This is a genomic window from Mangrovimonas futianensis, from assembly GCF_021245805.1.
In the GTDB taxonomy this organism is placed as follows: Bacteria; Bacteroidota; Bacteroidia; order Flavobacteriales; family Flavobacteriaceae; genus Mangrovimonas; species Mangrovimonas futianensis.
In genome coordinates, this window is sequence record NZ_JAJJNF010000005.1 from 230,687 (window position 1) to 288,357 (window position 57,671).

The window sequence follows — 57,671 nt, forward strand, 5'->3', positions numbered from 1 at the left end:
CACCAATTTTCAAATTGCCGAAAGACAGTTTCAAAGGGTTCAAACACTTCAGGAAGAAGGTTTAAAGGCAGTAAAAGATGTTGAAGAAAAGAAGTTAAAACTTCAGGAAACGCAGGCTAAGTTGATTTCCCAAGAAAATAAATACTTGGCAAGCCAGAATGAAGTGATTAATGCACAAGTGGAACTCTCTAGAATCAATGCAGAGTATACCGATAAAATTTCTAAGGCAGAAAGTGACATGTACACGGCACAATCTGCTCAAATGGATACCGAAGTTCAAGTTTCTAAGTTAGAGAACTCCTATGTCAATTATAAAAGAAGAAGCGATTTGCTTTATGTCACCGCTCCTCAAAGTGGTTTTGTTAATAAGGCCATTGTTAGCGGATTGGGAGAAACTTTTAAAGAAGGTGAAGCATTGGTAAGTATCATGCCGGCACAACATGATTTGGCTGTCGAAACTTATGTAAGGCCAATTGATTTACCCTTAATTCACATAGGTGAAGAAGTAAGGGTACAATTCGACGGATGGCCAGCAATCGTATTTAGTGGTTGGCCAAATGTATCTTACGGTACGTATGGTGCAAAGGTCGTTGCCATTGAAAATTTTATCAGTCCGAATGGAAAATATCGTATTCTTTTAGGTCCCGATCAAAATGATCACCCTTGGCCTGAGGCGATTCGTGTGGGGTCTGGTGCTAGAACCATGGCTTTATTAGAAGATGTGCCTATTTGGTTTGAAATTTGGAGGCAGTTAAACAGCTTCCCTCCTAACTACTACCAACCTCAAAGTGAGACCGAAACTAAAGAAAAGAAATGATGAGAATAAAGTGCTTTCTAATAGTGCTCATGGTTGGGATAGCACTTCCCTCCTATGGTCAAGAACCCGACCCTGATGTGATGACTTTTAAGGAGTTTTTGGCTTATGTGAAGCAATTTCATCCTTTAGTGAAACAAGCTAATTTGGTTTTGGATGCAAGTGAGGCCAATTTAATAAAAGCACGGGGTGGATTTGATCCTAAAATTGAGCTGGATTATTCCAAAAAGAATTTCAAGGACACCGATTATTATAAACTTTTCAATGGCTCTTTTAAAATACCTACCTGGTATGGTGTCAATTTTAAAGCGGCAGTAGATAATAATGAAGGCTATTATTTAAATCCGGAAAACAACACCCCAGATGATGGTGTTTATCAGGTGGGTGTGTCTGTTTCATTAGCCAAAGGGTTGTTTATGAATGAACGTATGGCCACCTTAAAGCAGGCAAAATTGTATAGGGAACAAGCCAAGGCCGACTTGCAAATGATGGTAAATGATATTCTATACCAAGCTTCCAAAACGTATTTTATTTGGTTGAAAAATTATAGAAATTATCAAACATATCAGTCCTTTTTAGAAAATGCACAAATTCGGCTTGAAGGTATTAAAAAAGGATATGAAGAAGGAGAATATCCTGCAGTGGATACTTTGGAGGCGCGTATCAATTTAGACTCAAGAAAGCTAAATTTGGAAAAAGCACGTATTGGATTTGTAAAATCAACCTTGGAATTATCCAATTATCTTTGGTTAGAAAATAATATACCTGTAGAGTTAGAAGATCATATTATTCCTGATGAAGAAACATTATACCTTATTGATCAGGTTTTGAGTTTGACCGATTTGGATCTTGAGAGTTTTCAAATTGAAAATCATCCCAAATTGATTTCACTTGATTACAAATTCCAAAACCAAGAAGTTGATAAGCGGTTGAAAGCCAATGCGCTTTTACCAGACATTACCTTCGATTATAATTTCCTTTCCGAAGTTCCCGATGAGATTAATAGTTTTAATGGCCGTAATTACAAATCGGGATTGTCTTTGAAATTGCCTCTTTTCCTAAGGAAAGAGCGTGGTGCTTTTGAATTGGCTAAATTGAAACTTCAGGATCTTGAGTATGAAATATTATCAACCAACTTGACGCTCAAAAATAAGATTGAAGCTTTAAAAAATGAAATTGAATCTTACGGCATTCAAAATGAAGTGGCTCAAGAACTAGTGACAAATTATGAAACCTTGGTACAAGCTGAGGAACGTAAATTTTTCTTGGGAGAAAGCTCTCTGTTTGTGGTGAATAGCAGGGAATCTAAGCTTATAGAAACGGTTTTAAAAGCCATTTCAGTTGAGAATGACTACCTAAATTCCAAAGCAAATTTGTTTAATGTCATATCAACAGTACCAGAATAAAAAAGAGCCTCGATAGGCTCTTTATACTTTTATTTAGGTATTTGTTGACTTAAACAGTGCAGTGTGCCAAATCCCCATATCAAATCAATGGCATGAATACCTATGACTTCGCGGTCTGGAAAACATTCCGCCAAAATGTTGAGCGCCACACGATCATTAACATCGTTGAACACGGGTACTAAAACACACTGGTTTATGATAAGAAAATTGGCATAACTGGCAGGTAATCTAATGTGGTCAAAATAAACAGGTTTCGGCATAGGAAGTGTTACCACATTAGGTGAGTTACCATTTTCAAGTTTGGCCTCCTTTAATCTTTTAAGATTATCTTGTAAGGGTTTGAAGTTAACATCCTCAGGATTGGTTTCAATAACTGTAACAATAGTATCTTCATTTATAAAACGGGCCAAATCATCTATATGTCCATGTGTGTCATCACCAGTAATCCCATGACCTAACCAGATAGTATTGGTTACCCCCAAATATTCTTTAAAAATGGCTTCATAATCGGCTTTGGTCAATCCAGGATTTCTCACTTGAATTTTTGGGTCCAATAAACATTCTTCCGTAGTTAATAAGGTTCCTTGACCATTAACTTCTAGCGCTCCACCTTCCAAAACCACGGGTTTACCTTTATACATAACTTGTGTTAAAGGTGTTTTTAAAGTCTTGGATACTTTTTCTGGCACGTGTCTATCTAATTGATAGTTATGGTATTTAGCCCACCCATTAAAGTTAAAGTTTAAGGCCTCTCTTTGATTGCCATTTTTTACAATGATGGGTCCAGAATCACGCATCCAACTTCTGTTGGTCTTGTGATTTATAAAATGAATCCGGGTTAAATCTATATGAGCAATATCTAGCATGGTGGCTACTCGGTCTTGTTGTTTTTCATCAGCAATGACCAAAAACACAGTTTCATAGGCACTCACCTTCTTTATGAACTCCACAAAAGCCCATTGAATGGCTTTAAACTTTCCTGGCCAATCATTTCCATTATGAGGAAAACATAAGAGGACGCCTTCTTGAGGCTCCCATTCTGCGGGCATGCGTCGGTTAGTCTTTGCCATTAATCCAAAGCGCGTTTAGTTATATCTTCAAAAGCATCAATTCTACGATCTCTAAAGAATGGCCAGTTTTGACGCACATTCTCTTGTAATTCTAAATCTACTTCAGCCATTAAAATCTCTTCTTGATCATGAGATGCTTGAGCTAAAACTTCACCTTGCGGGCCTACTATAAAGGAAGCTCCCCAGAATTCAATTCCGTCCGTATCAGGTAAATATTGTTCCAACCCTATTCTATTGGCAGCTGCTACGTAAACGCCATTAGCCACAGCATGTCCTTTCATAACATTCATCCAAGCACCATATTGGTTTGGACCATATTGATCTTTTTCTTTAGGATGCCAACCAATAGCTGTTGGGTAAAACAAGACTTCAGAACCTTTTAAAGCTGTAAGTCGAGCTGCTTCGGGATACCATTGATCCCAACAAATTAAGGTTCCGATATTTCCTTTTTTGGTACGATTGTTTTTGAAGCCTAAATCTCCGGGAGTAAAATAGAATTTCTCGTAGAAATGAGGATCATCTGGAATATGCATCTTTCTGTATAGTCCAGCTTCGCTTCCATCCGTATCAATGATATAAGCACTATTATGATAAATACCAGCCATACGTTTTTCAAAAAATGGAACAATGATTACCACCCCTAGCTCTTTGGCTAAAGCACTGAATGCTTGAAAAGAGGTGCTATAAAGAGGTTCGGCATAAGCGAAATTATTAACGTCTTCACTTTGACAAAAATAATGACTGCTATAAAGTTCTGGTAAACAAATAACTTCGGCACCTTGACCGGCGGCCTTCCTTACCCATTCCTGACATTTTTCTAAATTATTTTCAGGGGTGTTGTTCAAATTTAACTGAATAACAGCTATGGTATACTTACTCATATGATTTTTTAATTAATAATGTAAAAGTAAGAAATAATCAGTGGTACAAACAAACCAAAAAAAGATACACTATATAATTAACAGACTTTAAGATAGCTCCCTTGTTTTAAAATAAAAATCATAAAAAATGTTAAGAAGGCATCTAACATCTAATTCTGTGCGTAAATGCAATAGAACATTTAACCAATATCAAAATATTATGAAGAAAATTTCAATTTTACTATTAACCGGTGTTTTTATGTTTTCCTGTGTTTCTAAAAAGAAATACGTAGCACTTCAAGAGGAAAACGGACAAATTAAAAGCGAACTAGCCAAAACTCGTGTTGAAAAAGAAGATTTAGAAGCTAAATTTGATGAAATTCAAGCGAGAATAGATACTTACAACAGTAAAATCAGCTCTCTTACGGAAGAAAATGACTCCAAAATTGTCACTGTTGGTGATGACCTTGTCATTTCTAATGATGTAAGAGAAAAAATGAATGAAACTTTAAAAAATGTAGATGCAGAGGCACTTGCTGGAGCTAAAACTTTAAAGGATTCAATGAATTTAGCTGTTTCTTACAACTTGAAAAAGTCGATGAATACCACAGAAATTGATGAAGATGAAGATATCGCCATCAATATTGATGAAACAGTAGTTATGATTTCTATCTCTGATAAAATGTTGTTCAATACTGCTAGTTACAGAGTAAGCAATAAAGCCGATGGTATCTTAAAAAAGTTGGCTGATGTAATCAATTCTGAGCCAAGTATTGAGGTTATGGTAGAAGGTCATACAGACTCTAGAAGTATTAGTACAGCTAAGGTATCAGATAACTGGGACTTAAGTGTATTAAGAGCTACTTCAGTAGTGAGAAAATTACAAGATGATTATGGTGTAGCACCTGAAAAAATGATTGCTTCTGGTAGAAGTTTTTATCAACCAATTGCAGAAAATGATTCTGCTGAGAACAGATCAAAAAATAGAAGAACAAATATTATAATCTTACCTAATATTAATAAGTTCTTCGCTTTAATGGGCGCTGAAACTAAGGAATTAGCGGCTTCTGAAAAATAACATCATTGAACTTAATCCTTATGGATACACTTGTATCCCATTAAAGGTTGCCTCCCTCGGCAACCTTTTTTTGTGGAATAAATATATGTTATTTGGTACATGCTGTGTTAGAGAAAAAAACGGGTTTTGTCTCTAGGACTTACAATTAAGCAAAAGCGGCATGATTAAAAATGATCAAAGGAACTTTGGCATGATGGCTAATGGACTTGCTCTGGCTTTTGTGCAATAACTTATCAAAGAAACCATGTTGTTTGGCTATGACACACATCATGTCTAATTGACGACTTTCGCTAAAAATGCGGGTTCCAACTTCAACGGAAACATCTGTGATGCAATAGAAGTCGATAGGAATAGGTTTTAATTCAGCTTCTAAAATCATTTTATTTGCTCGCATTTCAGAAGATAATTCTTTAGAATGGTTCATAACATGAACAACTGAAATTTTAGATTTAAAATTGGAAGCCAATTCAATCAATAAATCCAATCCATGGCGATACTCACTTATACTATAATCAGAAGCGAAACCTATATCGCTTAAGGATTTTAAAACCACATTTTTTGGAACTGCGATTATGGGACATTTTAATTTACCAATAAGATTGGCAGTATTACTTCCTATGGTAACTTCTTTTAAGCCAGAAGCTCCTTTTGTTCCCACCACAACCGCATCAATTTTCATATTGCTCACAGTACTTTGTACTGCTCCTAAAAAGTAATCATTTATGATAATGGTTTTAAATTGATGCTCTTTGTTTGTATTTAATTCCAAAGCTTTTTTGAGCGTTTCCTGTAATCCATTTTTTGCTTCCTCCTTTATAGAATCCATTATGATGGTATTGGCACGTTTGGAAGTCACGGCTGTTGATGGCGCCGATACATGAGGTTCATAGGAATGCATTAAAAAGAAAGTGACCCTTTGTTTTTTGAACAAATTCATGGCATATTGAATGGCTTCCCAAGAATTCTCTGAAAAATCTGTAGGTAAAAGAATGTGTTTCATGTGTATCCCTAAATTTTAATCTAAAGATAGGGTTTATTTACAAAATCAGGAGTGACTTTTGTCATTTGTCTGTTATAAGACTCCCAAACTACATACCCGTAATCAATTCTAAACCTTTAATTTCAGCTAGCTAGCAGCAGGTCGGCCATGAATTTCTTCAAATACTTCATCAAAATTTACCCTAAGGAAAGTACGCAGTTTTTTACGGTAGTCATCCTTGAGCCATTCCACAAAATTAAAAGTGCTTTTACTAATACATTTGGTGTATTGGTGGATTCTGTAATCAATATCATCCCCTAGTTTCTTAGCTAGATCCAATGCATCATATAAATCTTCACTATTTTCAATACAGATTTTGGCATGATGTTCTATAGAACGCTCTAATACTTTTTTGGAGGATTCACCACTTCTAACAGCACTGGTATAGGCTTCTCTAATATTGAAATAAACATTATTTGAATTGCCGAATTCAGCACGTAAATCTTCCGGCATTTCATATCTAAAGTTGTTTTCAATATCCTCATCACTTAAAATATTATCTAAGTAGAAGTTTGGCGATTTAAATATGCGTTGCCAATCCAACTCTGCACCCCACGGACCAAAACGATGGAAGTTATTACCAAGGTCAATTACCGAAAATTTAGTTTTATTTTTCAGAATACGTGATCCACGACCAATCATTTGGTAATAAAGGGTCAAGGATTTGGTTGCTCTATTTAAAATGATATTATCTACAGTAGGTTCATCAAATCCTGTAGTCAAGATACTAACAGAAGTAAGAACCGCATCTGGAGTATCTCTAAACCATTTTAGAATGCGTTTTCTTTCTTTTTTGGTATTAGTATTGTCCAAATGAGCGACTGGATATCCAGCCCTTCTAAAGGTGTCGTAGACATGCAACGAGGTATTAATACCATTGTTGAAGATTAAGGTTTTTTTGCCTTTACAACGCTCTTCATAGGCCTGCATCAATTTTGACAACATATCGTTGTTGGTATACAAATCTTCTGAAGACTTAACCGTATAGTCCCCGTTGGCACCAACCACCAAAGATGTTAGTCCGACATTGTATGAAAAAATCTCGGCACGTGCTAAGAACTCATTTTTGATTAACGACTCAATGCTCTCCCCTACAATTAGCTCATCGTAATTATCCTTCATAGGTAATTTGATGTTACTACTTAATGGGGTTGCAGTTACACCTAGGATAAAGCATTTTTCAAAAAACTTGAATAATTTGGTGAAAGAGTTATAATGGGCTTCATCAATGATGACTAACCCTATATCAGATATATCTAGTTTGCCATCATGAAGTCTATTGTTCAGGGTTTCAACCATAGCCACAAAACAACTATATTGAGATTGATCATCTAAATTAGCTTTACTACTAACCACTTTATTGACCACCCCAAACTCTTGCAACATATTGGAAGTTTGTTTACAAAGCTCAATACGATGCGTCATGACTAAAACTTTCTTTTTATGATGTTTTAAGTATTGACGTACAATTTCAGAGAATATAACCGTTTTTCCACCTCCGGTTGGCAATTGGTAAAGCAAATGGTAATCTTCAGGAGCTTCTTCAAAACATTTAAAAATTTTATTAATGGCTCCTCTTTGGTAACTATATAAGTCCTTACCTACTCTTCTATCTTCTAATTCTTGTGTATCTATCTTAATATTGGTCATAAAAAAAGCTAATGTGCAAAAATAACGTGTTTCTAAGGTTATACAAGGTATTGGCCCTGAAATATTAGCTTATTTTTTTAACAGTTTACAGTTGATAAACGCTTAAAAAATTCCTTTTAAATTTGCGTATTGTTTTCTAAATTATACGGTTTGCAACATTACTATAAGATATATAAGCCCTACGGATACTTAAGTCAATTTATTAATAATCAGACTAAAAGGCGAAATAAGAAGCTATTAGGGAGCTTGGGAGCGTTTCCTGACAACCTGATGGCTATTGGTAGACTGGATGAAAAATCGGAGGGTCTATTACTTTTAACAACCGATGGAAAATATAGTGAATTCATAAGAAGTAGTGCCATAGAAAAGGAATACCATGTGATGGTAGATGGTTTAATTACTTCAGAAGCTATAGAAAATTTGAAACAAGGAATTCCCATTACAATTGGTAAGGAATCTTATCAAACAAAATCTTGCCAAGTAGATTTTTTAAAAGACATTAGTCATATTCCAGAACGATTTGTTAGGGATGACAAACATGGACCAACCTCTTGGATTTCAATTACCATCACAGAAGGTAAATTTAGACAAGTAAGAAAAATGACGGCTGCCGTAGGATTTCCTACATTACGTTTAGTAAGATATCGAATTGGAGAATATACTTTTGAAGGATTACTACCTGGTCAAGTTGAAGAGCTAGGTGTGAAATCCTATTAAAAAGGCTCTCTAATAATAAAAATGCTAGCTTTGACTCCTGTTGCTAAATTCCAGCTACTTGATGCAATAATATTGCCTTCTTCATCCATAACTACCAACTCGGCAGTATTAGGACCTGCTTCACCCATATTTAGAGCGATAAAGTCAATTTGATTGACGCCATCTTCCAAATTATAGATAAAACCAGAAAAAGAAGTAGTTAAAGTAACATCATATTTAACAACTTCACCATTTATTATAACCCTAACTCTATCGCCGTCAGGATCAGCATGGTCGCGATAAACTACATTGACACTTTTGGCTTTGGTTCGGAATTCACCTAAAAATTGATCTGTTTTGGAACCACCACGCTCCACACGCGAAAAGAAACGCTCTTCATCATACTGTTGCCTTACATTTTTTAAATGTTGGTCAACCTTTCCTTTATATAGCTCTCCAGGATCTCCAAACTTCTCCCCTCCCAACATGGAAAACTCCTTTTTGGTGTTAAAGTCAGTATTTGTATTCTGCTCAGGAACCGATAATCCATTAATACCAGCTTTGGAATTTAAAAGACCTTTATTCTCAATGGGTTTATTTTCAATAACCTTATTTTCTTGCCCATTGGCATTTTCTTCAGCAGGAATAACCGTAGCATTGGTTTCCGATCCATCTATTTGAGCATATATGGAAATGGACACAAGGCTGAATAAAAGTAGAAAGAGGTGTTTCATTGTTTATTGTTATCCCAACGGAAAGTTCAAAAATCGTACCTATAATATAACCAAACAACTTTTTAATGAAATTTTATGTATTTCTTGCCTATATAAGGATTGTAAACTTACGTAATAAAATGTTAAAATTTGTTAAATCACTACTTTGCAATGCACAGTACTGTAACAAATCTTTTTTTTCCTCGTCTATCTAATAAACAATCAATCAAAAAATAATTATCATGAGAACTTTAGACAACAATCAGATTTCAAACACATTAGGTAATACTAAAAGTTACAATTGGAACAGTAAAAGACGTTACAGATAAACTGTAAGAACTTAGACAATCAATCATCAATCAAAAAACATCATCATGAGAACTTTAGACAACAATCAAATTTCAAATTCTTTTAGTGACAGGAAAGGTTACAATTGGAATTGTAAAAGACGCTACAGATAGTTGGTTTACCAACTGCTGAAAAAAAATCAATCAAAAACAACATCAATCATCAATCAAAAAAATAAGTATCATGAAAGCTATTATTAAAACATCAAGAGATTCCTTTTTTAGAATGAAGGAGCTATCTAAAGACAAGTGGAGAAACTACCACAAGTGGGATAGTGATCATGAAACTTTATGGACAGGAATTAATAGGTTAGCACATTAATTTGAATTAGTTAGTTTGTATAAAAGTCGGCAATTGCCGACTTTTTTCATTTATGGTATTGTTCTTGTATTTCGATTTTAAATCTTAAAAAACTACATTATGAGACGTACAAGAAAATCTACAGAAGTAAATGCAGGGTCCATGGCAGACATTGCCTTTTTATTACTCATCTTTTTTCTGGTGACCACAACCATGAGCAATGATGCAGGTATTAGCAGAAAATTACCCAGAGATTGTCCTCCCGGAGTGGATTGTTCATCTGATATAAATGAGCGAAATATCTTGAGAATCTCAATTAACGGCCAAAATCAATTAATGGTCAATGACGAATTGGTTTCCATTTCTGAAATAAAAAACAAAATCAAGCTGTTTGTAGATAACAACGGTGATGGGAGTTGTAATTATTGCCAAGGTATTCAATCCGTTTCATCTTCAGACAATCCCAATAAAGCTGTGATTTCATTAAAAAATGACCGAGAAACATCGTATCAATTTTACGTGGCAGTACAGGATGAATTAACCAAAGCTTATTTGGAGCTCAGGGAGAATTATGTGCGTAATATTTTGAAGAAATCACCAGAAGTACTAAATGAAGAGGACATTGCCTTGGCAAAAGAAGCCTATCCTTTCGTAGTTTCTGAAGCTGAAATATCTAAATAATCCTTTTAATTTAAAATGGCTACAGAATCCTTAACCCATGGATATGAAATATTAACCTTACGCCTACCCCATTTCAAAGCCGCTTTCACATCGGTGCCCATATAAATATCTATTTGGTTCCGTTTTCTGTAGTGCATTTTATCCTTTACCAAATAAATACCCTCCAAGCCCTCAATTTGTACTGGAGTGTTGTGATTAAGACCAAATTTTAATAAATCTCTAGAAACAGCAATGTATTTTTTTCCAGGGATTAAGCTATCACCAAAAGCAGTTATATGTGGATTAGGTGAAGTTTGATATTCTAAAGAATTATAGGCAGTTGCCATAACACAGAACTGAATAAATTCTTTCTCCTCCTTTTTATTAGAAGGGTTACATGCAAAAAGAAAAAAACATCCTAAAAGGACATAAAGGGAAAATCGCATGGACTAATATAAAAAAAAAGAGCGCTTATGGCGCTCTTTTTAAAATTCATTAATCAATCAAATTAAGAAATTTCAATTTTTTTAGCGGGTTTGCGTTTGGCTTCCTCGCGTTTCGCAATTTGAACTTTAAGAAGTCCGTCCACATATTCTGCATTGATTTTTTCAGCATCTGCAGAATCTGGTAAAGTGAAAGATCTTTTAAAAGAAGAATAACCAAATTCACGTCTGGTATAGTTTTCTTCTTCTTCATTTTTTTCTGTTTTAGTTTCAGCGGAAATGGTTAATAATTCGTTGTCCACATTCACTTCAAAATCAGATTTATTGAATCCAGGTACTGCCATTTCTACCACATAAGCATCTTTATTTTCCTTAATGTTTACAGAAGGTAAAGTCATGCCTGTGTTGAAATTGGCTAAGAAATCTGATCCAAAGTCTCTGTTGAAAATGTCATCAATCCAAGAAGATAAACTTGGTAAGGTTCCTTGCTCTCTCTGAGAGGTTCTTAAACCGTTTCTTTTTGTTGGAATCAAATTACTCATAATGATTTTATTTGTGTTATACATAATGTTTAAAGTTTAAATTCAAATAACACCAAACAAAAAAAATACCAATACCAAAATGTCAGTTTTTCGACTATATTTTAAGACAATTTTTCAGTTTAAAGCCTTGATTAGTATGTCATAACGTCAATATTTCAGAAGTTCCAATAGCTCGATTTCAAATCTGGATTTCGGTAAATACTGTTCTTCAAGCTGTCCTATAAAAGGAATAGGTGTTTCCATACTTGCTACTCTTTTTACCGGGGCATCCAAATATTCAAAACATTGTTCCATTATCATTGCAGAAAGATCTGAAGCAATACCTCCAAATAAAGAATCTTCTTGTAAAATGATGGCTTTTCCAGTTTTTTTGACAGAAGTTAATATGGCTTCCGTATCTAAGGGTTGTAAGGTTCTTAAATCAATTAAGTCGGCTTGAATGTTTGGATGTTTTTCTAATATAGAAATAGCCCAATGTACGCCAGCCCCATAAGATATAATAGTAATTTCTTGACCTTCATTTAATAGGGCTGCTTTTCCAAATGGCAATGTATAATAATCGGTTGGCACATCTTGTCTTACGGTTCTATATAATGCTTTATGTTCAAAGAATAGCACAGGATTTGGGTCATTAATAGCTGTTGCTAAAAGCCCTTTGGCATCATAGGGAAAAGCAGGATAAACCACTTTTAAACCTGGCGTTTTTGTAAACCATGCTTCGTTTGTTTGGGAATGAAAAGGGCCCGCTGCCACTCCTGCTCCACAAGGCATTCGGACGACCACGTCCGCCTTTTGGTTCCAACGATAATGCACCTTAGCAAGATAATTTACAATCGGGTTAAAACCAGAACTCACAAAATCTGCAAATTGCATTTCCACCACAGATTTGATATTGGCAATAGATAGGCCCATTCCTACCTCAATTATGGAGGATTCACAAATAGGGGTGTTTCTTACACGATCTTTCCCAAAAGCCTCTACAAATCCTTCTGTAATTTTAAAGACGCCACCATAATCAGCAATATCTTGCCCCATTACGACCAACTCCGGATGTTTTTCCATAGACTGTTTCAAGCTAGTTGAAATGGCATCTATGAATCGTAATTCCTCCGTTTTTTCTTTATGGGTTACATGTTCGTATTCAAATGGATGATAAACGTCCCGTAGTTCGGTTTCCATGTCGGGTTCAATAGCATCTTCAGTAAAAGCCATGTCTAAGGCCGTATCTATTTCGGCTTTTATTTTTGACCTAAAGACGTCATCATCAGTTTCCGTAAGTATGCCCTGTTCTATTAAAAATGACTTGAAATTATTCAGCGGATCTTTTTGTTGCCAAAAATCCATCAAATCCTGTGGCACATACTTGGTTCCACTTGCCTCCTCATGACCACGCATTCTAAAGGTTTTGAATTCAATCAAAACGGGTCGTGGATTTTGACGCATACTTTCTGTTATTTCGGAAATTTTTTGGTAAACCTCAACAATATTATTCCCATCAATAATATGGGATTCCATACCATAACCCAATCCTCTATCTGCCAAATTTTCGCAAAAATACTGCTCTGTAGTTGGGGTTGATAAACCATAACCGTTATTTTCTATACAGAATAACACAGGCAATTGCCACACAGAAGCCACATTCAAGGCTTCATGGAAATCTCCTTCACTTGTTCCTCCCTCTCCTGTAAAAACTGCTGTTACTTCTTGACGGTTTTTTAGCTTGCTAGCCAAAGCAATACCATCGGCAACACCCAATTGCGGTCCTAAATGGGAAATCATTCCAATCAGTTTGTATTCTTGAGTTCCGAAATGAAATGAACGATCCCTTCCTTTGGTGAAGCCACTCATTTTTCCTTGCCATTGGCAAAAAAGTCTAAATAAAGGAACGTTTCTTGTCGTAAAAATCCCTAAATTTCGGTGCATAGGAAGAATATATTCCTCATCTTTCATTGCCATAGTTACCCCTACAGATATGGCTTCTTGCCCTATTCCAGAGAACCATTTTGAAATTTTACCTTGACGAAGTAAAACCAACATCTTTTCCTCTATTAATCGAGGTTTCAACATGTTTTTGTAAAGATGTAATAAGGTGGTTTGGTCTATTTGATCAGTTTGATACTGCATATTTGATAAGGAAGACGGGTTTGAAATCATAAAAATTCATTTCTCAAATATATATAAAATGAGTCTTTAAAATATGACCCTAGGAGCCAAAATAGAATTCCATTCTTACTAATGTTTTCGTACATTTGTAAGAGACAGACTTAAATTTTTCAATATGAATAACATACCTAGTGTAAATCTTAAGGATTTTACATCTGGAGACCCTGAGCGAAAACAAAAATTTGTTGATGAAATTGGTAAGGCTTATGAAGAAATAGGTTTTGTGGCCTTGAAAGGTCACTTTCTCGATGACAATTTGGTTGAGGATTTATATAAACAAATCAAATCCTTTTTTGACCTCCCGGTAGAAACTAAACAGAAGTATGAAATTCCAGGAATTGGAGGTCAAAGAGGCTACGTCTCTTTTGGAAAAGAAAGTGCGAAGGGTAAAAAAGAAGGTGATTTAAAGGAGTTTTGGCACTTTGGTCAATATGTGGAAGACAATCCGGAATTAGAGAAGGAATATCCAAAAAACGTTTCGGTTGAAGAGCTTCCAGAGTTTAATGAAGTGGGTAAAAGAACCTATAAAAAGTTGGAGGAAACGGCTAAATATGTGCTTCGGGCTTTAGCTTTACATTTAGGTTTAGAAGAAACCTATTTCGATAATTTCATTAAAAACGGAAATTCTATTTTAAGACCTATTCATTACCCTCCTATTAAAGAAGAACCTAAAGAGGCTGTTCGCGCTGCGGCACATGGTGATATCAATTTAATCACTTTGTTAATGGGGGGCCAAGGGAAAGGGCTTCAGGTACAAAACCATAAAGGTGAATGGATAGACGCCATCGCACAACCAGATGAGTTGATGATCAATGTAGGAGATATGCTTTCAAGACACACCAATAACAAGTTGAAATCAACCATCCATAGAGTGGTAAACCCGCCTAAAGAACTTTGGGGAACATCACGTTATTCCATACCGTTCTTCATGCACCCTATTAGCAGTATGAAATTGGACGTTTTGGATAATTGTGTAGATGATCAAAACCCAAAACTTTATGAGGATATCACCGCTGGAGAATTTCTAACTGAACGTTTGATTGAGTTAGGTCTTATTAAGAAATAAAAACATATGGATTTACAAGATCAATTAAAGAATTTGTTTCCAGATCATGTACCCGAAAATCAAGAGGATTCTGTAGATCAGGAATCTGATATTTGGATGCAAGATGACCCCATAATCTGCAAATATGAAAAACGTAAAGGAAAACCTATTACCATTCTTGAGGGCTATACAGGCGCTACCGAAGATTTTAAAAAGCTAGCTAAAGAATTAAAGACAGCCTTAAGTGTGGGTGGTAGTTTTAAGGATGATAAAATTATTATTCAGGGAGACTACCGCGATAAAATTATGGTGATTTTAAAAGATAAAGGTTTTAATGTAAAAAGAGTTGGGGGATAAAAATGGAAACACTACATATCACAAATGGTTCAGTCTTAACTCAAATATTATTGGAATTAGAGGTACAAGGAGATTACTTAACATGGGATGAAATGTTATGTGAAGGTCCTACGACTGAAAAAATTGATTCTAAGGAGTTTTTGGAGTTGAGGAGTGATTTCTTTAACAAGTTTTACAATTTGGAATTGGATAAGGATAAGTTCCATGAAGACATCAATAAATTATCGCATACTGAAAACTATTCAGAAATTGTATTATGGTTTGAATATGACCTTTTCTGCCATATAAACATGCTAGCAGCTATCAATGTGATTAGGCAAAAGAAAATAAAATTACCCCTTTATTTGGTATGTAGTGGACGTATTGAAGGTGAGGACAATTTGAAAGGTTTGGGAGAATTGAATGCCAGTCAGCTTTTAAAACATTACAAAAATAAGGTCAAATTGACTGAAAATGATATGGAAGTGGCTTCTACCCTATGGAAAACCTATTGCGGTAAGGATCACAATTTATTCAAACCATATATCATAAAGAATGATACCAATTTTCAATATTTAACCAATTGTCTTAAAGCACATTTGCAAAGATTCCCTGAGTCAAAAAGCGGTTTGAGTATTATCGAAGAGAATATTTTAGTGATCATTAGAGACAATGAAGTGAAATCAAGACATCATTTGTTGGGTTATATTCTAAATTACCAAGGTTACTACGGTTATGGTGATTTACAATTTCATCGGATTATAGAAAATTTGAAGATATTTTTTGATGAAACAGAAACAAGAATAAAGCTAAACAGAAAAGGACATGTTGCTTTACTTCGACAGACCAATTTTTCTTCTGAAGTTAACAATAATATAGATTACGGAGGTGTCAATAGATTGGATTTTCAATTTAGCACCAAAGAAAATAAACTTATAAAAACTCCTATAAATGCCTATTAAAGAGTCTGAACTCATTCTCAATCCAGACGGAAGCATTTACCATATCAATTTAAAACCAGAACAATTAGCTGATACGGTAATAGTAGTTGGCGATCCAAACCGTGTGGAGCGTGTAGCGCAACAATTTGACAACATCGAATTTAAGGTCAATAAAAGAGAGTTTTATTCTCAAACAGGTACGTTTAAAGGAAAGCGAATTACCGTTATTTCTACTGGAATAGGAACTGATAATATTGATATCGTTATAAATGAATTGGACGCATTAGCCAATATTGATTTTAAAACAAGGACCGTAAAAGAGGAATTAAAGTCCTTGGATATCATTCGTATTGGTACTTCTGGATCGCTTCAAGAGCATATTCCTGTAGATAGTTTTGTTATCAGTGAATTCGGATTGGGTTTTGATAGTTTGATGTATTTTTATCAGTCTGAGAATATCTTATTTCCGGAAATTTCTCAGCATTTGATGACTCATCTAAATTGGGATAAAAACAAATCGAAACCTTACATTGTGGAATGTCATAGGGAATTGTTCACTAGATTGTCTTCAAATAAAACCTTTGATGGTTTTACGGCAACTAATGTTGGCTTCTATGGTCCACAAGGAAGGGTTCTGCGTTTACCATTGCAAGATGCTTCCTTCAATGATAAGTTAGCAACCTTTGACCATAATGGTTTAGTAATAACCAATATGGAAATGGAAACGGCAGCTATTTATGGAATGGCACGTCTTTTAGGTCATAGGGCTGTATCCTTAAATGCTATTATCGCTAATCGAGCCACCGGAGAATTTACAGAAAACCCAAGGCAAGTAATTAACAATTTAATTGAATATACCCTTAATCAAATAGTGAATGAAGACAATTAATATAGGTGGTGTGCCAGAGCATTTCAATTTAGCTTGGTACCTCACTCTTAAAAATGGTGAATATAAAAGTAACGGTATTAATCTAAGGTGGAAAGATTACTACGGAGGTACGGGTGATATGTGTCAAGCCCTGAGAAATAAAGATGTGGACCTAGCTGTTATTTTGACTGAGGGTATAATCAAAGATATCGTAGAGGGAAATCCTAGTAGTATCATTCAGACTTTTGTAGAAACACCATTGTTATGGGGAATTCATGTGGCAAGTCATTCAAGGTTCCATCAAGTAGATGAATTGAAAGGCACTAAAGCTGCAATAAGTAGATATGGTTCAGGATCGCATTTGATGGCCTATATCAATGCAGAAAACAATCAATGGGATATTCAAAACGATTTACAGTTTGAAGTTATTGATAATCTGAATGGCGCTATTGAGGGTTTGACAAATGAGACGGCCGATTATTTTATGTGGGAGAAGTTTACAACAAAGCCTATAGTAGACCAAGGTGTTTTTAGAAGAATAGGACAATGCCCTACTCCTTGGCCTTGTTTTGTTATTGCTGTTAGAAATGAATTCTTGGAAGAAAATAAATCGGATGTACAAACTATTTTAAATATCATAAACAATACCACTTCAGAATTTAAAGATATTCCAAGTATTGATAGAATGATAGCAAACCGATATGAACAAAAAATTGAGGATGTTAGAGAATGGCTAGCCCTAACCGAGTGGTCTCAAAGTGTTATTGATAAAAAAACTGTTGAAAATGTGCAAAGAAAACTTAAGGCACTAAACATCATAGAAGACACCTTGGAATATGATAAGATTGTAACTAATATTTGATAATTCTATACAATTTAAAGGAATAACGGACAATGTTTTAATGATTAATCAATTGTAGGTCTAAAAAATTTAGTTTTTTTCAATGAATCTATTATATTTGTAAACATTATTTTATTTAAATAACAGGGATTTTGATCACGATAGTTTTGATTTTAACGGGATTAGTTGCTTTTAACTTTCTACTTCTCATAGTTAGCTGTAATAAAACCACAAAAAAAGAAATTGTTTCTGCTGAAACACCAGATCAATCTACTGTATTACTATCCAAACCTAAAATTACCAATCCAAAGGCGCAAAGCCAGCTTGCTCCAACAGGGAGTTAGTTTTACTGAAATGTTTATTTCCAAACCAATAGCCTCTATTGGCACTTAATGGAGATGGATGACCGGAGGTTAGTATATGGTGTTTTTTGGAATCAATTAGTTTCGCTTTATTCTTGGCTAAACCACCCCATAGTAAAAATACAACGTCTTTTTTGTGATTGCTGATTGTTTGGATTACAGCATCTGTAAATGTCTCCCAACCTTTCTTTTGATGGCTTCCAGCTTGATGAGCTCGCACCGTTAAAGTAGCATTCAATAATAACACACCTTGATTAGCCCATTTGGTTAAATTTCCACTTTGAGGATAAGGCACTTCTAAATCGGATTCAATTTCTTTAAAAATATTAATTAGCGATGGTGGGTGAACAATTCCTTCATTTACAGAAAAACAAAGTCCGTGGGCTTGATTTGGACCATGATAAGGATCTTGACCAATAATTACCACTTTTACTTGATCAAACGGACATAAATCAAAAGCATTAAATATTTGATTTCCTGGAGGGAAACAAGTATTATCGGCATATTCGTCTTTTACAAAACGCACCAAATCCTTAAAATAAGGTTTGTCGAATTCTCCATTTAAATAGGCGTTCCAGCTGGATTCAATTTGAACTGTCATTTTTAAGTCCTCTTATTTTAGGAAACTAAATTAATACTATCTTTAAACTTATTAAAAACAACCAACCTTGAAAAAAATTAAATTCCCAACAGCTCAGACCATCTTGTTGATTATCTGTGCGTTCTCTGCTTTATTAACTTGGTTGATTCCAGCTGGAAAATATGATACGTTGGTTTTTGATTCAGAAAAAGGTGTCTTTAACCAAATAGGATTAACTAAAACCACCCAATTGGAAGCTTCTCAGAGTACGCTTGAAGAATTAAATGTAAAAATTCCTATTGAAAAGTTCACCTCTGGAGATATTTACAAACCTATTGCTATTCCTGGAACTTATAAAGAAGTAACCGCTAATCCTCAAGGGCCTATTGAATTTATAATGGCTCCGGTAAAGGGTATTATTCAAGGTGCAGATATTATTTTTTTAGTTCTAATAATAGGAGGACTTATAGGCATTATGAATAAGACAGGGGCTTTTGATGCCGGAATTAGCAAAATGGCAAACTCTTTGAAGGGCCATGAATATGTTTTAATAATTTTAGTGACAACCCTAGTTTCAATTGGTGGAACCACATTTGGATTGGCTGAAGAAACCATTGCCTTCTACCCCATTTTAATCCCCATGTTTTTAGCCGCAAAATACGATGCTATGGTGCCCCTAGCAGCTATTTATTTAGGGACTTCCATCGGAACTATGTGTTCCACAATCAATCCTTTTAGTACCATTATAGCATCAGATTCTGCGGGTATCAGTTGGACAACAGGACTTATCCCTAGAGCTATATTTTGGGTGATAGGAACTACAATTTGCATTCTTTATATTCTTAAATATGCCAAAAAGGTGAAGAATGATCCCCAACTTTCCATAATTTCAGATCAAAGGGAAGAAATAAGTTCCCTTTTCGCAATCAAATCAACTTCAGACTTGAAACTAACGCCTAGATTGCTTTTAATTTTGGCGGTTTTTGCACTTTGTTTTATCATTATGATATTAGGTGTCTCCATTTTTGGTTGGTGGTTTGAAGAAATGACCGCCATTTTCTTAGCTGGAGCCATTATTATCGGTTTCATTTCAAAAATGAAAGAGGCTGAATTTGTTGAAACCTTTGTCAAAGGCGCTTCTGATTTATTGGGAGTTGCTTTAATTATAGGAATTGCTCGCGGAGTCTCTGTTTTATTAGATGAAGGATTGGTTTCAGATACTTTACTTTACCATGCCAGTAATGTCACTGGTGGTATGAACAAAGGCGTTTTTGCAAATGTAATGCTGTTTATTTATAGTGGTTTGTCATTTTTTATCCCAAGTTCATCTGGAATGGCAGTCTTGACCATGCCTATCATGTCACCTTTAGCTGATAATGTGGGATTTGGAAGAGAAGTAATTGTAAATTGCTACCAATATGGCATGGGATTATTTGCATTTATAAATCCGACAGGATTGATTTTAGCTTCTTTAGCCATTGTTAAAGTAGGTTTTGATAGATGGTTAAAATTTTGCTTGCCTCTGTTATTTATTTTAATGATAATCACTATGTTATGGTTAATAGCTTCCATTTATTTATTTTAATAATTCATTTGCTTTCAGAATGAAAATCAATTCTTTAACTTTTCTTTAGCAATTTTAAATTAAATCGTCTACTTTTGATATTCTTTGTAAAAAGAATAAGCTATGCTATTAATCATTACCCTAACTCTACTAATGCTAGTAGGCATTAATTTTTTATTGTTATTCTTTAGTTCCAACAAAACGAACACTAAAAGAAAAAAAAGTAATCCTCCCCTTATTATTAGGGAACATAAAGAGGAAAGTTATCCGCCTTTATTGGTTGTTGATAATGCCTAAACCTTTTTTAAGGTCTTTAAAGCACTTTTTTTAAATTCTAGTTTAGAATCCACGGATTACTGTTTCCAAAAGTTAACTTTAATACCTTTAAGTCTTACTTTTGCATCATTGTATACTTAAGATTTCAATGATTCATATCCATAAAAAAACATTACAGGATTTAGAATATTATAAAGTTCTAGAACAAGTCAGTGATTTTGCTATTACTTCTCTTGGCCGGGAAGCTTGTATGGCCATATCTCCAGAAAAAACTCAAGAAGCTGTTTTGGAGAGTCTGAATCTGACCAATGAATTTTTAGCATCCTATGAAAATGAAAACCGCATTCCCAATCATGGATTTGAGCCTATTACAAAAGAAATAAGACTATTAAATATTGAAAATTCCTTTCTGGAGGTTAGCAGTATCAGAAAAATAAGTTCCCTTTCAGCTACTTCCAATAGTATCATTGTATTCTTAGATAAATTCCATGAATATTATATTCATTTAAATGCCAAGGCTTCTCAAATTGAGGTTACAAAAGCAATTATTAATAAAATAGATGCCGTAATTGATCGATTTGGAGATATTAAAAATTCAGCATCACCCCTACTTTATGATTTAAGGCAACAAATTAATAAAGTAAAAGGAAGCATCAATCAAAGCTTTACAACAGCTCTTAATAACTATAGCTCCCAAGATCTTTTGGATGATATTAGGGAAACTGTAGTTGATAATAAAAGAGTGTTGGCTGTTAAGGCTATGCATAGAAAAAAGGTAAGAGGTTCCATACTGGGAGGAAGTAAGACTGGAAGCATTGTTTACATTGAACCTGAAGATACGTTACGATTTACGAGGGAACTCAACAATTTAGAGTATGAAGAAAAAGAAGAGATTACTCGAATTTTGAAGGAACTCACTAATTTTATTAGACCTTACAGAGAGCTTTTAATTCAATACCAGGTTTTTTTAACTGAAATGGACGTCATATCTGCTAAGGCTAAATATGCAGAATCCATGAATGGTGTCCTTCCAACCATAAACCAAGAAAGAGTATACGATGTCAAGGATGCTTATCATCCGCTATTATATCTTACCAATAAGAAAAAGGATGTAAAAACATATCCACAGAGTATTTATTTAGATCAGGAAAGCCGAATAATTGTCATTTCCGGACCAAATGCAGGAGGAAAAAGTATCACATTGAAGACAATTGGTCTCTTGCAGGTTATGTTGCAAAGTGGGATGCTTATTCCCGTCCATGAAAGAAGCTCTGTATGTATTTTTGATAGGATTTTGAGTGATATTGGCGATAATCAGTCTATTGAAAATCATCTGAGTACTTATTCCTATCGCTTGAAACAAATGAATTATTTCTTGAAAAAGTGTAACGATAACACCCTTTTCTTGATTGATGAATTTGGAACTGGGAGTGATCCTGAATTGGGAGGAGCATTGGCTGAAACATTTTTAGAAGAATTCTATGGAAGAGAAGCGTTTGGAATTATTACAACACACTATTCCAATTTAAAAATATTGGCTAATGAGTTACCTCACATGAAGAACGCCAACATGCTTTTTGACGAAAAGACCTTGGAGCCCATGTACCAATTAGTTATAGGGCAAGCTGGGAGTTCTTTTACCTTTGAAGTGGCTCAAAAAAATGGTATCCCATATAGCCTTATTAATAAAGCCAAGAAAAAGATTGAGCGAGGAAAGGTGCGATTTGATCAAACCATTGCCAAACTTCAAAAGGAGCGATCCAAATTGGAAAAAACGGAACGTTCCCTGAAGCAAAATGAAATTAAAAAACTTAATGAAGCAGAAAAGCTTGAAGAGACCAACCAGAGAATTCAGAGAAAACTGGAGGACTACCAAGAGTTATACGATACAAATCAGCGCTTGATTTACTTAGGTCAAAAGCTAGATGGTTTGGCTGAAACCTATTTCAACAACAAACAGAAAAGAGATTTAATGAACGAATTGTTTAAATTGGTTCAAATTGAAAATTCCAAACGTAAAAAGAAAACAAAGAAAGAGGCTCAAGTAGAAAAATCGAAAGCCCAAAAAGTTCAAAAAGAGGCTGAAAAGAAAGTTGAAGTGATCCGACAAAAGAAAAAAGAGGAAAAGAAAAAGGCCCAAGTAGAAGCTTCAAAACCAAAAGCTAGACCAAAATTAAAGGTTGGGGACCGTGTTAGATTAGAAGATGGACGGGCAGTTGGTAGCATTGATAAAATAGAAAAGAATAAAGCAGTTGTTAATTATGGGCTTTTCACAACCAATGTAAGTTTGGAACAATTGGAATTGGTTGAGGCCGTAAAAGCAAAATGATTGAAATCCCAGAACATAAAGAGTTGATTTTATTTGATGGTGTTTGTAACCTTTGCGATAGCTCCATACAGTTTATTATTAAGCACGACAAACATAATACGTTTTTGTTTACACCTTTACAAAGTGAACTCTCTCAAAGTATCATTGAACGGTTTGGTATTGATACTCAAAAAATAGACTCCATTATTTTATTCAGAAAAAATGAAGGGGTATTTTACAAATCAACGGCTGCCCTTAAAATAGCATCCAAACTAAAATTTCCAATTAATATTCTTGCAAGTTTTATTATTCTTCCAAAATTCATTAGGGATACCGTTTATGATTTTATTGCAAAGAACAGGTACAATTGGTTTGGAAAAAAAGAATCTTGTATGATTCCTACACCAGAATTAAAAGCCAAATTTATAGAATAAAAAAAAGGTCTTGGGATATGCAAGACCTTTTTAAACTTAATAACTTACCAAAAAAATTAAAACTAAAATACGTAGTTATAGCACTAAGTTTATTTTACTAACCGGTATCAAACATAGCAAACATCCTCACAATATTGCGTAATTTTCGATAAAGTGACCAAAAAATTTGTTTTGTTAAAATTTTGTGCAAAAAAATTCCGTGAAATGCATTAATGATCTGGTTTTGAAAGTTCTATTTATAAACCACGTTTACTCATTAAATTTACCACTTCCCTAACTCAAAGGTTCATTTCCCTCAATTATGGTTTCAAAATTTAAGATTCAAAAGTAAATTAGAATTGAAATAAAGCCTTAGAGCATAAGTTAATTGGCCCCTAACTTCCGTTAGTTAGGATAGAACCAATTCTCAAATCTTGAAAGTCTACCCTTGATTTGAGTTACAGTGTTGAGAAGTGCTGTTAGACAAGACATACTCTGAGGCTTTTCATATCCTATTTCACCAAAGTTCCCCATTCTGTCCAAGAGCCATCATAAACAGATAATTCTTTATAACCAATCATTTCTGCCCCCAGAGCTAATATACAAGCAGTAATACCAGATCCACAACTAAAAACCATGGGTTTGTCTTGTTCGGCCACTGTATCAATTAATTTTTTCAGAACCTCTTTAGATTTAAACTCTCCATTCTCCAAAAGATTTTCAAAAGGTAAATTTTTGGAAGTAGGAATATTTCCAGCACGTAACCCAGCCCTTGGTTCTTCTTCTAAGCCAAGAAATCGACTTTCAGAACGGGCATCTACAATAGTATGTGATTTATTATGAACCATATCTTCCATATCCTTAAAAAAGGCCATGAAAGAAGGATCGAGTTTGGCTGAGAAATCGCCAATGGTTCCAGTATAATCTTCATATGGTTCCAACCCAAATCCAGCTTTTTTCCAAGAAGGTAATCCACCATTTAATACAGCCACATTAGTATGTCCAAAAGCTTTAAACATCCACCATACTCTGGCACTTGAATAGATACCTTTTTCATCAAAAACAATAATACAACTGTTGTCACTAATCCCTAAAGATTTTGCTTCGGTTACAAATTGCTCCAAACTTGGAAACGTATTGGGAAAGGGAGCGGTACCATCACTAAATCTCGTTTTTATATCAAACAAACGAGTTTTAGGAATTTGCATTTCAGAGATGATATTTGTAGAATCAGTTTGTGGTTTCCCTAAGGAAGCATTTAAAATCACCAAATCAGGATGATTCAAATGTTCTTTTAGCCATTTTATTGAAACTAATGGAGATGAAACTTGTAGCATAAACTATCTATTCGGATTTGTAATTGTCATCCCATTTTTTTTCATGAGGCTCACCAAGTTTTCCAACTGATTTGGCCACTAACATTGAAACAGCAGCATCACCAGTCACATTAACAGTGGTTCTGCACATATCTAACGGTCTATCTACAGCAAATATAAGTGCTAAACCAGCTTCAGGGATTCCTGCTTGAGCCAAAACAATAACAAGCATTACCATACCAGCCCCTGGTACTGCTGCACTACCTATTGATGCAAGAGTGGCCGTTGCAATAATTCCCATTTGAACACTAAAGCTTAAATCCATACCAAAAGCTTGAGCTATAAATACAGCAGCTACAGCTTGATATAAACTGGTTCCATCCATGTTAATAGTGGCTCCTATGGGCAACACAAAACTGGTAACCTCTTCTTCTACTCCCAAGTGTTCTTCCACCCTTTCCATAGTCACTGGTAAGGTTGCGGCACTACTACTCGTTGAAAAGGCTAAAAGTTGAGCGGGTGAAATACCATTTATAAAAAAGGAAGGTGTTTTTTTGGTGAAAATCCATACAATTAGTGTGTAAAAGCATAACATGATAAACAAACCTAAAACGACACATAAAGCATACCATGCGAGCGCTTTAAACAAATCGGCACTTGGGGCCTCTACAACTAAGGCAGCCAAAAGGGCAAAAACACCATAGGGCGCCCCCAGCATGATAATATCAATTAATTTAAGAATCACTTCATTAAAGCCATCAAAAAAGGCTTTAACAGGTTTGGAATGTTCTTCTGGAATAAGAATAAGTCCAATGCCAAAAAAGATAGCAAAGAAAATAACCTGAAGCATATTGCCATTATCACTTGCAGCATTAAAAATATTACTTGGGACCAAATCTTCCAGAGCTTTTAAAGGACCCGCATTTTTTTGTTCGTTGGCTGCAGAAATCTTTGAATCTGCATCACCTTTGTAACTCTCAGTAAGCTCAGTACGGGTTTCTTCTGTAATGGTCTTTCCTGGTTGGATGATGTTTACAATGCTTAACCCAATTGAAACTGCAACAACGGTTGTAATAATATAGGTTACAATCGTTCGACCTCCCATTTTAGACAATTTTGAAATATCCTTTAAGTCTGAAACACCTTTTATAAGTGACGCAAGTATTAATGGAACAGCAATCAATTTTAAAAGGTTAATGAAAATATTCCCAAAGGGTTTAATCCAATCGGTTACAAATTGGCTACCCCATTCAAAATTGGTCATGATTAGGGCAAATACAACACCTAATACCATTCCTAAAAGGATTTGCCAATGCAATGCTAGTTTCTTCATAAAATCTTATTTGTAAACTTTGTTTTGTAAATAGAAATCAGCCAAAACAAGAGCTGCCATGGCTTCAACAATGGGGATAGCTCTTGGAACAACACATGGGTCGTGTCTTCCCTTCCCCTGCATTTCTACTAAGTTACCTTCATTATCTATGGTTTCTTGTTTCTGGATGAGTGTCGCTACTGGTTTAAAAGCCACTCTAAAATAGATGTCCATCCCATTACTGATACCGCCTTGAACACCACCTGATAAATTGGTTTTGGTTGTGCCATCAACATTAAATGCATCATTGTGCTCACTACCTAACATCTGCGCGCCACAAAAACCACTTCCGTATTCAAATCCTTTCACAGCATTGATTGAAAGCATTGCTTTTCCCAATTCGGCATGTAATTTATCAAATACGGGCTCTCCCAGTCCAATAGGTACATTTTGAAGAACGCAGGTAATGGTTCCTCCAATGGTATCACCAGCTTTACGGACTTCTTTAATTCTATCAATCATTGTTTGGGCTACCTCTGGGTCTGGACACCTCACTGCATTGTCTTCAATTTTAGAAAAATCTAAAGCTTGATAGGGTTTTTCAAGAAAGATGTTACCCACAGAAGAGGTATAGGCATTTATTTTTACTTGATTGAGGACTTGTTTTGCTATGGCTCCGGCTACAACCCTACTGGCAGTTTCTCTAGCAGAACTGCGGCCTCCCCCTCGATAATCTCTAAAACCATATTTTTGGTCGTAGGTATAATCGGCGTGACTTGGTCTATATACATCTTTGATGTGTGAATAATCCTTAGATTTTTGATTGGTGTTTTCAATTGAAAATCCAATGGGGGTTCCTGTCGTTTTACCTTCAAAAATTCCAGACAAAAATGTTACCGCATCTGGTTCTTTTCTTTGAGTTACAATATCAGATTGTCCAGGTTTCCGTCTGTCCAGCTCCTTTTGAATTGCCTCAAAATCCAATTCAATTCCCGGAGGACAACCATCTATGATTCCGCCTATTGCGACTCCATGTGATTCTCCAAAGGTGGTAATCCTGAATACGTTTCCAAAGGAATTTCCTGCCATACAATTTAATTTTTGCTAATGTAACGGTATTATTACAGATTACAAAAACACTCTGATACCTAACATCACTACAAAAAGCGTTTTTAGATTACAATTCCTTAACAAATTACTCACAGTTAATTAATTGACGCATAATGATTAATTAATATTAGACCAATTAATTTGTAACATAAAATAATACACCCTTTTGAAACTTAAACGGAAAGTAGAAATAGCAGTCATATCAGATGTCCATTTGGGAACTTATGGATGTCATGCCAAACACCTACTCACTTACCTCAACAGTATTCAGCCAAAGAAACTTATTCTTAATGGTGATATTATTGATATATGGCAGTTTAGTAAACGTTATTTTCCAAAATCTCATTTAAAAGTAATTAAAAAGATCATGGATTTTGCATCTGATGGTGTCGAAGTCATCTATATTACAGGAAACCATGATGAAATGCTCCGGAAATTTAGTGGGACGAGTATTGGAAATATATCCATAGTTGATAAAATCGTTTTGAACCTTGATGGGAAGAAAGCATGGTTTTTCCATGGTGATGTTTTTGATGTTTCTATTCAAAATGCTAAATGGCTAGCCAAACTGGGAGGTTACGGTTATGACCTACTGATATTGATAAATCGATTGGTTAATTGGGGGTTAGAACATGTCGGAAAAGAAAAATACTCCCTCTCAAAAAAGATCAAGAGTTCTGTTAAAAGAGCGGTTAAGTATATTCAGGATTTTGAGTCTGTGGCTTCTGATTTGGCTATTGAAAATGGTTATGATTATGTGATATGTGGACATATTCATCAACCTAAAATGTTAGTCAAGGAGAATAAAATTGGACAGACTACTTACTTGAATTCTGGTGATTGGGTGGAAAATTTTACTGCTTTAGAATATCAATTTAAACGTTGGAAAATTTATAACTATAATCATGACAAATTAACGCCATTTTTCATGGATGAAGATGTCAAAGAAATGGAGTTCTCAGATTTAATTGCCGCTATTACGGTTGTTGAAAACCCTAAAAAAGATAAAAAATCAGATTAGGGCATCTTTTAGAATGCTTATGGGGTGTTTTGCTTCCCTATGAGTTCCGTCTTTAATTTGATGCCTACAACTTGTGCCATTTGCGGCAATAATCACCTGCCCATCACTTTTTCTAATAGTTGGAAACAATGAATTCTCTCCTATTTTCATGCTTGTTTCATAGTGTTCCTTCTCATATCCAAAACTTCCAGCCATACCACAACACCCGCTATTGATAATGGTGACTTTGTAATTCTCTGGAAGATTAAGAATATTAAAAGAGTGAATTTGATTGCTTAAGGCCTTTTGGTGACAGTGCCCATGAAATTTGATAGTTTTGGATTCCTTGGTGAATTGATTGGGGCTAATGTTACCAATAGCTATCTCATTACTTAGAAATTCTTCCAATAAAAAAGTATGTTTTGCCAAGGTCTTTGCGGTATCCAAATCATCTGCAAGTCTTAAATAGTCATCCCTAAAACTTAAAATGGCTGAGGGCTCAATACCCACCAAAGGCTTCTCTTCACTAACCAAATTTTTATATAACAAAATATTTCTGTTAGCCAGATTTTTAGCTTCTTTTAAAAATCCTTTTGAAATCATGGCTCGTCCTGATTCTTCATTTTGAAGCATGTTCACTTTGTATCCCAAACGAGTTAAAACGTTTATAGCGTCTATCCCAATGGAAGTATCTAAGTGGTTCGTGAATTCATCGTTGAATAGATAAATTTCCTTAATATAACTTTCTGTAACTATCTTACTTTTATTTATTTGAAACCACTTATGTAAACTTTTAGTTGATATTTCAGGAAGTGTTCGTTCTCTAGCTACTCCTAAGCTTGATTTAATAAAATTAGAGGTAATTGTATTAGAAAATATCCAATTGGTCATCCTAGGAAATATACTTCCAAACTGGTTAAATTGGTTATTTCGTGCAAATACCTTATCCCGCAGGGACCATCCACTTTGCTGGTGGTATTGGTATAAAAACTCGGCTTTTAAACTGGCTACATCTACACTGCTCGGGCATTCGCTAGTACAAGCTTTACAGCTGAGACAAAGGTCAAATACATCTTTTAGTTCTTGATGGTCAAATCTATTTGATTGCTCTGATTGGGTTAAAAACTCTCGTAAAGCATTAGCCCTAGCTCTAGTCGTATCCTTTTCGTTTCTAGTGGCGCGATAACTAGGACACATCACCCCACCAAATTCCTGTGGTTTTCTGCAATCTCCAGAACCATTACATTTTTCAGTTTCACGTAATATGCCTTGAGAAGTTTCGAAATTCAAAATGGTTTTGATTTCGGGTTCTATCCTATCCGCTTCATATCTTAACGAGGTATCCATTGGATAGGCATCCACTATTTTACCCGGATTAAATATGTGATTTGGATCAAACGCTGATTTAATTCTCTTTAAAATGTCATAATTTAATTCGCCAATCATAAGGGGTATAAATTCAGCTCTCACGATACCATCACCATGTTCGCCACTCATTGAGCCTTGGTAGCTCTTAACCAATTTGGCAACAGCCGTGGTGATTTCCCTAAAAAGGACAACATCTTCTTTTTTCTTTAGATTCAAAATGGGTCTTAGGTGCAATTCTCCGGCACCAGCATGAGCATAATAGATAGCTTTCTGGCCAAATCCGTCCATTAATTTGGTGAAACTTTCAATATAACTTGATAAATCTTCTAAAGCAACGGCTGTATCTTCAATACATGCAGCAGATTTTTTATCACCTACCATGTTCCCCAACAATCCCAATCCGGCTTTTCGCAATTCCAAGGCTTTATCTATATTTTCTCCTTGCAGAATAGGATGAGCATAACTTATTCCTTGTGCATCAATGAGGTCTAATAGTTCCTTTGTTTGAAGTTCCAATGACTCCTTAGAAGTGGCTCGGAGTTCACACATTAGAATAGCCATTGGGTCTCCTACTATGAAACTTCTATTTTCCTGCTGCGTCTTATTGTGTTTAGTTAAATCAAGGATGGTTTTATCCATCATCTCACAGGTGTGGAGATTATGACTCATTAAAGGTGCCACAGCATTAAGACAATCAGAAATACTATTGAAGTGGCAGGCAATCATAATGCTTTCCTTGGGAGGTATGTCATCAAGTTGCAAGGTAATTTCAGTTGTAAAAGCCAGGGTGCCTTCACTACCAGCCAGTAATTTACACATGTTAAACATGTCTCCTTCTTCGGTATAAACATTCGATTTTAGAAGCTCATCAATGGCATAGCCTGTATTTCTTCGATGTATCTGAAGTTTCGGAAATTCTGATTTTATTCTAGTTTGGTTTTCAGGATTGGATAACTCCGAATGAATCGTTCTGTATATTTCACCTTCTAATGTTTCTAATTTTAATTTTTCTTGAAATTCTGAAGGTGATAAAGATTCAAAAGTAACTTCAGAACCATCACTCAAAAGGGTTTTCAATCTTATGACCTTATCTCTAGTTACGCCATATTGTATGGAAGTAGTTCCTGAAGAGTTATTACCTACCATGCCTCCAATCATACATCTGTTAGAAGTAGAAGTATTGGGTCCGAAAAACAAACCATAAGGCTTTAAATATAAATTGAGAGTATCTCTTACCACACCTGGCTGTACAGTGACCTGCTTTTTTTGAAGATCAAGATCAAGGATTTTTGTGAAATGTTTTGATACATCAACCACAATACCTTCCCCCACACATTGTCCCGCCAAAGAGGTTCCAGCGGTCCTTGGAATTAACGAAGTTTTGTAGGTTTTAGCAGTCTCTATTAAAATTTGTAGGTCATTCGTTTCCAAAGGGTATGCTACCCCTAAAGGTATTTTTCTATACACGGAAGCATCAGTTGCATATAGGGCTTTCATCAAGCTGTCTTCAAAGTACTCTCCCTTCAAATGATTTTTTAAATACTCTTTTATCATAGAATATAACTGGCCTTTCAGCATTTTTACATTGTTTAAAATTAAGACTACTTAACGAATATTAACAAAACATTGTCACTTTTTTTAACACAATTATTGTTTAATAATTTAATTTTGACATTAAACATTTAATCGAATTTTATGAAAAAACTAATTTTAATTGCATTAGCCTTTGTTGCTTTTACAAGTTACACTCAAGCTCAGGAAATTTCTAAAAATGCCATCGGACTCCGTCTTGGAGACAGTAATGGTTTTGGTGCCGAAGTTTCCTACCAACGTGCCATCGGTGATAACAATCGTTTGGAATTTGATTTGGGCTGGAGAACTGGAAATCATTATGACGGTGTGAAATTAATAGGTTTGTACCAATGGGTTTGGAATATAGATGGAGGTTTTAATTGGTATGCTGGTCCTGGTGCTGGATTTGCAGCCTATAGTTTTGATCACGACCATTATTATAATCATCCGAATTTCCATGATCATGATGACAAAGATGCATTTATCATCTTAGCAGGTACGGTGGGTATTGAATATTCATTTGATTTCCCGCTACAACTGTCATTAGACTTAAGACCAGAACTAGGATTTGGGGATAGTTATTATGATAATAACGACCTAGATTTTGATGTAGGATTAGGTGTTAGATATCAATTCTAAACCGATAATATTATATAAAAATGCACCCGTAAGAGGTGCATTTTTATTTTCATATTTTCATTTTTTTTATTACCATGTTAATATGAAATATCTTTTTATTTTTATTCTGATTCCATTGACTATGCATGCCCATATTACTGCACCTGATCCAATTAAGAGTGAAGTTGAAAAAGCGCTATCCTATTATCCTTCCTTAAAGGATATTAAAATTCAAATTAAATTTAAAGAACATATCAAAAAGTCTACCATGCAGGCCAGACCAACTTTTGGGAGCATGTTTAAGGACCGTGAACAGCGAGAATATGTTATTTTAATAAGCCGAAGATTTAAAATTTCAGGTAAAGAATTTTTGACTACTCAAGTGCCAAAAGAGGTCTTGATTGGTTGGATAGGACATGAATTAGGCCATATAGTCGATTATCAAAATCGGTCGAAATGGGATCTCCTTTGGTTTGGATTAAAATATATCACTTCTGAAAACTACATCAAAGAAGCCGAAAGGATGGCAGATACTTATGCCGTAAACCACGGAATGGAATATTATATTTTAAAAACTAAAAATTTCATTTTAAATCACGCCGAAATAAATCAAACCTATAAGAATAGGATCAAAAAATATTATTTATCCCCTGAGGAAATCATGGTTTTGGTTGCTGAGAGAGATCAATAATCAGCTATAAATTCTTCCCAAGTCTTAAACTTTTCCTCATTCATAACACGTTCCATCTTAACTTGTCCTCCCTTTTTCTTGTTTCTTTCATTCCAATCGTAAAACCTTTCTGGTGAAATCAAAGTCACCTTAACACCTTTTAAAGCTTTGCTCCTAGCTACTTTATAATTTTTGTTGGCATCCTTTAAAAAAGCATCTAATTTCTCAGAAACTTCTTGAGCTTTTTCAGAAGAAATATCACATCCCAAATACCAGCAATGATAAAATTCTTCGTCCGCTTCTCGTTTGGCACAAATTGTATATTCTGGAATTTTTGCAGAAAAAACTTCTTCCAAATGCCTCATGGCATCATCCATTTTGTTGACAGAAAGCTGAGACCCTACTGTATTAAGAAAGAATTTGGTACGTCCCGTAATTTTAATTTCTGCACGATCTTTATCTGTAAAGGCAATGGTGTCTCCAATGATGTACCTCCATGCCCCACTTACGGTACTAATAATTAAGACGTATTCTTTATCATTTTCAACATCAGCCAAGGTTATGGAAGGTGCATCTTCTGTAAGCGAACCGTCTTGCTGAATGTACTCAGGTTCAAACGGAACAAATTCAAAATAAATACCATTATCTGTAATCAATTCCATAGATTGAGTCTCGGGTCTTGTTTGACACGCAATAAACCCTTCTGAAGCCAAATAAGTATCTATGACTGTTATGGTTTTCCCTAATAAGTCATTAAAACTTTTTTCATACGGCTTAAATGCAACTCCTCCAGAGGTATAAACCTGCAGATTGGGCCAAATTTCATGGATATTATTCAACTTGTTATGTGAAATAACTTTTTCCATCATTAATTCCATCCAAGAAGGAATACCACTTAAAGCACCAATATCCCAATCTGCAGCACGTTCTGCAATAGTTTGGACACGCTCGTCCCAATCGTCTATTTTGGCAATATCTTCTCCGGGTTTGTAATACCCTCTAAACCAAAAAGGAATGTTGCTAGCGCTAATACCACTAATTTCACCTTCCAAATGTTCCTTTCGCTCCCTTAAGTCGGTAGAGCTTCCCAGCATCATGATTTCCTTTTCAAAAAAGTCAGGAGGTAAATCAAAATTGGTTAGAGCAAAAACTTGTTTAACGCCTCCAGCCCTGATGGCTTCTATCATCTCATTAGTAACAGGAATACGTTTGCTTTCTTTCCCGGTAGTACCAGAACTCAACGCAAAATATTCTGGATTTCCAGGCCATGTTACGTTCTCGACACCTTCTTGGAGCTTATGCCACCATTCTTCATTGATTTTATTATAATCATGATATGGTATTTTGGTAAAGGATGTGCCTGGATCTTCAGAATCCAAAATGGAATCAAAATTATATGCTTGACCAAAGGCGGTGTCCTTGGCTTTTTCAAGTAAGTTTTTCAGAACTTTTTTTTGCTCCTCGACGTGATTAGTTTCTGAAGAAAAAGTATCCTTTAAATCAATTACTCCTTTTATAATATTACCAAGTATCGCCATAAATCAAATTATTTTAAAAGCATGCATTTTGACAGGGTTTCCTCATAGATCGCCTCATATTGAGGGACAATTTTGTGGATATCAAATTGACTAGCTTGCATTTCAGCTTGATGTTTAAATTTATCCAGTGTCTTTTGGTCTTTCAAGATGGTAAGTGCATGTTTGGCCATGTCATCTACATCCCCCACATCACTTAAAAAACCAGAATATCCATGCTTGTTAACCTCTGGAATTCCTCCAGAATTACTTGAAATAACAGGGACTCCAGCTGCCATAGCTTCCAAGGCGGCCAAACCAAAACTTTCAGTTTCTGAAGGTAAAAGGAACAAATCAGAATAGCCTAAAATGCGGTCTACCTCGTTGCTGTTTCCTAAAAACACCACTTTAGGGCCAATACCCAATTCATCTGCTAAATTTTCGGCATTTTCCTTTTCAGGGCCTTCTCCAACCAACATTAGACGTGCTGGAATTACTTTTTGAATGCGATAAAAAACTTGAATAACATCCGTGATTCGCTTCACCTTTCTTAGGTTACTCACATGGGTAATTATTTTTTCATTATCCCTTGCCATCATGGCTCTTTGACAATCAGTGAAGGCATGACGTTCCTTATCAATATCAATAAAATTAGTTACAACCTGTATATCATTTTTAATATCAAACAAACGCAAGGTGTCTTCTTTCAAACTTTCAGAAACACAAGTTACAGCATCCGATTTGTTGATGCTGAAAGTAACCGCTGGTTTATAAAAGGGATGACTTCCTACTAGGGTGATATCTGTGCCATGTAACGTTGTAACTATGGGCACATAAATATTTTCTTCCATTAACATTTTTTGCGCCATATATGCCGCATAGGCATGTGGAATGGCATAATGCACATGAAGAATATCAATACCATGGAGCTTGACCATGTCTACTAACTTACTGGACAAAGCCAGTTCATAAGGCTGATAATGAAACAAAGGGTACTGTGGCACATTAACTTCATGAAAATGTACATTGTTGCCTAATAATTCAAGCCTTACGGGTTGTTTGTATGTAATAAAGTGGACTTCATGTCCGCGTTTGGATAATTCAATTCCTAATTCTGTAGCTACTACGCCACTGCCTCCAAAAGTTGGATAGCATACAATACCTATATTCATTGATTAATCTTCTATAGCTTCGTATATGAAGCGTTGAATGTCAGTTCTAATATTAGCTCTCAATAGCAGATTTTGATCTGCTTTGGGGTAGGTTCTATTTGCCAAGAACACATATACAATTTCTTCCTCTGGATCTGCCCATGCATAAGTACCGGTAAATCCTGAGTGACCAAAACTGGTCATTGAAATACAGCCACAAGTTGGACCCTCATCTCCCAATTGAGGTTTGTCAAATCCAATTCCTCTTCTATTATCATCATCACAATAGTAACAGGTATTAAATTTATCAATTGTTTCTGGTTTAAAATAGCGTTTCCCACCATAAAATCCTTTTTGAAGATACATCTGCATGATTTTGGCTACATCATTGGCATTACTGAATATTCCAGCATGTCCACCAACACCACCTTCCATAGCAGCTCCCATATCATGGACAAACCCGTGTACCTCTTGATAGCGGTAGTAGTCATCTACTTCTGTAGGGATAATTTTTTTGGAACTAAACTTGATACTTGGATTGTAAGTAGTGTAATTGGCTCCCAAAGATTGATAAAAATGATCCTGTACCAATTCATCTAACCCTTTATCGTAGTAGGATTCTAAATACTTCTTGAGTATATAATATGGCAAATCACTATACCTATATTTCAAACGGTTTAATAGTTCTGTGTCTTTTATAATTCCTTGTATGCTGTCTTTGTAATCCGTTCTCATGTAAAGCTCATTAGCCACTTTTACGGTAAATCCTTTAGAAAATTTAGTTGAATAATATTTGGGACTAGGACGCTTTGTATCAGGATCTAAGGTGGCGTAATAAAACGGAATCCAAGGTTTTAAACGGGCATAATGCGATAGCATTTGTTTAATGGTGATATTAGCTTTGTTTGAATCTTCATATTCAGGAAGTAACTTGGAAAGTTTGGTGTCTAAGGTTATGACACCCTTTTCCACGAGTTCCATAATAAGGGGTAAAGTTCCCAAAATTTTGGTTAACGAAGCGACATCATATATATCATCAAAAGCCACTGTTTTTGAATCGGCTGCATAGGTGTGATTCCCGAAATTTTTATTGTAAATCACCTTTCCCTTTCTGGCAACAAGCACTTGAATTCCAGGTGTCATTTTATTGTCAATAGCGTACTGAGCTAAGGAATCTATTTTTTCCAATTTTTCAGAACTCATTCCAACACGCTCTGGTAAACCATAACTTAAATTTAGAATGTCGTTGTACTCAATACCGGTTCCTACGTTTAGACCATTTCCAACTGATACTGGTAAATGTCCTTTTGCCCCGACGGATCCAAAGATAAGTTGGGCTGATTTTTCTTGAGCAATCCTACTATTTTGATAGCTTACCACGATACTCTCGATATTCTCAATAGTAGATAAGTCTAAAAGTGCGTATGGTTTAACGAAAATATCGAGAATCACCCTATTAGTTCTAGCTATCTCATACAGCCAAACCAATTCTTTGTCTGTGAATTTGTAACTTTTCCATGGCGTATCATTAGATCTATGAAATCCTATAATCACCGTATTATAGCCAGATAACTTGGTGATTAAATCATCTAAATTGTCTGATTTAATTTCATGAACCTTGGTATATTTTTGTAGTTCTTTTAAAAAATCTGAGCCTGACTCATCACCCATTGGGACGTAGGCTACAGATTTGGTTTCTAACTGTCTTAATGGTAAAAGATCAGCTTTATTTTTAACTACAGTAATCGCGTTTTCAAATAATTCTTCAGATAAAAGATCATCTTCTAATCGATTTAAATCTTCATTCAAATGCTCCAATTCCACAGGCTTAAAATGATTTAACCCTACTTTATACTTGGCCATTAAAATTTTCTTTACAGAGTAAGCCAAACGTTCTTCGGAAATTGTTTTCTGATTTAAAGCTTCTTTAATTTTCTCCACTGCTTTCCCGACATCCTCAGACATTAAAAGCACATCATTCCCTGCCAAGAATGCTGCTAAATCTACATCACCTGGACTACTAAAATTAGAAGCACCTTTCATTCCTAAAGCATCAGTAAATATCAAACCTTCAAACCCTAATCGATTTTTTAGAATATTCGTGACAATATTGTGCGATATGGATGACGGGTACCCATCTCGAGGCTCTAAAGAAGGTACATTCAGGTGAGCAACCATAACGCTGGCTAGACCCTCTTTAATAAGTCTTTTGTAAGGGTATAATTCTACCGAATCAATTCGTTTTTCAGAAAAACTAATACTCGGCAACGTTTTATGGGAATCTGTTTCTGTGTCGCCATGACCTGGAAAGTGTTTGGCATTGGCTAGCACTCCAGCACTTTGCATACCTTGCATAAAGGCAAGTGCCTTGGTAGTTACATTGTTACGATCTTCACCAAATGATCGATTTCCAATAATGGGGTTTTTGGGGTTGGTGTTAATATCAACAACGGGAGCAAAATTGAAATGTACCCCCAAGCGTTTACAATGTTCCCCAATGTGGCGACCAGTCAATTTGACCAAAGTATTATCTTCTATCGCCCCAAGTGTCATATTCCAAGGAAAGGCATAAGTTTCTTTTAATCGCATGCTCAAACCCCATTCGGCATCCATTCCAATAAGCAAAGGTAATTTGGCAGTTGCCTGTAATTTATTGTTAAAAACGGCTTGACTTTTTGGGTCGCCTGTTGAAAAAATGATACCGCCAATATGTAAATTCTTAACTTGGTTGATTATCATTTTTTCATGAGCCTCCCCTTTATTTGAGAATGCTTGCACCATAAACAATTGGCCTATCTTTTCATCTAAAGTCATCTGTTGATAAACACTATCTACCCATGTTTGTTGTGCCTTTGCATCTTGTGTTAAAAGAGGCGATTTGGTTTGGGAAAAAACAGTATGTGAAAACAAAAAGACTACAAACAGTAGATGGGATATAGATCGCATAAAAAACGGAAATTTCTTAAGGTAAAGTTCAAAACTTATTTCACTGCAAAATAGCATAAATCAAAAGAAGTTAAAAAAACTTTAAGATAGATTTATAAAGAAAATAGTTAACGGATTTTAAAGGAATCAATATTCACATAGATACCGAAATTTGCTATTTTTGGTAAATGATTAAACAACATTATTTTTACTCTTCCCTTCTTTTGATATTGATAACCTTATCAGGTTGTTATGAAACGGAAAGACATTGCTCCGATTTTCAAATTGGCACATTTAGAAGTGAGATTATTCTAAATGGAAAAACTTTCAAATCTGAATTTACTAGAACCAAAACACTTCAGGTGGAAACCTACGATAATAAGATAGACTCTTCCAACGTCAGGTGGATTAATGATTGTGAAGTTGTTTTTAAAACCATTAACCCCAAAAATATGGCAGAAAGAAAGGATATCCACCTAAAAATTTTGACAACCACCGATAGCAGCTACACCTTCGAGTATTCTTATGTAGGAGAAAGACAGAAACAGCGTGGAGTAGCCTTTAAAATAGAATAATATGTGGGAATTCTTGTTTTCTGGAGATGCTATTATAGCGTTATTGACCTTGACCTTTCTTGAGATAGTTTTGGGTATTGATAATATCGTGTTTATTTCAATAACAGCCAATAAATTGCCGGAAAACCAAAGAGCTAAAGCAACCAATATTGGACTTATTTTAGCAATGGTTCAGCGTATTATTCTTCTTTTTTGTGTTTCGTTTTTAATTGGTTTAAAAGAGCCATTTTACACTCTTGATTTGGAATGGTTACATATGGGAGTTAGCTGGCAAGCCATTATTCTTTTTGTGGGTGGCCTATTTTTGATTTATAAGAGTACTTCAGAGATAAAAGAAAAAGTTGAATCTCCTGAACACGATACTTCCGAATTAAAAGAAAAGAAAGTTAATTCTCTAAAACAAGCCATAACACAAATCCTATTAATCGATTTTATCTTTTCCATCGACTCTATTTTAACAGCAGTAGGAATGACCAATGGCATTCATCCCAATCACAATTACGCCTTAATCCTAATGATTATAGCTGTGATGATTTCCATCTTCATCATGATAGCATTTGCCAATCCCATTAGAAAATTCATTGATAATCACCCAAGCATGCAGGTCCTTGCGATGGCTTTCTTGATATTGATAGGTTTTATGCTGATTACCGAGGCCGCACATCTTTCCCAAACAACATTCTTTGATCAGGAAGTGGGAGCCATACCTAAGGGATATCTTTATTTTGCCATAGCCTTTTCGCTATTGGTGGAATTTATCAACTTTAGAATTCAAAAGAAATCCAAATCCAATCCTAGAAAAGACTAGTTTGGCCCTCCTCATCTGCATCCGAATCACTTTCTGAATTTACTGAGTTGTTGGTATTACTAGCTGTGCCTGTTTCTGAATTATTCACCTCCTCTTCATCGATGACTTCAAGGTCATCAGCGTGAACCTCCTCTGGAGCTTCATAAGGTAAAGGTTCTAATAGGTTTACTTGATTTATTTTTTCTTTAGTAAGTTGATTCCCAATGGCATTAATCCCTTTTATTGAAATAAATTCTTCAAGATCTAATTCTAAGTTAGGTTTCCTATCTTTTCCTCGTTCTTTAGTAAATTCTATATCCGCCAAAGGACGCCAATCAGTCGAAACAATCTCTAATTTAGTCTCTCGGTGGTCTGGCAAAAAGCTCTCTTCCTTACCTTCATTTTCGATCAAAAAGCGTTTAACGTAATAAAGTTCGCGTTCGCCATTATAATAGATAACAGAAAGGGGTTTGTTAGGTATCCATTTTTCAATCACAATCATGTCATCCTCAAAGTGAGCTGTCATTTCAGGGATAATGGTTTTTACTAGTCCAGATTGGGTAACTACCAATATGCGGTCTTCCCCTCTAAATTCACCTATTAAATCCCCTCTTCCATCTACATTAAGTCTTTGTACGGTGTCATCAAACCAAATCTTTCTAGGTTTTAAAGTTGAAACACCCTTTTCTTTTAGGTCTATTCGTTTAACCGCATATTTAGAAACTAAATTACCCTTGGAATTCCTTCCTTTTATAAGGATTTCGGCAAAATCCATATCCCATTTCAATTTCTTAATACTTCCTACTTGTCTTAAGAATATAGTGACAACTTCAGCCTCCCCATTCGGATTGGCAGAAAAATACCAAACCGTTGAGTTTTTGTTTCCATTGGTTAAATCATACTCCCGATCCCTTGTGATACTAGTCACAGCAAAACGTTTAATGTAAGTAGGCCCGCTTTTACCATCGCGATAAATCATGTTGTAAATGGTACGTTTGTCTTTTTTCTTAAAGACAGCTACATGAATAATATCTTTCCCCACAAAGGTTTTAGAGTCCACTTTGGTTACCATCATCTTCCCTTCCTTAGTAAAAACAATGATGTCATCTATATCGCTACAATCACACACATACTCATCTCGTTTGAGTGATGTCCCTATGAAACCTTCCTCTCTGTTAACATAAAGCTTGGTATTTCTTATGACTACCTTGGTGGCGTCAACATCATCAAACACGCGAATTTCGGTCTTTCTCTCTTTCCCTTCACCATATTTGGTTTTTAATCGGTTGAAATAGGCAATTGCATAATCGATTAAATGTTCCAGATGGTGTTTTACTTCAGCAATTTGACCTTCCAGAGCTTCAATTTTTTGTTGTGCCTTATCAATGTCAAATTTGGAAATTCTTTTAATTCGAATTTCGGTTAGTCTAACGATATCCTCCTCAGTTACTGACCTTTTTAAATGGGTAATATGAGGTTTTAAACCATCGTCAATAGCTTTAATAACGCCTTCCCAGGTTTCTTCCTCTTCTATGTTTCGGTATATCCTATTTTCAATAAAAATACGCTCCAATGATGCAAAGTGCCATTGTTCTTCCAATTCACTTAACTGGACTTCCAAATCACTTTTAAGCAATTGCACCGTATTATCGGTAGAGCGACGTAACATTTCAGAAACTCCGATAAACAAAGGCCTGTTATCTTCAATAACACAACCTAGCGGAGAAATAGACATCTCACAATTGGTAAAGGCATAAAGGGCATCTATGGTTTTATCTGGTGAAATACCAGCTGGCAAATGCACCAAAATCTCTACTTGAGCTGCTGTATTATCTTCTATTTTCTTAATCTTGATCTTCCCTTTGTCATTGGCCTTAAGGATGGAATCAATAAGACTTGATGTTGTGGTTCCAAAAGGAATTTCAGTGATGACCAAGGTATTTTTGTCGTATTGCGAAATGCGTGCTCTCACCCTTACTTTTCCACCGCGATTTCCATCCTTGTAATCTCCCATATCAGCAATTCCTCCGGTTGGGAAATCTGGAAAAATGGTAAATCGTTTACCTTTTAAATGTTTAATGGAAGCATCAATCAATTCCAAAAAATTATGAGGCAATACCCTTGTAGACAAACCAACGGCTATTCCTTCTGCGCCTTGAGCTAATAGCAAAGGGAACATCACAGGCAAATTAATGGGTTCTCTTCTTCGACCATCATACGAAGCCTGCCATTCTGTGATTTTTGGATTGTAGATAACTTCTAGGGCAAATTTGGAAAGGCGTGCTTCAATATATCTCGAAGCTGCTGCACTGTCTCCAGTTAAAATATTCCCCCAGTTACCTTGAGTGTCTATCAATAAATCCTTTTGACCAATCTGAACCATGGCGTCTGCAATACTGGCATCCCCATGAGGGTGGTATTGCATGGTATGCCCCACGATATTAGCTACCTTGTTGTAACGTCCATCATCTAAGTCCTTCATGGAATGCATGATCCTGCGTTGAACAGGCTTAAAACCATCTTCAATAGCAGGTACAGCCCGTTCTAAAATGACATAGGAAGCATAATCCAAAAACCAGTCTTTATACATCCCAGTAACTTTGGTGATGGTTTCTTGGTTGTCATTGGGCTCATTCAGCAAATCATCGTTTTCTTCGCTCATTGATTGTATTGATATTTCTGTATGTTAGTTTTTCTTTTTTATTAACGGAATAAGGTTGCCAATCCCTACCAACAACATAGCGGTAATGCCGATATATTGCGTGGAATTTTCATCCCAACCCAAATCATTAAAATTGATTCGACTGATATATACTGCTGCCAAAACAAAGGTGGCAAAAACAATAAATATTTTAATTTTTTTCTGATTCAAGGGCTTTAGCGTTAAGTTTAATAATCTTGCTTAAAGATTGCTTGATATATTTCCGTTTTTTTCTAGCGACTAAAGTCACATTAAAACTTTCCGATTTATGGTTGCCGCGATCACTTTTTAAATAAACAACCAAGGTTTTATAAAATATAAAATTTCTGAATTTAAAACCTGCTAATTGGCGTTTATCAAAATCTACGGTTTTTTCCCGGTAATTAAAATGATCTGCCAATAGCAATCCTTTGTTGGTTATTACAACCTTCATACCATCACTGTCGTATTCAAAATATTTTGAAATGAAATGAAACAAAAAGAAAATAAGGCTAAAAATCACCGTTATTACCAAAGAGGTAATCAAAGGATTTTTTGACAAATCACTAAATGCTTTAAAAACTACAGCGAGAAGAATGCCTACAACAATCAGTATAAAATATACAGAAACAATAACATTCCTTACTTTAGCATTATTGGTTCTCATGCCTTCTCCTCCACTACATCCAACTCCACTTTCAAATTATTAATAATGAAATCTTGGCGGTCTGGCGTATTCTTGCCCATATAGAAAGCCAAAAGCTCTTCAATGGACATATCCTTATCTAACATAACAGGATCCAAACGAATATCTTCTCCAATGAAGTTCTTAAACTCATCTGGGGATATTTCACCAAGACCCTTAAATCGAGTGATTTCTGGTTTAGGTTTTAGTTCCTCAATAGCATCAATACGTTCTTGTTCTGTATAACAGTAATAGGTTTTCTTTTTATTTCTTACTCTGAATAATGGTGTTTGCAAAATATATAAATGCCCTTCTTTAATAAGTTCTGGAAAGAACTGTAAAAAGAAGGTAATCAATAGTAATCTAATGTGCATTCCATCCACATCGGCATCCGTAGCAATAACAATGTTATTGTACCTTAAATCCTCCATGGATTCTTCTATGTTTAAAGCAGCCTGGAGTAAATTAAATTCTTCGTTTTCATAAACAATCTTTTTGCTCATGCCATAAGAATTCAAGGGCTTACCTCTCAAACTAAATACGGCTTGGGTGTTCACATCTCGAGATTTGGTTATACTTCCTGATGCAGAATCTCCCTCGGTAATAAACAAAGTAGTTTCCAGTCTTCTATCATTCTTTAGGTCACCAAAATGTACGCGACAATCTCTTAATTTTTTATTGTGAAGACTGGCCTTTTTAGCACGCTCTTTTGCTAATTTTCTGATTCCTGAAAGTTCCTTTCGCTCCCGTTCAGCCTGAAGGATTTTACGTTGCAGCTTATCTGCCGTTTCTGGATTTTTATGAAGAAAGTTATCCAAATGGGTCTTTAAAAAGTCGTTGACATAAGTTCTTACTGTTGGCAACTTCCCTCCCATGTCGGTTGATCCCAACTTGGTTTTGGTCTGACTTTCAAAAACGGGCTCCATGACTTTAATGGAAATAGCAGAAACGACCGATTTTCTTATATCGGCTGCGTCAAAATTCTTTCCGTAGAATTCTCTAACCGTTTTTACTAATGCTTCACGAAACGCCGCTAAATGCGTTCCTCCCTGAGTGGTGTTTTGACCATTGACAAATGAATGGTATTCCTCACTATACTGGGTTTTATGGTGGGTTAAGGCTACTTCTATATCATCCCCTTTGAGGTGAATGATTGGATAAATCTTATCAGAATCATTGATGTTTTCTTCCAATAAGTCTTTTAGTCCATTTTCACTGTAGAATTTTTCACCATTAAAAACAATCGTCAAACCGGGATTCAAATACACGTAGTTTTTCAACATACGCTCTACGTATTCATTCCTGAATTTGTAATTTTTAAAAATGGTTTCATCGGGAATAAAAGACACCTTGGTACCGCGTCTTCTAGAGGTTTCATCAAGGGTTTCCTCATTCATTAATTCCCCTTGCTCAAATTCGGCAGAAGCCGATTTACCATCCCTGGTTGATTCTACTCTAAAATAAGTGGAAAGGGCGTTAACGGCTTTGGTACCTACCCCATTTAATCCTACTGATTTTTTAAATGCTCGGGTGTCATATTTTCCACCGGTGTTCATTTTTGAAACCACATCGACCACCTTCCCTAAGGGGATTCCTCTTCCGTAATCTCGTACAATCACTTTGTTGCCTTGAATAGATATTTCGATGGTCTTTCCAGATCCCATGACATATTCGTCAATGGAATTGTCAAGCACTTCTTTAACCAAGATGTAAATCCCATCATCCTGCGAGGAACCATCACCTAATTTTCCGATATACATACCGGGACGCATACGGATATGTTCCTTCCAATCGAGTGAACGAATATTATCTTCGGTATATTGGGTATTTTCAGGCATAGAAACGAGCAAAAGTTAGTGAATCGTTGCTAATATAATATAACCCCATAAAAAATGAAACCTGGATGATGTAAAGTAATTAACAATAAAAAGGCCCATGTCGTTAATAACATGGGCCTGTAATATTTATATTTTAATTTCTAAACGTTAAACAAGAAGTGCATTACATCGCCATCTTTTACAATGTAATTTTTTCCTTCAACGCGCATTTTACCTGCTTCTTTAACTTTAGCCTCACTACCAAAAGATACATAATCATCATAACCTATGACTTCAGCACGAATAAAACCTTTTTCAAAATCAGTATGAATTACTCCTGCTGCTTGTGGCGCTGTTGCACCAACGGATACGGTCCATGCTCTAACTTCCTTCACTCCAGCAGTAAAATAAGTTTGTTGGTTCAATAGCTTATAAGCTGAACGAATTAACTTTGAAGAACCTGGTTCATCCAACCCGATGTCCTGTAAAAACATCTGGCGCTCTTCAAAATCTTCCAATTCGTTAATATCAGCTTCTGTACCTACAGCTAACACAAGAATTTCGGCATTTTCATTCTTCACAGCTTCTCTAACCTGTTCCACATAAGTATTACCTGAAACTGCTGATCCCTCATCTACATTACATACATATAAAACAGGTTTGTCTGTAATGAACTGACTTGGTTTCACATAGTCCTCATACTCATCTTCTCCAAATTCTAATGCTCTAACAGAAATCCCTGACTCCAGACCCTCTTTAATTTTTACCAATACGGCTTCTTCGGCTTGAGCTTCTTTATTTCCAGTTCTTGCGGCACGTTTAACTTTTTCAAGCTTTTTGTCTACTGTTTCAAGATCCTTCAATTGCAGCTCCATATCAATGGTTTCCTTATCCCTAATAGGATTCACGTTGCCATCCACATGAACAATGTTGTCGTTGTCAAAACAACGTAACACATGCAGAATAGCATCCGTCTCACGAATATTTGCTAAGAATTGATTTCCCAATCCTTCTCCTTTACTTGCTCCCTTCACCAAACCTGCAATATCAACAATCTCCACTGTTGCAGGAATAACACGTTCTGGTTTAACCAATTCTTCCAGTTTACGCAATCTTGGATCGGGTACATTTACCACCCCTATATTAGGTTCAATGGTACAAAATGGGAAGTTGGCACTTTGTGCTTTGGCATTGGACAAACAATTGAATAAGGTTGATTTTCCAACATTAGGTAATCCTACAATTCCTGCTTTCATGAATGAGACATTTTTTTACGGGTGCAAATGTAGTCATTTTGTTCTTTAGGTTGCATACTATTTTTATTGTAGCTTCTAATATTTACAACCTACAAGAATTTTTTTTGTTTTAAAAAAGACAATGAATTTTTGAAGGAAAACCCTTAATATTATTCCTGTTATTGTAACTTTCTAGTTTTAAATCAGCAAATACCATGAAAACCCGATTATTCTTTCTTTTACTTTGCATTAGTACAATCGTTTTTGCTCAAGCTCCCTGTCCTAACATACCGCTAGATGAACCAGCGCCAGTTTGGGAAGATGGTTTTTACAGATACTATGTAAAGTTAATTTCTGAAAACATGCTTGTTTCTGATTTTAACAAAACAGATTTTATAAATCATATCGTTGTTATAAGCAATCCCTCAACTGAAGATGTCGATTTCATGAATACTTCCATAACAGAAGTGGAAATGGCTTTTCCTGCTTCACAAAATGAAGACTTAATGAAAGTGGCCTTAGTTGTAAGCACCTATGAATTTCAACATGATTTCTTAACGGCTTTTACATAATCCATTGATTGTGTTGAAGCATTAGGAGAACCCCAACTTTCATTGGATGATTTTACGATTAAAAATGGAATCAAAATTTATCCCAACCCGTTGACGGAAAACTCCAAACTTTTTTTGTCGCAGAATTTAGGTTCCACAATCTTAAGCGTGTATAACGTTTTTGGAAAACTTTTGTACACTAAGGATTTAAAAAACTCATCCAAACTTGCCCTAGAGGAACTCCATTTAAAATCAGGGATTTACTTTTTTAAAATTGCAACAGACCAACGAACTTTTACCAAAAAAGTGGTGAAGAATTAAATCTAGTTTTGTGCAGATGATTGTTACCGCTTTTCAATAAAAAATCACTTTTTCAATTTCTCCATCTCCTCTGCTATTTCTTGGGCTTGGGAATCCCCTTTTTTCAATTCGGAAATAATGTTTTGAAAGCTTTTAGCATCTTGGTTTTGACTCAGCTTAAATACATGCTCCATGTTTGTTACCTCTATTTCAAAGGAAACGATAGCTTTCATAAGCCGATCTTTGTAGTCTTTGGGTAAATTATTGAAAACCGTTGGGGAGTCATGGTTTCCGTTTTCGAAATGAAGTGTGGTTTGTTGAAGAATGGATTCCAAGCTTTCTTGGCCTAGAAATTTTATGTTTCCTTTACAATGCACACTCATATAATTCCAAGTGGAGGCCGAATGTGGATTTTGATACCAAGTTGCACTCACATAAGTCTGTGGTCCTTGAAAAATAACTAAAACTTGAGGGTTCTTTTCAAAAGCCTGATAATGGGTTGTATGTTTCATCAAATGACCACGCAGATAAGCTCGATCATTTTCAAATTCCAAAAACATGGGCACTTGGGTGGCAACAGGTTCGTTAGTATCATTAGACCCAATTAACATGGCAAAAGGATGTTTGGAAATAAAATCAATTACCTTTTGGGAATCTTGGGTTTTAAAAACAGGAATATCATACATAAAAATAAAAATACAGAATTAAGGGAATTTATAGAAAAATCAAATTAAAAAGACCTGATGGATAAATGATCAGGTCTTATAATTACATTCTAATAGAATTATTAACTTTTCTCCCAGGTATTGTTGCTGGCTTTGGCGTCATAACTAGGAATTTCAAGCTCAACTTTTTTCAAGGAGCCTTTGGTCGAAGATAGCTTCCAATGAAATGTATTACTGTCTTTCCAAACTTTAGGATTAATTTTTTCTTCTAAGACACTTCCGTCATCAAGAGTTGCTTTAATGGTCATTGCCATGGGTCTACCACCTAAATTCTTAAGCGTCACCTGTTGTCCATTGACCTGATCTATGCCCATATCCATATAACCCCAATCGAAATACCAGGCTTTCCAAAACCAATTCAAATTCTCACCTGACACGCGATTAAAAGTCATCATAAAATCATACGGTGTTGGATGCCTGTGCTTCCATGTATCCATATAGGCTTTCATACATTTGGTGAAAGTTTCTTCTCCCAAAAGCTCATAAAGGCTCTTATAGGAATGGGATCCTATGGTATAGGAATTAAGTCCGCTACCTTCAAATAAATGAGAAGGAGCCATTATAGGCAACACTTCTTGAGATCCAAGATATGGTAAATCCCTTTCAGGCATCTTAAATGGGTTATCCATAAAAAAGCTAGAAAATGAAGCAAAACCTTCATCCATCCAAGCATACTTCTTTTCATTAATTCCCATCATAAAAGGAAAATACATATGGCACATTTCATGCAAGGACAAACCAAATTGCGCTTCGGTGTCATTTGCCACTTCATACCCATAAGTTTTTAATTTTTCTGCAGAGGTTTCTTGGTCATTGGCCATTCCGGCAAACTCCATACCTCCTCCTACTAACCCATTAAAAATGGTGAAATAGTGAAATGGAAATTCATAGACCGGGAATTGGTTATGAAACACCTCTAAAGACATTCCAATAGTTTCCAAAACAGCAGCAAATTCTGGATGACTGGTTGGATACGCTACTTGGATGAAATAATCACCCATTTTATCTGAATAATGAGCCGCATCCCAAATAAAATGATCGCTTAAGGCAAAAGAAAAGTCAGGAAAGTCTTTGGCGGTGTACTTCCATGTTAGGTTTTTGGTAGCCGTAGATTTAAAATCCGATTCCCCAATTATAGATACTGCTTCTGTACTTTTTGAAGCTTTTTCCAAACGTTTCTGCACTTCTTCTGAATAAACCTCAGTGGGATTGTCTGGTGCTACAGAGGCCCAAACCATAAAATTATTAGGAATTGTCAACTCCACGTGATAATCAGAATAATCATGATAAAATTCGGTGGCTGCATCATAAACAACCCGATCCCATCCATCAATATCATCATACACAGCCATTTCAGGGTACCAATATGCTACAAACATTGATGTTGGGTCTATGGCGCCACTGCGTTCAAATCCTTCTCCTGGAATTACATAATGCCAATCAACTCTTAGATTCACTTGTCCGCCAGGAGGAACAGGGTTATCGCCCAAAACAATGTTGTAATTGGTACCGCCATACCTTGCCTGTTTTCTGTCTTTTAAATCAATGGGTTGGTCACCAACCAAAACTTGATCCAATACCATACCCTCATGGGGCTTTTCATTTGCATCTGCTGCCCTAAAAAAACCTGCTTTTTTGGAATCCGGTTTGTAATAATCGTGATAGGTATGAAATGTGATACTTTTTAAACTATCTGGGCTTTCATTATAATAGGTAATGATGGCCTCTCCAGTTAGTAATCGGGTTGATGGCTCTAAGGTAGCCTTAATATTGTATACTGAATGGTTTTGCCAATATTTAGGCGAAACCGTTCCATTGGCCATTCGTGTTCCTTGTTGATAGGCTTTTTGAAATTCCAGCGGCACATAGATATCCGCAGGTATGGTTTGGGAATAACCAAATAACAATCCCCCTATTATAACAAGACAACAGGTTAAATAACATTTGAAGGTGTGAATCATAATTTTGAATATTTTAAAGTTTATAACATTCTGATAGAGAGAAGCATAAATATATTAAAATATCAGAATATTTTTACAATGATTTAAAAATCTATAAATGAACAGGAGTTCTTATTCCTTAAATACTTTATGAATATTGTATAATTCTTAGTTCAACCCCAAAAATCATCAATAAAATATCAATTAACCGCTTTCAATCAGTATTTTATCGAAAACCTTAACATAAATAAATGAATATCCATATATTTAAAACTTTACTAAACTTAAACTAACAGATTCCATGAAAAACATTTTACGCCTCTTTCTTATTTTAACGCTCATTTTTTCTTGTTCTGATGATAAAACTACCGATGACCTTTCTGGATTTGCAATAAACGGTCGTTTGTTGGCTCCAAATGGCACGGACCCGATTCCCAATGCTATGGTTAGTGCTCGCTCCAACAACACAGTTGTAGCTGAGTCTTTTACAGATGTTCAAGGTCAATATGCTTTATCACTTCCAAAAGGTAATTACGAATTAACATTCACAAAGGGGAAATTTTCTGGCGTTTTACAAATTGATGTAGAAGGAGCTAAAACCAATGAAGATGCCTTATTGGATATTTTACCAACTATTGGGGTTGTTACAGGACATTTTGATCATATTGAGCATGTTCTACTTAATATAGGATTGGTTGATCCAATAACCCAAGAGCCTTTATTTGATATCATTGAAGGGAACAACTTTGGAAGACCTTCAGGCGCACATGGCCACAGGGAATCGCTTCATATGTCCCAAAATAAGGGTATGATGGATGAAATTTTACTGGAGCCTAATGTCGATTTCAATTTTGAAGATTTAATGAATGATCCGGCACTTTTAGGCAGTTATGACATTCTGTTTTTAAATTGTGGTTTGAATGAATCATTAGAAGATATGGGAGATGTCTTGATGGATTATGTTTACAACGGAGGAATTTTATATGCTACAGACTGGGCCGCTGGATACTTAAATGATATTACCAATGGCGGTGCTGATTATATGACATTCTATGATCCTGAAAAAAGCGGAACATCTTTGACTACAACGGCTACCCTTTTAGACACTACATTAAGCGATTGGTTGGAATTGAATTTTGATATTGTATTAGAAGATACAATTGAAATAGACGAATTTTTAAGTTCTTGGCAGGTAGTTGACAGTTATGACACTACAACAACTATTTCATGGCTTGAAGGAGAAGTTAGTTATAGAGATTCAGGAAATAATATTATTACCGAAACTAAGGATTTAGCCTTCACCTTTTTACATGGAGATGGTGCTGTTTTTTATTCATCCTTTCATACTGAAAACTACGATCCTGAATTCAGTGACGTCGATCGAATTATGGAATTTTTTGTGTTTGAGATGTCGGTAATTCAACCTTAAAACGAAACGAGAAGAATATAATATTTAGAGCTGTCTTTATGGGCGGCTCTTTTTATTTAATAATCCGTTTACAATCAGAACATATATTAAAACCCACGCGATCAATGGTTGCAATGGTTTCCGCGGCGTCCTGCATTACGCAAAGTTTATTCTCACAATGATTCAAACCTAAATTATGTCCTATTTCATGAATTGCAATTTTTTTGAGACGGGCATAAAATTGGGGTTCGCAGGTTTTTCCTAGTCTGTAAGTAGAAACCACACAACTTGGCCCATCCACATATCCTAAGCCATATACGCCCCAATCCATATATTTATAAATTGGTTTTTTGATTTCTCCTAAGTCGTTCTTTTTAGTGGTAGAAATGTCGTGATTGGTAACTCCTATCACATGGTCCACATACCACGGTTTGTTCCTTACTAAATCGCGCAACAAAGAATCAGCACGGTACCTTGGGTTTTTTATATGAACAAAAGCATGGTCAGGTAGGGACAATTGATTTAGTACGGCCACCTCAAAGCCAAAAGATGCTTCTAATGCATCTGATATGGAATCTAAAAAAGCAGGATTAACCTCCCCATAAGCCTGTACGCCTACAATTACAGAATCACTCTGTCTTTTAGAACAATTAAAAAGGAGTATTAATAATAGTAGCCCGACCAGTCTCATGTTTTTAATTTACATAAAAATTTAAAAAAGTCACTCTTATTAAACGTTAATAGCCAAGAATTATTCTTTAAACTCATTAAGAGAGAACGGTTTAAAACAAAGAAGGTCATCTAAATAGATGACCTTCTTAAAAAGAACTAAGTGCTAACACTTAAATCAAACTTACATTGATTGCACTTAATCCTCTATCACCTCTTTCTACTTCAAACTCAACTTCGTCTGTTTCTTGAATTTCATCATTTAGATTTGAAGTGTGAACAAAAACATCTTCATTTGAGTCTTTTACGGTAATAAAACCAAATCCTTTGGCTGCATTAAAAAATTTTACGGTTCCTTGTTTCATGATATTTAATTTAATTGTGTTTATTTAATGGCTATTTTATGCCATATTTTAATTATGGGTCCTAAATTCAGGACTAACTTATTTTTGGTGTTTTCCCAAGCCATCTTAACATGTTTATATGATCTTTCAAGGCTTGAAATAAATTGGATTTTACGTGATATGGAATACCAAATTCTTTGGCCGTCTCGGCAACTATAGGGGAAATGTTTTTATAATGAACATGACATATGTCGGGTAGAACATGATGTTCAATTTGATAATTCAAACCTCCTACCGCCCAATAGAGCAATTTATTTTTTGGGGAAAAATTGGTGGTTGTAAAAAATTGATGGCTGTACCAGTCATTAGTCATAGTTCCTTCTTGATTTGGTAAAGGAAACTCGGTGGCCGGCATGATATGTGCAATTTGAAAGATGACACTTACTAAAAGCCCTACAACCAAATGCATGAATAAAAATGCCAAAACTATAATCCACCAAGACATTGGAAGAAATATTATTGGTAAAATCAACGCGTATGAATAATATAAAACTTTCCACCCAATCATTTTGGCTAAATTGAGTTTAAATTCTTTTTGAGAAGTTATAAAACCCATCTTTTTGTAACGAAATAGACGTACAAAGTCCTTAGCGGTTATCCAAGATATAGTCGACAAACTGTAAAAAAACCAAATATATAGATATTGAAATCTGTGCAGTTGGTAGTGTTTAGAATGCGGTGAAACCCTCAAGAAAATAGGCATATTAATATCGTCATCTGCATGGTCTATGTTGGTAAAAGTATGATGCAGCATATTGTGTTGAATCCTCCAAATTCGGTCATTGGCACCTATCAGATTAAAGGTGTAGCCCAAGACTTTATTAACTTTTTTATTTTTTGAGTAAGACCCATGTATGGCATCATGCATGACTCCCATACCGATACCTGCCATACCAATCCCGCTTATAAAATAGAGTAAAAAAACGAGCCAACTATGATATATCACACCCGAGCACAACCAGATAATTGGTAAAAAAAACAAACTTAACATGACTATGGTTTTAAAAACCATATGTCCATTTGCATTTCTACTTATTCCATTTGATTTAAAATAATGATTGACTCGGCTTCTTAAAGTTTTGGAAAATTCGCAAGAGGAAGTTCTAGGAAATTTTGGTGTATGGATGTCGTTGCTCATGTACTTGTTACTAACTCATTTTTCTAGCATCTTTAAAAGGAGATGCTAAAAGCAGTCTTAGAAACACATAAAACGTAAAGTATATTCTGGAAATCAATTAAGATGAATCATTCAACATAATATGCAGGCTTCTAAAACCTGTAACGTATCGAGAAAAGCGAATGATTTAAAAAACGATGAAGTTTGAGAAAAGAAAAGCTTACTAAATAAATTATGGTCAAAGGTAGATTAAATATATTTGGTTAATCACATTTATATGTTAAATTAACTAATAACCTCGTTTTAAATCACCTAAGACTGAATCCTTACATAAATCAAGTTTCTATTTCCCTTAGAATTCTTTCTTTTTTCAACTTCAATATTTTCAATAGACTTGATAAAAGGTGTTAGTTTTTGAAATCCGTAATTTCTTGGATCAAAATTAGGTTGCTTTTTTTGAAGTAAAGCACCTACTTCACCCAAAAATGCCCACCCATCTTCATCTTCCAAATCAGAAATGGTTGATTGAATCAATTCAATTAGTGTGGGAGTGATTTTGTCTAATCTGGATTTCGGTTCTTTAGACGTTGAATTTCCAACATGATCTGAAGGTTCTTCTTTCTTCAAAATCTCCAGATAAATGAATTTATCACAAGAAACAATAAAGGGGTGCGGTGTTTTTTTCTCGCCAATACCATACACTATTTTACCTGCTTCTCTCAAACGAGTCGCTAACCTTGTAAAATCACTGTCACTAGAAACAATACAAAATCCGTGAACTTTTTCCGAATATAAAATGTCCATAGCATCTATAATCATAGCCGAGTCTGTGGCATTTTTGCCTACGGTATATCCATATTGCTGTATGGGGGTGATGGCATTCTCTAAAAGAACTTTTTTCCATTTACTTAAACCCGGATTAGTCCAGTCACCATAAATTCTTTTAATCGTAGGATTACCATATTTGGCAATTTCCTGCAGCATTTCTTTGACATAATTTGATGGCACATTATCACCATCAATTAATACAGCTAAATGTAAATCATTAACTATCATTTAGCGCTCCAAATTTCGATCATACTCTTCCTTATAACGGGCTTTGGCAATTTCCTCTCTTCTAACCTGTGATTTTTTAGTGAAATACTGATGGTCCCTAAGGTTCTGCACCTGCTTGGTTTTTCTTACCTTTTGCTTATATCTTTTTAAAGCTCTTTCAATTTGTTCTCCTGGTTTGACGTGAATAACTAACATATGTAAATGTTTTAAATGAATAATGAATATAGATCATCAAGAAACATAGGAGCTTAAACAAATAATTATGAGATGCGAAATTACCTAATGGATAAAACTAACGTGTTTGATGGCCAACTTAATCCCTTGACATGTTAGCTTAAAAATGAAATAGAATTGAAATTACACTAGGTAGGATAAAGACGGAACTAAATAATCCATTGACTAACGATACAAAGAAACGCCTTTTAATTTGAATAATCTAATAAATCCCCTTATCAGGTTTTAGCCTTTCCAAAATAAATGCTCAAAACCTATATCCTATCGCAGCACCTGAAAAAAATCCTTCAATCCTGATAGGATACTTTGAACCGCATAAGCAGCTAGTATCAAGCCCATAATCTTACTGATTACAGTAATACCATAATCACCTATACGCTTTTGTACAAGGTTGGCTGCAAGAAGTAAAAACATAGTTAGCATGACCACTACAAAAACCAAAACAGTAGTTAAAGCTTGATGCTGAAAACCATAAATGTGATTATCGGTCATCAATACTACAGCCATAATAGCTCCAGGTGACGCAATAGATGGAATCGCTACTGGGAATATAGTCACATGTTTGTAATCTTTTATTAAATGCTTCTCTGACTCAGGCTTTCCTTCTCCAAAAATCATGGTCAAAGCAAATAGAAACAGAATAACACCTCCTGATATTTGAAAAGCATCTAAAGAAACATTCATCCCTTCTAAAATTAGTTGCCCCAAAAGGATAAAAAACAACAAAATACCAAAAGCTACAAATGAGGCAATGATCGCTACTTTCTTTTTGTGTTTACCATCAAAATGTTTAGTTGCCTCAAGATAAACTGGGATACTCCCTAGAGGATCAATAACAGCTATAAGAAAAAAAATGGTTGAGAGAATACTTGCTACCATACTATTGTATACGCTTTCCTTGGGTTGAGAATGAAAGCCCTTGTTGTCCGGAGGTGGAGATCATCACAGCATCAAAAAGAGGTTCTAATACACCGCTTTGTTGTTTCCAGTCAAACAAAAAATTTCCTCCTGTACCTCCTTGGGTATCCTTTTCATCAATAACAATTTCAACGGTTTCCATGGGTGCTATAAAAATGGGCTGTTCAAAATAAGAATGGATTAACTCCCCATGCGTATCAAAATATTGGGCACTTGCAACAAATATGGAATCCTTTCTGTTTACATTACGCATGCTTACTGTAACGGTTAATTCATGTGTGATATGTTCGGTCTGGCTATATATTTCCGAATACACAGACAAATAGGTAGTTCCGGTTTTCAATGAGTCCAAACCAGAATGAGAAAAGGTCTGTCTTTTTTTCCAGTTCACAGGATCTACAGAGCTATTCACCTTCTTAGGGTTTTGGCAACTTGCAAACACCATAACAACACAAACAAATAACACAAACTTCTTGAACATAATCCAGTTTTTGATAATGGTCTAATTTAAACTATTTCAAACGAATAAAAAACCCCAAGTGATTGCTTGGGGTTCTAAAGTTTATTTTTCGGGATATTAATCCTCTGGATGCATAAAACGTTGTTTACCCAATAACACATCTTCGGTTTCTACATGGTCATCATCTGGGATACAACAATCTACTGGACAAACCGCAGCACATTGCGGTTCTTCATGGAATCCTTTACATTCAGTACATTTATCTGGTACGATGTAATAAATTTCATCACTGATTGGTTCTTGTGCTTCCTCTGCGTTCACTTGCTTGCCGTTAGGCAAAACAATGTCCCCAGAAAGACTGGTGCCATCGTTGTACCTCCAGTCGTCCGCCCCTTCATAAATAGCCGTGTTTGGGCATTCAGGCTCACAAGCACCGCAGTTAATACATTCGTCTGTTATAATAATTGCCATAGCGAATTTTAGATTTTTGACAGGTCTTTATTCTGTATAAAAAAGACCCGTGTTCAAGTTCATTTTTCTAACTTTGTTGCGCAAAAATAAAGCCAAAACAATTCATAACCAAACACAGAATGGATTTACATCAAAGAATTAAAGCTTTTACATTATTGGGAGACTTTATAAGTCAATTTGATCAGGAAACCCCTGTTAAAAAAGAGGAAATCCCACATAATGACTTGTTTTTTGATGGCTTTAAGCATCAAATGAAATTGGCCGAAGAACACAACGGTTGGTTTAACCGTGCTAATTTAATTTATGCCCTTTCTGGTTGGTCACATTTGCTCACTGAAGAAAACCTAAATAATTGGGTTTCGTCATATGACCTTCAAGCCGTAGATCCCAAGCGCATTGCTATCATCATGGCCGGAAATATTCCTCTGGTTGGGTTTCACGATTTTTTAGCCGTATTAATTAGTGGTCATGATGTGCTGGTCAAACAATCTTCAAATGATAAACAATTGTTGCCTTTTTTGGCAAAATATCTTGAATTCGTTGAGCCTGAATTCAAAGGAAAAATCACTTTTACCGAAGAAAAATTATCAGACTTTGATGCGGTAATTGCTACTGGAAGTAACAATACTGCTCGATATTTTGAATATTATTTTAAGGACAAACCAGCCATCATCAGAAAAAATAGAAATTCAGTAGCGGTTCTTACAGGTGAAGAATCCCCTGAAGAATTGGAAAAACTGGCAGAAGATATTTTTAGGTATTATGGATTGGGCTGTAGAAATGTGTCTAAATTGTTTGTGCCTAAAGACTATAACTTTGATGCCTTTTTTCAAGGTGTCTATGAGTGGCATCCCATTATCAATGAAACCAAATATGCTAACAATTACGACTACAACAAAGCCGTGTATTTAATGAGCGAATTTGATATGTTGGAGAACGGTTTTTTGATGATTAAGGAAGATACAAGCTACGCCTCCCCCATTGCTACGGTTTTTTATGAACACTACGAAAGCATGGAAGACCTGAGAAGAAAATTGGATACTGACGCAGAGAAAATCCAATGCATCGTTTCAAAAGGCCAGAATTCAAACGATATCGCTTTCGGACAGACCCAAAGGCCAGCATTAACAGACTATGCCGACGGAGTGGATACCTTGGAGTTCTTGTTGACAATATCTTCTTAAAATTATCATAGAAGTGACAAGTTTGTCATAATTAATTAGCAAATTTGTATTCATTTCATTTCAAAAAACAGTTGAAAATAAACGGTTTCAACACATAATTTAAAACTATTTAATCCATGAAAAGACACAATTTTAGCGCCGGACCATGTGTGCTTCCACAAGAGGTTATTGAAAAATCTGCTCAAGCAGTTTTAGACTTTGATAATGGTTTATCGCTAATTGAAATATCCCATCGTAGTAAGGCATTCGTTGATGTAATGGAAAATGCTCGAGCCTTAGCCCTAGAATTGCTAGGTTTGGAAGGTAAGGGATATAAAGCTCTGTTCTTACAGGGAGGAGCTAGCACCCAATTTTTGATGGTAGCTCTTAACCTTTTAGAAAAAAGAGCAGGATATTTAAATACAGGAACTTGGGCCGCCAAAGCTATTAAAGAGGCTCAAATTTATGACGATATTTATGAAGTAGCTTCCTCTAAGGATGCCAACTATAACTACATCCCAAAAGGATATGACATTCCAGAGGAGTATGACTATTTCCACTGTACTTCAAACAATACCATTTTTGGAACCCAGATAAAAGAATT

The 57,671-nt window shown here is 35.4% G+C and carries 55 protein-coding genes (2 of these 55 running past the window's edge); 24 read left to right on the top strand and 31 right to left on the bottom strand.

From position 1 onward, the window contains the following. On the top strand, positions 1 to 817 hold the 3' portion of the coding sequence (locus LOK78_RS10055) for an HlyD family secretion protein (protein ID WP_232634800.1). 536 nt of this gene lie to the left of the window's left edge; the window shows 817 of its 1,353 coding nt (coding positions 537-1,353); the start codon falls outside the window, past its left edge; it ends in the stop codon at positions 815 to 817. Beyond that, positions 814 to 2,220 (top strand): TolC family protein, encoded by a 1,407-nt coding sequence (locus tag LOK78_RS10060; protein WP_232634801.1) that lies wholly within the window; start codon positions 814 to 816, stop codon positions 2,218 to 2,220. The genes LOK78_RS10055 and LOK78_RS10060 overlap by 4 nt, the downstream gene beginning before the upstream one ends. A gap of 29 nt (positions 2,221 to 2,249) precedes the next feature. Here LOK78_RS10060 and LOK78_RS10065 read toward each other — a convergent pair whose 3' ends face one another. Both LOK78_RS10065 and LOK78_RS10070 read right to left on the bottom strand, forming a co-directional pair. After that, the gene (locus tag LOK78_RS10065; protein ID WP_232634802.1) at positions 2,250 to 3,290 is read right to left on the bottom strand and encodes an agmatine deiminase family protein; all 1,041 of its coding nucleotides are present in this window, start codon (positions 3,288 to 3,290) and stop codon (positions 2,250 to 2,252) included. Beyond that, a complete protein-coding gene (locus tag LOK78_RS10070; RefSeq protein WP_232634803.1) occupies positions 3,290 to 4,171 on the bottom strand; it encodes a carbon-nitrogen hydrolase in 882 nt (293 codons plus the stop codon). The genes LOK78_RS10065 and LOK78_RS10070 overlap by 1 nt, the downstream gene beginning before the upstream one ends. A 199-nt stretch (positions 4,172 to 4,370) precedes the next feature. Between LOK78_RS10070 and LOK78_RS10075 the strand changes: the two genes are divergently transcribed. Then, positions 4,371 to 5,228 (top strand): OmpA/MotB family protein, encoded by an 858-nt coding sequence (locus LOK78_RS10075; protein ID WP_166958371.1) that lies wholly within the window; start codon positions 4,371 to 4,373, stop codon positions 5,226 to 5,228. Positions 5,229 to 5,373: 145 nt separating this feature from the next. Here the strand turns inward: LOK78_RS10075 and LOK78_RS10080 are convergent, their stop codons facing one another. Beyond that, positions 5,374 to 6,228: a universal stress protein gene (locus LOK78_RS10080; protein ID WP_232394697.1), complete on the bottom strand. Its 855-nt coding sequence runs from the start codon at positions 6,226 to 6,228 to the stop codon at positions 5,374 to 5,376. Between the two features lie 126 nt (positions 6,229 to 6,354). Beyond that, positions 6,355 to 7,917: a DEAD/DEAH box helicase gene (locus tag LOK78_RS10085; RefSeq protein WP_166958369.1), complete on the bottom strand. Its 1,563-nt coding sequence runs from the start codon at positions 7,915 to 7,917 to the stop codon at positions 6,355 to 6,357. A gap of 150 nt (positions 7,918 to 8,067) precedes the next feature. Between LOK78_RS10085 and LOK78_RS10090 the strand changes: the two genes are divergently transcribed. Further along, complete coding sequence (locus LOK78_RS10090; protein ID WP_232634804.1) at positions 8,068 to 8,634, top strand: pseudouridine synthase; 567 nt, start codon at positions 8,068 to 8,070, stop codon at positions 8,632 to 8,634. On the opposite strand, the gene LOK78_RS10095 is transcribed toward LOK78_RS10090, so the two are convergent. Further along, positions 8,631 to 9,347, bottom strand: a complete 717-nt coding sequence (locus LOK78_RS10095) for a hypothetical protein (RefSeq protein ID WP_232634805.1) — start codon at positions 9,345 to 9,347, stop codon at positions 8,631 to 8,633. The two genes, LOK78_RS10090 and LOK78_RS10095, sit on opposite strands and share 4 nt — an antisense overlap. Positions 9,348 to 9,857: 510 nt before the next feature. Here LOK78_RS10095 and LOK78_RS10100 point away from each other — a divergent pair. Beyond that, positions 9,858 to 9,995, top strand: coding sequence for a hypothetical protein (locus LOK78_RS10100; RefSeq protein ID WP_157492018.1), 138 nt, complete (start codon positions 9,858 to 9,860; stop codon positions 9,993 to 9,995). Positions 9,996 to 10,094: 99 nt separating this feature from the next. Beyond that, positions 10,095 to 10,655 carry an ExbD/TolR family protein gene (locus LOK78_RS10105; RefSeq protein WP_232634806.1) on the top strand — a complete coding sequence of 187 codons (561 nt, stop codon included), beginning with the start codon at positions 10,095 to 10,097 and terminating at the stop codon, positions 10,653 to 10,655. A 5-nt stretch (positions 10,656 to 10,660) separates the two neighbouring features. Here the strand turns inward: LOK78_RS10105 and LOK78_RS10110 are convergent, their stop codons facing one another. The 3 genes from LOK78_RS10110 to LOK78_RS10120 form a co-directional block, all read right to left on the bottom strand. Next, positions 10,661 to 11,080 carry a 3D domain-containing protein gene (locus LOK78_RS10110; protein WP_370465568.1) on the bottom strand — a complete coding sequence of 140 codons (420 nt, stop codon included), beginning with the start codon at positions 11,078 to 11,080 and terminating at the stop codon, positions 10,661 to 10,663. Between the two features lie 62 nt (positions 11,081 to 11,142). Further along, the gene (locus LOK78_RS10115) at positions 11,143 to 11,643 is read right to left on the bottom strand and encodes an Hsp20/alpha crystallin family protein (RefSeq protein ID WP_231628610.1); all 501 of its coding nucleotides are present in this window, start codon (positions 11,641 to 11,643) and stop codon (positions 11,143 to 11,145) included. A 123-nt stretch (positions 11,644 to 11,766) separates the two neighbouring features. Further along, positions 11,767 to 13,743 (bottom strand): alpha-ketoacid dehydrogenase subunit alpha/beta, encoded by a 1,977-nt coding sequence (locus LOK78_RS10120; RefSeq protein ID WP_232634807.1) that lies wholly within the window; start codon positions 13,741 to 13,743, stop codon positions 11,767 to 11,769. A gap of 154 nt (positions 13,744 to 13,897) precedes the next feature. Between LOK78_RS10120 and LOK78_RS10125 the strand changes: the two genes are divergently transcribed. From LOK78_RS10125 to LOK78_RS10145, 5 genes are read left to right on the top strand one after another with little or no spacing between them, the layout of a single operon-like run. Next, complete coding sequence (locus LOK78_RS10125) at positions 13,898 to 14,848, top strand: isopenicillin N synthase family dioxygenase (protein ID WP_232634808.1); 951 nt, start codon at positions 13,898 to 13,900, stop codon at positions 14,846 to 14,848. Between the two features lie 6 nt (positions 14,849 to 14,854). After that, the gene (locus tag LOK78_RS10130) at positions 14,855 to 15,184 is read left to right on the top strand and encodes a translation initiation factor (RefSeq protein ID WP_053969941.1); all 330 of its coding nucleotides are present in this window, start codon (positions 14,855 to 14,857) and stop codon (positions 15,182 to 15,184) included. Between the two features lie 2 nt (positions 15,185 to 15,186). After that, entirely contained in the window at positions 15,187 to 16,125 is a 939-nt protein-coding gene (locus LOK78_RS10135) for a DUF1835 domain-containing protein (protein ID WP_232634809.1), read from the top strand. Beyond that, complete coding sequence (locus LOK78_RS10140; protein ID WP_232634810.1) at positions 16,115 to 16,993, top strand: nucleoside phosphorylase; 879 nt, start codon at positions 16,115 to 16,117, stop codon at positions 16,991 to 16,993. The genes LOK78_RS10135 and LOK78_RS10140 overlap by 11 nt, the downstream gene beginning before the upstream one ends. Further along, a complete protein-coding gene (locus tag LOK78_RS10145; protein WP_053969938.1) occupies positions 16,980 to 17,834 on the top strand; it encodes a substrate-binding domain-containing protein in 855 nt (284 codons plus the stop codon). The genes LOK78_RS10140 and LOK78_RS10145 overlap by 14 nt, the downstream gene beginning before the upstream one ends. A gap of 276 nt (positions 17,835 to 18,110) precedes the next feature. Here LOK78_RS10145 and ung read toward each other — a convergent pair whose 3' ends face one another. Continuing rightward, positions 18,111 to 18,776: a uracil-DNA glycosylase gene (gene ung / locus LOK78_RS10150; protein WP_232634811.1), complete on the bottom strand. Its 666-nt coding sequence runs from the start codon at positions 18,774 to 18,776 to the stop codon at positions 18,111 to 18,113. Between the two features lie 67 nt (positions 18,777 to 18,843). Here ung and LOK78_RS10155 point away from each other — a divergent pair, with 67 nt between their 5' ends. The 3 genes from LOK78_RS10155 (at position 18,844) to LOK78_RS10165 (ending at position 23,337) form a co-directional block, all read left to right on the top strand. Beyond that, positions 18,844 to 20,340, top strand: a complete 1,497-nt coding sequence (locus LOK78_RS10155; RefSeq protein WP_232634812.1) for a YfcC family protein — start codon at positions 18,844 to 18,846, stop codon at positions 20,338 to 20,340. A gap of 403 nt (positions 20,341 to 20,743) precedes the next feature. After that, positions 20,744 to 22,924 (top strand): endonuclease MutS2, encoded by a 2,181-nt coding sequence (locus tag LOK78_RS10160; protein WP_232634813.1) that lies wholly within the window; start codon positions 20,744 to 20,746, stop codon positions 22,922 to 22,924. Continuing rightward, on the top strand, positions 22,921 to 23,337 hold the full coding sequence (locus LOK78_RS10165; RefSeq protein WP_232634814.1) for a thiol-disulfide oxidoreductase DCC family protein: 417 nt from the start codon (positions 22,921 to 22,923) through the stop codon (positions 23,335 to 23,337). The genes LOK78_RS10160 and LOK78_RS10165 overlap by 4 nt, the downstream gene beginning before the upstream one ends. A 491-nt stretch (positions 23,338 to 23,828) precedes the next feature. On the opposite strand, the gene LOK78_RS10170 is transcribed toward LOK78_RS10165, so the two are convergent. The 3 genes from LOK78_RS10170 to aroC are packed head-to-tail and all read right to left on the bottom strand — an operon-like array spanning position 23,829 to position 27,033. Then, the gene (locus LOK78_RS10170; protein WP_232634815.1) at positions 23,829 to 24,653 is read right to left on the bottom strand and encodes a sulfurtransferase; all 825 of its coding nucleotides are present in this window, start codon (positions 24,651 to 24,653) and stop codon (positions 23,829 to 23,831) included. Between the two features lie 7 nt (positions 24,654 to 24,660). Then, positions 24,661 to 25,965: a dicarboxylate/amino acid:cation symporter gene (locus LOK78_RS10175; protein WP_232634816.1), complete on the bottom strand. Its 1,305-nt coding sequence runs from the start codon at positions 25,963 to 25,965 to the stop codon at positions 24,661 to 24,663. 6 nt (positions 25,966 to 25,971) lie between these two features. Next, entirely contained in the window at positions 25,972 to 27,033 is a 1,062-nt protein-coding gene (gene aroC, locus LOK78_RS10180; protein ID WP_232634817.1) for a chorismate synthase, read from the bottom strand. 187 nt (positions 27,034 to 27,220) lie between these two features. On the opposite strand from aroC, the gene LOK78_RS10185 reads away from it, so the two are divergent. Then, complete coding sequence (locus LOK78_RS10185; protein WP_232394714.1) at positions 27,221 to 28,075, top strand: UDP-2,3-diacylglucosamine diphosphatase; 855 nt, start codon at positions 27,221 to 27,223, stop codon at positions 28,073 to 28,075. Here LOK78_RS10185 and LOK78_RS10190 read toward each other — a convergent pair. Then, positions 28,067 to 31,000, bottom strand: coding sequence for an FAD-binding and (Fe-S)-binding domain-containing protein (locus LOK78_RS10190; protein WP_232634818.1), 2,934 nt, complete (start codon positions 30,998 to 31,000; stop codon positions 28,067 to 28,069). The genes LOK78_RS10185 and LOK78_RS10190 overlap by 9 nt on opposite strands. Positions 31,001 to 31,117: 117 nt before the next feature. Between LOK78_RS10190 and LOK78_RS10195 the strand changes: the two genes are divergently transcribed. Both LOK78_RS10195 and LOK78_RS10200 read left to right on the top strand, forming a co-directional pair. Continuing rightward, positions 31,118 to 31,633: a hypothetical protein gene (locus tag LOK78_RS10195; RefSeq protein WP_232394716.1), complete on the top strand. Its 516-nt coding sequence runs from the start codon at positions 31,118 to 31,120 to the stop codon at positions 31,631 to 31,633. Positions 31,634 to 31,715: 82 nt separating this feature from the next. Beyond that, positions 31,716 to 32,303 (top strand): hypothetical protein, encoded by a 588-nt coding sequence (locus LOK78_RS10200; RefSeq protein WP_232634819.1) that lies wholly within the window; start codon positions 31,716 to 31,718, stop codon positions 32,301 to 32,303. Here the strand turns inward: LOK78_RS10200 and LOK78_RS10205 are convergent. Genes LOK78_RS10205 through LOK78_RS10215 form a run of 3 tightly spaced genes read right to left on the bottom strand, consistent with a single transcriptional unit; the run spans position 32,297 to position 37,893 of the window. Then, positions 32,297 to 33,820 carry a GH3 family acyl-acid amido synthetase gene (locus LOK78_RS10205; RefSeq protein ID WP_232634820.1) on the bottom strand — a complete coding sequence of 508 codons (1,524 nt, stop codon included), beginning with the start codon at positions 33,818 to 33,820 and terminating at the stop codon, positions 32,297 to 32,299. The two genes, LOK78_RS10200 and LOK78_RS10205, sit on opposite strands and share 7 nt — an antisense overlap. 8 nt (positions 33,821 to 33,828) lie before the next feature. Beyond that, the gene (bshA, locus tag LOK78_RS10210; RefSeq protein ID WP_232634821.1) at positions 33,829 to 34,968 is read right to left on the bottom strand and encodes an N-acetyl-alpha-D-glucosaminyl L-malate synthase BshA; all 1,140 of its coding nucleotides are present in this window, start codon (positions 34,966 to 34,968) and stop codon (positions 33,829 to 33,831) included. A 3-nt stretch (positions 34,969 to 34,971) separates the two neighbouring features. Then, positions 34,972 to 37,893: a serine hydrolase domain-containing protein gene (locus LOK78_RS10215; RefSeq protein WP_232634822.1), complete on the bottom strand. Its 2,922-nt coding sequence runs from the start codon at positions 37,891 to 37,893 to the stop codon at positions 34,972 to 34,974. 167 nt (positions 37,894 to 38,060) lie between these two features. On the opposite strand from LOK78_RS10215, the gene LOK78_RS10220 reads away from it, so the two are divergent. Together LOK78_RS10220 and LOK78_RS10225 are read left to right on the top strand one after the other, a co-directional pair. Then, complete coding sequence (locus LOK78_RS10220; RefSeq protein WP_166958343.1) at positions 38,061 to 38,447, top strand: DNA topoisomerase IV; 387 nt, start codon at positions 38,061 to 38,063, stop codon at positions 38,445 to 38,447. 1 nt (position 38,448) lies between these two features. Further along, positions 38,449 to 39,255: a TerC family protein gene (locus LOK78_RS10225; protein WP_232634823.1), complete on the top strand. Its 807-nt coding sequence runs from the start codon at positions 38,449 to 38,451 to the stop codon at positions 39,253 to 39,255. Here LOK78_RS10225 and LOK78_RS10230 read toward each other — a convergent pair. From LOK78_RS10230 to ychF, 5 genes are all read right to left on the bottom strand, one after another. Next, the gene (locus LOK78_RS10230; protein WP_232634824.1) at positions 39,242 to 41,896 is read right to left on the bottom strand and encodes a DNA gyrase/topoisomerase IV subunit A; all 2,655 of its coding nucleotides are present in this window, start codon (positions 41,894 to 41,896) and stop codon (positions 39,242 to 39,244) included. The genes LOK78_RS10225 and LOK78_RS10230 overlap by 14 nt on opposite strands. A 24-nt stretch (positions 41,897 to 41,920) precedes the next feature. Then, positions 41,921 to 42,106, bottom strand: coding sequence for a hypothetical protein (locus tag LOK78_RS10235; protein WP_232634825.1), 186 nt, complete (start codon positions 42,104 to 42,106; stop codon positions 41,921 to 41,923). Continuing rightward, positions 42,087 to 42,581 (bottom strand): hypothetical protein, encoded by a 495-nt coding sequence (locus tag LOK78_RS10240; RefSeq protein WP_232634826.1) that lies wholly within the window; start codon positions 42,579 to 42,581, stop codon positions 42,087 to 42,089. The genes LOK78_RS10235 and LOK78_RS10240 overlap by 20 nt, the downstream gene beginning before the upstream one ends. Further along, positions 42,578 to 44,437 carry a DNA topoisomerase IV subunit B gene (locus LOK78_RS10245; RefSeq protein WP_166958335.1) on the bottom strand — a complete coding sequence of 620 codons (1,860 nt, stop codon included), beginning with the start codon at positions 44,435 to 44,437 and terminating at the stop codon, positions 42,578 to 42,580. The genes LOK78_RS10240 and LOK78_RS10245 overlap by 4 nt, the downstream gene beginning before the upstream one ends. Positions 44,438 to 44,577: 140 nt before the next feature. Next, positions 44,578 to 45,672 carry a redox-regulated ATPase YchF gene (gene ychF / locus LOK78_RS10250; protein WP_232634827.1) on the bottom strand — a complete coding sequence of 365 codons (1,095 nt, stop codon included), beginning with the start codon at positions 45,670 to 45,672 and terminating at the stop codon, positions 44,578 to 44,580. A 194-nt stretch (positions 45,673 to 45,866) separates the two neighbouring features. On the opposite strand from ychF, the gene LOK78_RS10255 reads away from it, so the two are divergent. Further along, positions 45,867 to 46,223: a hypothetical protein gene (locus LOK78_RS10255; protein ID WP_232634828.1), complete on the top strand. Its 357-nt coding sequence runs from the start codon at positions 45,867 to 45,869 to the stop codon at positions 46,221 to 46,223. Between the two features lie 42 nt (positions 46,224 to 46,265). Then, entirely contained in the window at positions 46,266 to 46,523 is a 258-nt protein-coding gene (locus LOK78_RS16810) for a T9SS type A sorting domain-containing protein (RefSeq protein WP_369127605.1), read from the top strand. A gap of 44 nt (positions 46,524 to 46,567) precedes the next feature. On the opposite strand, the gene LOK78_RS10260 is transcribed toward LOK78_RS16810, so the two are convergent. Together LOK78_RS10260 and LOK78_RS10265 are read right to left on the bottom strand one after the other, a co-directional pair. Next, positions 46,568 to 47,188 carry an FMN-binding negative transcriptional regulator gene (locus tag LOK78_RS10260; protein ID WP_232634829.1) on the bottom strand — a complete coding sequence of 207 codons (621 nt, stop codon included), beginning with the start codon at positions 47,186 to 47,188 and terminating at the stop codon, positions 46,568 to 46,570. A gap of 101 nt (positions 47,189 to 47,289) precedes the next feature. Next, positions 47,290 to 49,188 (bottom strand): M1 family metallopeptidase, encoded by a 1,899-nt coding sequence (locus tag LOK78_RS10265; RefSeq protein WP_232634830.1) that lies wholly within the window; start codon positions 49,186 to 49,188, stop codon positions 47,290 to 47,292. A 280-nt stretch (positions 49,189 to 49,468) separates the two neighbouring features. On the opposite strand from LOK78_RS10265, the gene LOK78_RS10270 reads away from it, so the two are divergent. Next, a complete protein-coding gene (locus LOK78_RS10270) occupies positions 49,469 to 50,596 on the top strand; it encodes a carboxypeptidase-like regulatory domain-containing protein (RefSeq protein ID WP_232634831.1) in 1,128 nt (375 codons plus the stop codon). A gap of 52 nt (positions 50,597 to 50,648) precedes the next feature. Here LOK78_RS10270 and LOK78_RS10275 read toward each other — a convergent pair whose 3' ends face one another. From LOK78_RS10275 to LOK78_RS10310, 8 genes are all read right to left on the bottom strand, one after another. Next, entirely contained in the window at positions 50,649 to 51,266 is a 618-nt protein-coding gene (locus tag LOK78_RS10275) for a matrixin family metalloprotease (RefSeq protein WP_232634832.1), read from the bottom strand. Positions 51,267 to 51,417: 151 nt separating this feature from the next. Continuing rightward, positions 51,418 to 51,609 carry a cold-shock protein gene (locus LOK78_RS10280; RefSeq protein ID WP_232634833.1) on the bottom strand — a complete coding sequence of 64 codons (192 nt, stop codon included), beginning with the start codon at positions 51,607 to 51,609 and terminating at the stop codon, positions 51,418 to 51,420. A 73-nt stretch (positions 51,610 to 51,682) separates the two neighbouring features. Then, positions 51,683 to 52,786 (bottom strand): fatty acid desaturase family protein, encoded by a 1,104-nt coding sequence (locus LOK78_RS10285; protein ID WP_232634834.1) that lies wholly within the window; start codon positions 52,784 to 52,786, stop codon positions 51,683 to 51,685. A 291-nt stretch (positions 52,787 to 53,077) separates the two neighbouring features. Then, positions 53,078 to 53,821, bottom strand: a complete 744-nt coding sequence (locus LOK78_RS10290) for an NYN domain-containing protein (protein WP_232634835.1) — start codon at positions 53,819 to 53,821, stop codon at positions 53,078 to 53,080. Continuing rightward, entirely contained in the window at positions 53,822 to 54,016 is a 195-nt protein-coding gene (gene rpsU / locus LOK78_RS10295; protein WP_232634836.1) for a 30S ribosomal protein S21, read from the bottom strand. A gap of 300 nt (positions 54,017 to 54,316) precedes the next feature. Beyond that, on the bottom strand, positions 54,317 to 54,934 hold the full coding sequence (locus LOK78_RS10300) for a MarC family protein (protein ID WP_232634837.1): 618 nt from the start codon (positions 54,932 to 54,934) through the stop codon (positions 54,317 to 54,319). A gap of 1 nt (position 54,935) precedes the next feature. Then, a complete protein-coding gene (locus LOK78_RS10305; RefSeq protein ID WP_232634838.1) occupies positions 54,936 to 55,454 on the bottom strand; it encodes a DUF3124 domain-containing protein in 519 nt (172 codons plus the stop codon). Positions 55,455 to 55,550: 96 nt separating this feature from the next. Continuing rightward, the gene (locus LOK78_RS10310; RefSeq protein ID WP_053969908.1) at positions 55,551 to 55,904 is read right to left on the bottom strand and encodes a 4Fe-4S dicluster domain-containing protein; all 354 of its coding nucleotides are present in this window, start codon (positions 55,902 to 55,904) and stop codon (positions 55,551 to 55,553) included. Positions 55,905 to 56,023: 119 nt separating this feature from the next. Between LOK78_RS10310 and LOK78_RS10315 the strand changes: the two genes are divergently transcribed. Both LOK78_RS10315 and serC read left to right on the top strand, forming a co-directional pair. Further along, positions 56,024 to 57,088 (top strand): acyl-CoA reductase, encoded by a 1,065-nt coding sequence (locus LOK78_RS10315; RefSeq protein ID WP_232634839.1) that lies wholly within the window; start codon positions 56,024 to 56,026, stop codon positions 57,086 to 57,088. Positions 57,089 to 57,204: 116 nt separating this feature from the next. After that, a protein-coding gene (serC, locus tag LOK78_RS10320) for a 3-phosphoserine/phosphohydroxythreonine transaminase (protein WP_232634840.1) crosses the window boundary here: on the top strand, positions 57,205 to 57,671 show its 5' portion. Its footprint extends 595 nt past the window's final position; the window shows 467 of its 1,062 coding nt (coding positions 1-467); the start codon lies at positions 57,205 to 57,207; its stop codon lies beyond the right edge, outside the window.

Excerpts from the sequence above, each read along its gene's own strand:
- LOK78_RS10060 (WP_232634801.1), top strand. The coding sequence starts at position 814 with ATGATGAGAATAAAGTGCTTTCTAATAGTGCTCATGGTTGGGATAGCA.
- LOK78_RS10065 (WP_232634802.1), bottom strand. The coding sequence starts at position 3,290 with ATGGCAAAGACTAACCGACGCATGCCCGCAGAATGGGAGCCTCAAGAA.
- LOK78_RS10070 (WP_232634803.1), bottom strand. The coding sequence starts at position 4,171 with ATGAGTAAGTATACCATAGCTGTTATTCAGTTAAATTTGAACAACACC.
- LOK78_RS10075 (WP_166958371.1), top strand. The coding sequence starts at position 4,371 with ATGAAGAAAATTTCAATTTTACTATTAACCGGTGTTTTTATGTTTTCC.
- LOK78_RS10080 (WP_232394697.1), bottom strand. The coding sequence starts at position 6,228 with ATGAAACACATTCTTTTACCTACAGATTTTTCAGAGAATTCTTGGGAA.
- LOK78_RS10085 (WP_166958369.1), bottom strand. The coding sequence starts at position 7,917 with ATGACCAATATTAAGATAGATACACAAGAATTAGAAGATAGAAGAGTA.
- LOK78_RS10095 (WP_232634805.1), bottom strand. The coding sequence starts at position 9,347 with ATGAAACACCTCTTTCTACTTTTATTCAGCCTTGTGTCCATTTCCATA.
- LOK78_RS10100 (WP_157492018.1), top strand. The coding sequence starts at position 9,858 with ATGAAAGCTATTATTAAAACATCAAGAGATTCCTTTTTTAGAATGAAG.
- LOK78_RS10105 (WP_232634806.1), top strand. The coding sequence starts at position 10,095 with ATGAGACGTACAAGAAAATCTACAGAAGTAAATGCAGGGTCCATGGCA.
- LOK78_RS10110 (WP_370465568.1), bottom strand. The coding sequence starts at position 11,080 with ATGCGATTTTCCCTTTATGTCCTTTTAGGATGTTTTTTTCTTTTTGCA.
- LOK78_RS10115 (WP_231628610.1), bottom strand. The coding sequence starts at position 11,643 with ATGTATAACACAAATAAAATCATTATGAGTAATTTGATTCCAACAAAA.
- LOK78_RS10120 (WP_232634807.1), bottom strand. The coding sequence starts at position 13,743 with ATGCAGTATCAAACTGATCAAATAGACCAAACCACCTTATTACATCTT.
- LOK78_RS10125 (WP_232634808.1), top strand. The coding sequence starts at position 13,898 with ATGAATAACATACCTAGTGTAAATCTTAAGGATTTTACATCTGGAGAC.
- LOK78_RS10130 (WP_053969941.1), top strand. The coding sequence starts at position 14,855 with ATGGATTTACAAGATCAATTAAAGAATTTGTTTCCAGATCATGTACCC.
- LOK78_RS10135 (WP_232634809.1), top strand. The coding sequence starts at position 15,187 with ATGGAAACACTACATATCACAAATGGTTCAGTCTTAACTCAAATATTA.
- LOK78_RS10140 (WP_232634810.1), top strand. The coding sequence starts at position 16,115 with ATGCCTATTAAAGAGTCTGAACTCATTCTCAATCCAGACGGAAGCATT.
- LOK78_RS10145 (WP_053969938.1), top strand. The coding sequence starts at position 16,980 with ATGAAGACAATTAATATAGGTGGTGTGCCAGAGCATTTCAATTTAGCT.
- ung (WP_232634811.1), bottom strand. The coding sequence starts at position 18,776 with ATGACAGTTCAAATTGAATCCAGCTGGAACGCCTATTTAAATGGAGAA.
- LOK78_RS10160 (WP_232634813.1), top strand. The coding sequence starts at position 20,744 with ATGATTCATATCCATAAAAAAACATTACAGGATTTAGAATATTATAAA.
- LOK78_RS10165 (WP_232634814.1), top strand. The coding sequence starts at position 22,921 with ATGATTGAAATCCCAGAACATAAAGAGTTGATTTTATTTGATGGTGTT.
- LOK78_RS10170 (WP_232634815.1), bottom strand. The coding sequence starts at position 24,653 with ATGCTACAAGTTTCATCTCCATTAGTTTCAATAAAATGGCTAAAAGAA.
- LOK78_RS10175 (WP_232634816.1), bottom strand. The coding sequence starts at position 25,965 with ATGAAGAAACTAGCATTGCATTGGCAAATCCTTTTAGGAATGGTATTA.
- aroC (WP_232634817.1), bottom strand. The coding sequence starts at position 27,033 with ATGGCAGGAAATTCCTTTGGAAACGTATTCAGGATTACCACCTTTGGA.
- LOK78_RS10190 (WP_232634818.1), bottom strand. The coding sequence starts at position 31,000 with ATGCTGAAAGGCCAGTTATATTCTATGATAAAAGAGTATTTAAAAAAT.
- LOK78_RS10195 (WP_232394716.1), top strand. The coding sequence starts at position 31,118 with ATGAAAAAACTAATTTTAATTGCATTAGCCTTTGTTGCTTTTACAAGT.
- LOK78_RS10200 (WP_232634819.1), top strand. The coding sequence starts at position 31,716 with ATGAAATATCTTTTTATTTTTATTCTGATTCCATTGACTATGCATGCC.
- LOK78_RS10205 (WP_232634820.1), bottom strand. The coding sequence starts at position 33,820 with ATGGCGATACTTGGTAATATTATAAAAGGAGTAATTGATTTAAAGGAT.
- bshA (WP_232634821.1), bottom strand. The coding sequence starts at position 34,968 with ATGAATATAGGTATTGTATGCTATCCAACTTTTGGAGGCAGTGGCGTA.
- LOK78_RS10215 (WP_232634822.1), bottom strand. The coding sequence starts at position 37,893 with ATGCGATCTATATCCCATCTACTGTTTGTAGTCTTTTTGTTTTCACAT.
- LOK78_RS10220 (WP_166958343.1), top strand. The coding sequence starts at position 38,061 with ATGATTAAACAACATTATTTTTACTCTTCCCTTCTTTTGATATTGATA.
- LOK78_RS10225 (WP_232634823.1), top strand. The coding sequence starts at position 38,449 with ATGTGGGAATTCTTGTTTTCTGGAGATGCTATTATAGCGTTATTGACC.
- LOK78_RS10230 (WP_232634824.1), bottom strand. The coding sequence starts at position 41,896 with ATGAGCGAAGAAAACGATGATTTGCTGAATGAGCCCAATGACAACCAA.
- LOK78_RS10240 (WP_232634826.1), bottom strand. The coding sequence starts at position 42,581 with ATGAGAACCAATAATGCTAAAGTAAGGAATGTTATTGTTTCTGTATAT.
- LOK78_RS10245 (WP_166958335.1), bottom strand. The coding sequence starts at position 44,437 with ATGCCTGAAAATACCCAATATACCGAAGATAATATTCGTTCACTCGAT.
- ychF (WP_232634827.1), bottom strand. The coding sequence starts at position 45,672 with ATGAAAGCAGGAATTGTAGGATTACCTAATGTTGGAAAATCAACCTTA.
- LOK78_RS10255 (WP_232634828.1), top strand. The coding sequence starts at position 45,867 with ATGAAAACCCGATTATTCTTTCTTTTACTTTGCATTAGTACAATCGTT.
- LOK78_RS10260 (WP_232634829.1), bottom strand. The coding sequence starts at position 47,188 with ATGTATGATATTCCTGTTTTTAAAACCCAAGATTCCCAAAAGGTAATT.
- LOK78_RS10265 (WP_232634830.1), bottom strand. The coding sequence starts at position 49,188 with ATGATTCACACCTTCAAATGTTATTTAACCTGTTGTCTTGTTATAATA.
- LOK78_RS10270 (WP_232634831.1), top strand. The coding sequence starts at position 49,469 with ATGAAAAACATTTTACGCCTCTTTCTTATTTTAACGCTCATTTTTTCT.
- LOK78_RS10275 (WP_232634832.1), bottom strand. The coding sequence starts at position 51,266 with ATGAGACTGGTCGGGCTACTATTATTAATACTCCTTTTTAATTGTTCT.
- LOK78_RS10280 (WP_232634833.1), bottom strand. The coding sequence starts at position 51,609 with ATGAAACAAGGAACCGTAAAATTTTTTAATGCAGCCAAAGGATTTGGT.
- LOK78_RS10285 (WP_232634834.1), bottom strand. The coding sequence starts at position 52,786 with ATGAGCAACGACATCCATACACCAAAATTTCCTAGAACTTCCTCTTGC.
- LOK78_RS10290 (WP_232634835.1), bottom strand. The coding sequence starts at position 53,821 with ATGATAGTTAATGATTTACATTTAGCTGTATTAATTGATGGTGATAAT.
- rpsU (WP_232634836.1), bottom strand. The coding sequence starts at position 54,016 with ATGTTAGTTATTCACGTCAAACCAGGAGAACAAATTGAAAGAGCTTTA.
- LOK78_RS10300 (WP_232634837.1), bottom strand. The coding sequence starts at position 54,934 with ATGGTAGCAAGTATTCTCTCAACCATTTTTTTTCTTATAGCTGTTATT.
- LOK78_RS10305 (WP_232634838.1), bottom strand. The coding sequence starts at position 55,454 with ATGTTCAAGAAGTTTGTGTTATTTGTTTGTGTTGTTATGGTGTTTGCA.
- LOK78_RS10310 (WP_053969908.1), bottom strand. The coding sequence starts at position 55,904 with ATGGCAATTATTATAACAGACGAATGTATTAACTGCGGTGCTTGTGAG.
- LOK78_RS10315 (WP_232634839.1), top strand. The coding sequence starts at position 56,024 with ATGGATTTACATCAAAGAATTAAAGCTTTTACATTATTGGGAGACTTT.